The 54,553-nt window shown below is 70.8% G+C and carries 62 protein-coding genes and 1 pseudogene (2 of these 63 only partly in view); 32 read left to right on the top strand and 31 right to left on the bottom strand.

The features are described from left to right. Positions 1-936, top strand: partial view of an amidohydrolase gene (locus ACIA5G_RS37245; protein WP_395931953.1) — the 3' portion only. It extends 366 nt beyond the left edge of the window; only the last 936 of its 1,302 coding nucleotides appear in the window; the start codon falls outside the window, past its left edge; its stop codon occupies positions 934-936. Positions 937-1,118: 182 nt separating this feature from the next. Next, positions 1,119-1,952, top strand: a complete 834-nt coding sequence (locus ACIA5G_RS37240; RefSeq protein ID WP_395932286.1) for a DUF559 domain-containing protein — start codon at positions 1,119-1,121, stop codon at positions 1,950-1,952. 42 nt (positions 1,953-1,994) lie between these two features. On the opposite strand, the gene ACIA5G_RS37235 is transcribed toward ACIA5G_RS37240, so the two are convergent. Beyond that, complete coding sequence (locus ACIA5G_RS37235) at positions 1,995-2,447, bottom strand: gamma-glutamylcyclotransferase (protein WP_395931951.1); 453 nt, start codon at positions 2,445-2,447, stop codon at positions 1,995-1,997. Positions 2,448-2,574: 127 nt separating this feature from the next. Here ACIA5G_RS37235 and ACIA5G_RS37230 point away from each other — a divergent pair, with 127 nt between their 5' ends. The 5 genes from ACIA5G_RS37230 to ACIA5G_RS37210 all read left to right on the top strand — a co-directional run bounded on the left by ACIA5G_RS37230 (position 2,575) and on the right by ACIA5G_RS37210 (position 6,599). Continuing rightward, complete coding sequence (locus ACIA5G_RS37230) at positions 2,575-3,978, top strand: NAD(P)H-quinone dehydrogenase (protein ID WP_395931949.1); 1,404 nt, start codon at positions 2,575-2,577, stop codon at positions 3,976-3,978. Between the two features lie 73 nt (positions 3,979-4,051). Further along, entirely contained in the window at positions 4,052-4,510 is a 459-nt protein-coding gene (locus ACIA5G_RS37225) for a hypothetical protein (protein WP_395932284.1), read from the top strand. 177 nt (positions 4,511-4,687) lie between these two features. Further along, entirely contained in the window at positions 4,688-4,924 is a 237-nt protein-coding gene (locus ACIA5G_RS37220) for a hypothetical protein (RefSeq protein ID WP_395931947.1), read from the top strand. 90 nt (positions 4,925-5,014) lie between these two features. Continuing rightward, on the top strand, positions 5,015-5,662 hold the full coding sequence (locus ACIA5G_RS37215) for a class F sortase (protein WP_395931945.1): 648 nt from the start codon (positions 5,015-5,017) through the stop codon (positions 5,660-5,662). A gap of 133 nt (positions 5,663-5,795) precedes the next feature. Further along, positions 5,796-6,599 carry a VOC family protein gene (locus ACIA5G_RS37210; RefSeq protein WP_395931943.1) on the top strand — a complete coding sequence of 268 codons (804 nt, stop codon included), beginning with the start codon at positions 5,796-5,798 and terminating at the stop codon, positions 6,597-6,599. A 51-nt stretch (positions 6,600-6,650) separates the two neighbouring features. On the opposite strand, the gene glpK is transcribed toward ACIA5G_RS37210, so the two are convergent. Then, positions 6,651-8,165 carry a glycerol kinase GlpK gene (glpK, locus tag ACIA5G_RS37205; protein ID WP_395931941.1) on the bottom strand — a complete coding sequence of 505 codons (1,515 nt, stop codon included), beginning with the start codon at positions 8,163-8,165 and terminating at the stop codon, positions 6,651-6,653. A 31-nt stretch (positions 8,166-8,196) separates the two neighbouring features. Continuing rightward, complete coding sequence (locus tag ACIA5G_RS37200; protein ID WP_395931939.1) at positions 8,197-8,946, bottom strand: MIP/aquaporin family protein; 750 nt, start codon at positions 8,944-8,946, stop codon at positions 8,197-8,199. 235 nt (positions 8,947-9,181) lie between these two features. Between ACIA5G_RS37200 and ACIA5G_RS37195 the strand changes: the two genes are divergently transcribed. Next, a complete protein-coding gene (locus tag ACIA5G_RS37195; protein ID WP_395931937.1) occupies positions 9,182-10,921 on the top strand; it encodes a glycerol-3-phosphate dehydrogenase/oxidase in 1,740 nt (579 codons plus the stop codon). Positions 10,922-11,062: 141 nt separating this feature from the next. On the opposite strand, the gene ACIA5G_RS37190 is transcribed toward ACIA5G_RS37195, so the two are convergent. From ACIA5G_RS37190 to ACIA5G_RS37160, 7 genes are all read right to left on the bottom strand, one after another. Then, positions 11,063-11,593 (bottom strand): GNAT family N-acetyltransferase, encoded by a 531-nt coding sequence (locus ACIA5G_RS37190; RefSeq protein WP_395931935.1) that lies wholly within the window; start codon positions 11,591-11,593, stop codon positions 11,063-11,065. 62 nt (positions 11,594-11,655) lie between these two features. After that, a complete protein-coding gene (locus ACIA5G_RS37185; RefSeq protein ID WP_395931933.1) occupies positions 11,656-12,687 on the bottom strand; it encodes a hypothetical protein in 1,032 nt (343 codons plus the stop codon). 77 nt (positions 12,688-12,764) lie between these two features. Then, on the bottom strand, positions 12,765-13,928 hold the full coding sequence (locus ACIA5G_RS37180; protein ID WP_395932282.1) for a sensor histidine kinase: 1,164 nt from the start codon (positions 13,926-13,928) through the stop codon (positions 12,765-12,767). A 21-nt stretch (positions 13,929-13,949) separates the two neighbouring features. Beyond that, positions 13,950-14,339, bottom strand: a complete 390-nt coding sequence (locus tag ACIA5G_RS37175; protein WP_395931931.1) for a DUF1707 domain-containing protein — start codon at positions 14,337-14,339, stop codon at positions 13,950-13,952. Positions 14,340-14,346: 7 nt separating this feature from the next. Next, positions 14,347-14,886, bottom strand: a complete 540-nt coding sequence (locus tag ACIA5G_RS37170) for a DUF1707 domain-containing protein (protein WP_395931929.1) — start codon at positions 14,884-14,886, stop codon at positions 14,347-14,349. Positions 14,887-14,944: 58 nt separating this feature from the next. After that, entirely contained in the window at positions 14,945-16,738 is a 1,794-nt protein-coding gene (locus tag ACIA5G_RS37165; RefSeq protein ID WP_395931927.1) for an acetyl/propionyl/methylcrotonyl-CoA carboxylase subunit alpha, read from the bottom strand. A 106-nt stretch (positions 16,739-16,844) separates the two neighbouring features. Beyond that, a complete protein-coding gene (locus ACIA5G_RS37160; RefSeq protein ID WP_395931925.1) occupies positions 16,845-17,129 on the bottom strand; it encodes an SAV_915 family protein in 285 nt (94 codons plus the stop codon). Positions 17,130-17,243: 114 nt separating this feature from the next. On the opposite strand from ACIA5G_RS37160, the gene ACIA5G_RS37155 reads away from it, so the two are divergent. Continuing rightward, positions 17,244-17,963, top strand: coding sequence for a hypothetical protein (locus tag ACIA5G_RS37155; protein ID WP_395931923.1), 720 nt, complete (start codon positions 17,244-17,246; stop codon positions 17,961-17,963). A gap of 63 nt (positions 17,964-18,026) precedes the next feature. On the opposite strand, the gene ACIA5G_RS37150 is transcribed toward ACIA5G_RS37155, so the two are convergent. Then, complete coding sequence (locus ACIA5G_RS37150) at positions 18,027-19,379, bottom strand: dicarboxylate/amino acid:cation symporter (RefSeq protein WP_395931921.1); 1,353 nt, start codon at positions 19,377-19,379, stop codon at positions 18,027-18,029. A gap of 99 nt (positions 19,380-19,478) precedes the next feature. Then, complete coding sequence (locus ACIA5G_RS37145) at positions 19,479-20,108, bottom strand: Maf family protein (RefSeq protein WP_395931919.1); 630 nt, start codon at positions 20,106-20,108, stop codon at positions 19,479-19,481. Positions 20,109-20,227: 119 nt separating this feature from the next. Here ACIA5G_RS37145 and ACIA5G_RS37140 point away from each other — a divergent pair, with 119 nt between their 5' ends. Beyond that, positions 20,228-22,084: a glycoside hydrolase family 3 protein gene (locus tag ACIA5G_RS37140; RefSeq protein ID WP_395931917.1), complete on the top strand. Its 1,857-nt coding sequence runs from the start codon at positions 20,228-20,230 to the stop codon at positions 22,082-22,084. Positions 22,085-22,160: 76 nt separating this feature from the next. Here ACIA5G_RS37140 and ACIA5G_RS37135 read toward each other — a convergent pair whose 3' ends face one another. Then, on the bottom strand, positions 22,161-23,777 hold the full coding sequence (locus ACIA5G_RS37135; RefSeq protein ID WP_395931915.1) for a DHA2 family efflux MFS transporter permease subunit: 1,617 nt from the start codon (positions 23,775-23,777) through the stop codon (positions 22,161-22,163). Next, on the bottom strand, positions 23,758-24,387 hold the full coding sequence (locus ACIA5G_RS37130) for a PadR family transcriptional regulator (RefSeq protein WP_395931913.1): 630 nt from the start codon (positions 24,385-24,387) through the stop codon (positions 23,758-23,760). The genes ACIA5G_RS37135 and ACIA5G_RS37130 overlap by 20 nt, the downstream gene beginning before the upstream one ends. A 325-nt stretch (positions 24,388-24,712) precedes the next feature. On the opposite strand from ACIA5G_RS37130, the gene ACIA5G_RS37125 reads away from it, so the two are divergent. From ACIA5G_RS37125 to ACIA5G_RS37110, 4 genes are all read left to right on the top strand, one after another. Beyond that, complete coding sequence (locus ACIA5G_RS37125; protein WP_395931911.1) at positions 24,713-25,306, top strand: nucleotidyltransferase domain-containing protein; 594 nt, start codon at positions 24,713-24,715, stop codon at positions 25,304-25,306. 10 nt (positions 25,307-25,316) lie between these two features. Further along, positions 25,317-25,679, top strand: a complete 363-nt coding sequence (locus ACIA5G_RS37120) for a hypothetical protein (RefSeq protein ID WP_395931909.1) — start codon at positions 25,317-25,319, stop codon at positions 25,677-25,679. Between the two features lie 123 nt (positions 25,680-25,802). Continuing rightward, positions 25,803-26,696: an LLM class flavin-dependent oxidoreductase gene (locus ACIA5G_RS37115; protein ID WP_395931907.1), complete on the top strand. Its 894-nt coding sequence runs from the start codon at positions 25,803-25,805 to the stop codon at positions 26,694-26,696. 9 nt (positions 26,697-26,705) lie between these two features. Further along, positions 26,706-27,164 (top strand): MarR family winged helix-turn-helix transcriptional regulator, encoded by a 459-nt coding sequence (locus tag ACIA5G_RS37110; protein ID WP_395931905.1) that lies wholly within the window; start codon positions 26,706-26,708, stop codon positions 27,162-27,164. A gap of 4 nt (positions 27,165-27,168) precedes the next feature. Here ACIA5G_RS37110 and ACIA5G_RS37105 read toward each other — a convergent pair whose 3' ends face one another. Next, positions 27,169-27,390, bottom strand: a complete 222-nt coding sequence (locus ACIA5G_RS37105; RefSeq protein WP_395931903.1) for an acyl-CoA carboxylase subunit epsilon — start codon at positions 27,388-27,390, stop codon at positions 27,169-27,171. Further along, on the bottom strand, positions 27,387-29,024 hold the full coding sequence (locus ACIA5G_RS37100) for an acyl-CoA carboxylase subunit beta (protein ID WP_395931901.1): 1,638 nt from the start codon (positions 29,022-29,024) through the stop codon (positions 27,387-27,389). The genes ACIA5G_RS37105 and ACIA5G_RS37100 overlap by 4 nt, the downstream gene beginning before the upstream one ends. Before the next feature lie 55 nt (positions 29,025-29,079). Here ACIA5G_RS37100 and ACIA5G_RS37095 point away from each other — a divergent pair, with 55 nt between their 5' ends. Next, a complete protein-coding gene (locus ACIA5G_RS37095) occupies positions 29,080-29,547 on the top strand; it encodes a hypothetical protein (protein ID WP_395931899.1) in 468 nt (155 codons plus the stop codon). Position 29,548: 1 nt separating this feature from the next. Here the strand turns inward: ACIA5G_RS37095 and ACIA5G_RS37090 are convergent, their stop codons facing one another. Genes ACIA5G_RS37090 through ACIA5G_RS37070 form a run of 5 tightly spaced genes read right to left on the bottom strand, consistent with a single transcriptional unit; the run spans position 29,549 to position 33,843 of the window. Further along, positions 29,549-30,757 (bottom strand): FAD-dependent monooxygenase, encoded by a 1,209-nt coding sequence (locus tag ACIA5G_RS37090; protein ID WP_395931897.1) that lies wholly within the window; start codon positions 30,755-30,757, stop codon positions 29,549-29,551. A gap of 38 nt (positions 30,758-30,795) precedes the next feature. Then, positions 30,796-31,437, bottom strand: a complete 642-nt coding sequence (locus tag ACIA5G_RS37085) for a response regulator (protein ID WP_395931895.1) — start codon at positions 31,435-31,437, stop codon at positions 30,796-30,798. After that, on the bottom strand, positions 31,434-32,537 hold the full coding sequence (locus ACIA5G_RS37080) for a sensor histidine kinase (RefSeq protein WP_395931893.1): 1,104 nt from the start codon (positions 32,535-32,537) through the stop codon (positions 31,434-31,436). The genes ACIA5G_RS37085 and ACIA5G_RS37080 overlap by 4 nt, the downstream gene beginning before the upstream one ends. 35 nt (positions 32,538-32,572) lie before the next feature. Continuing rightward, positions 32,573-33,370 carry an SRPBCC family protein gene (locus ACIA5G_RS37075; RefSeq protein WP_395931891.1) on the bottom strand — a complete coding sequence of 266 codons (798 nt, stop codon included), beginning with the start codon at positions 33,368-33,370 and terminating at the stop codon, positions 32,573-32,575. A 56-nt stretch (positions 33,371-33,426) separates the two neighbouring features. Continuing rightward, entirely contained in the window at positions 33,427-33,843 is a 417-nt protein-coding gene (locus ACIA5G_RS37070) for a MarR family winged helix-turn-helix transcriptional regulator (protein ID WP_395931889.1), read from the bottom strand. Positions 33,844-33,922: 79 nt separating this feature from the next. On the opposite strand from ACIA5G_RS37070, the gene ACIA5G_RS37065 reads away from it, so the two are divergent. Then, the gene (locus tag ACIA5G_RS37065; protein ID WP_395931887.1) at positions 33,923-34,483 is read left to right on the top strand and encodes a flavodoxin family protein; all 561 of its coding nucleotides are present in this window, start codon (positions 33,923-33,925) and stop codon (positions 34,481-34,483) included. Here ACIA5G_RS37065 and ACIA5G_RS37060 read toward each other — a convergent pair. Continuing rightward, positions 34,480-35,052 (bottom strand): TetR/AcrR family transcriptional regulator, encoded by a 573-nt coding sequence (locus ACIA5G_RS37060; protein WP_395931885.1) that lies wholly within the window; start codon positions 35,050-35,052, stop codon positions 34,480-34,482. The genes ACIA5G_RS37065 and ACIA5G_RS37060 overlap by 4 nt on opposite strands. 73 nt (positions 35,053-35,125) lie before the next feature. Between ACIA5G_RS37060 and ACIA5G_RS37055 the strand changes: the two genes are divergently transcribed. Next, positions 35,126-36,325: an FAD-dependent monooxygenase gene (locus ACIA5G_RS37055; protein ID WP_395931883.1), complete on the top strand. Its 1,200-nt coding sequence runs from the start codon at positions 35,126-35,128 to the stop codon at positions 36,323-36,325. On the opposite strand, the gene ACIA5G_RS37050 is transcribed toward ACIA5G_RS37055, so the two are convergent. Next, positions 36,297-36,656 (bottom strand): winged helix-turn-helix transcriptional regulator, encoded by a 360-nt coding sequence (locus tag ACIA5G_RS37050; protein ID WP_395931881.1) that lies wholly within the window; start codon positions 36,654-36,656, stop codon positions 36,297-36,299. The genes ACIA5G_RS37055 and ACIA5G_RS37050 overlap by 29 nt on opposite strands. Positions 36,657-36,738: 82 nt before the next feature. Between ACIA5G_RS37050 and ACIA5G_RS37045 the strand changes: the two genes are divergently transcribed. After that, complete coding sequence (locus ACIA5G_RS37045; RefSeq protein WP_395931879.1) at positions 36,739-37,596, top strand: NAD(P)-dependent oxidoreductase; 858 nt, start codon at positions 36,739-36,741, stop codon at positions 37,594-37,596. After that, a complete protein-coding gene (locus ACIA5G_RS37040) occupies positions 37,593-38,342 on the top strand; it encodes an SDR family oxidoreductase (protein ID WP_395931877.1) in 750 nt (249 codons plus the stop codon). Before ACIA5G_RS37045 ends, ACIA5G_RS37040 begins: the two co-directional genes overlap by 4 nt. Here ACIA5G_RS37040 and ACIA5G_RS37035 read toward each other — a convergent pair. Then, positions 38,326-39,102: an NAD(P)H-dependent oxidoreductase gene (locus ACIA5G_RS37035; protein WP_395931875.1), complete on the bottom strand. Its 777-nt coding sequence runs from the start codon at positions 39,100-39,102 to the stop codon at positions 38,326-38,328. The two genes, ACIA5G_RS37040 and ACIA5G_RS37035, sit on opposite strands and share 17 nt — an antisense overlap. A 71-nt stretch (positions 39,103-39,173) precedes the next feature. Between ACIA5G_RS37035 and ACIA5G_RS37030 the strand changes: the two genes are divergently transcribed. After that, positions 39,174-40,172, top strand: a complete 999-nt coding sequence (locus ACIA5G_RS37030; RefSeq protein WP_395931873.1) for a GlxA family transcriptional regulator — start codon at positions 39,174-39,176, stop codon at positions 40,170-40,172. Between the two features lie 21 nt (positions 40,173-40,193). Further along, positions 40,194-41,060, top strand: coding sequence for a transglutaminase-like domain-containing protein (locus ACIA5G_RS37025; RefSeq protein WP_395931871.1), 867 nt, complete (start codon positions 40,194-40,196; stop codon positions 41,058-41,060). Here the strand turns inward: ACIA5G_RS37025 and ACIA5G_RS37020 are convergent. Next, on the bottom strand, positions 41,017-41,919 hold the full coding sequence (locus ACIA5G_RS37020) for a LysR family transcriptional regulator (protein WP_395931869.1): 903 nt from the start codon (positions 41,917-41,919) through the stop codon (positions 41,017-41,019). The two genes, ACIA5G_RS37025 and ACIA5G_RS37020, sit on opposite strands and share 44 nt — an antisense overlap. A gap of 96 nt (positions 41,920-42,015) precedes the next feature. Between ACIA5G_RS37020 and ACIA5G_RS37015 the strand changes: the two genes are divergently transcribed. Continuing rightward, entirely contained in the window at positions 42,016-42,396 is a 381-nt protein-coding gene (locus tag ACIA5G_RS37015; protein WP_395931867.1) for a nuclear transport factor 2 family protein, read from the top strand. On the opposite strand, the gene ACIA5G_RS37010 is transcribed toward ACIA5G_RS37015, so the two are convergent. Then, complete coding sequence (locus ACIA5G_RS37010; RefSeq protein ID WP_395931865.1) at positions 42,393-43,004, bottom strand: TetR/AcrR family transcriptional regulator; 612 nt, start codon at positions 43,002-43,004, stop codon at positions 42,393-42,395. The two genes, ACIA5G_RS37015 and ACIA5G_RS37010, sit on opposite strands and share 4 nt — an antisense overlap. Before the next feature lie 10 nt (positions 43,005-43,014). Next, positions 43,015-43,833 carry a class I SAM-dependent methyltransferase gene (locus ACIA5G_RS37005; RefSeq protein WP_395931863.1) on the bottom strand — a complete coding sequence of 273 codons (819 nt, stop codon included), beginning with the start codon at positions 43,831-43,833 and terminating at the stop codon, positions 43,015-43,017. A gap of 192 nt (positions 43,834-44,025) precedes the next feature. On the opposite strand from ACIA5G_RS37005, the gene ACIA5G_RS37000 reads away from it, so the two are divergent. Then, the gene (locus ACIA5G_RS37000; protein WP_395931861.1) at positions 44,026-44,613 is read left to right on the top strand and encodes a dihydrofolate reductase family protein; all 588 of its coding nucleotides are present in this window, start codon (positions 44,026-44,028) and stop codon (positions 44,611-44,613) included. Next, positions 44,610-46,142, top strand: a complete 1,533-nt coding sequence (locus ACIA5G_RS36995) for a carboxylesterase/lipase family protein (RefSeq protein WP_395931859.1) — start codon at positions 44,610-44,612, stop codon at positions 46,140-46,142. Before ACIA5G_RS37000 ends, ACIA5G_RS36995 begins: the two co-directional genes overlap by 4 nt. Here ACIA5G_RS36995 and ACIA5G_RS36990 read toward each other — a convergent pair. Next, positions 46,129-46,977: a sigma-70 family RNA polymerase sigma factor gene (locus ACIA5G_RS36990; RefSeq protein ID WP_395931857.1), complete on the bottom strand. Its 849-nt coding sequence runs from the start codon at positions 46,975-46,977 to the stop codon at positions 46,129-46,131. The genes ACIA5G_RS36995 and ACIA5G_RS36990 overlap by 14 nt on opposite strands. 65 nt (positions 46,978-47,042) lie before the next feature. Between ACIA5G_RS36990 and ACIA5G_RS36985 the strand changes: the two genes are divergently transcribed. Beyond that, entirely contained in the window at positions 47,043-47,174 is a 132-nt protein-coding gene (locus ACIA5G_RS36985; RefSeq protein ID WP_395931855.1) for a hypothetical protein, read from the top strand. A 107-nt stretch (positions 47,175-47,281) separates the two neighbouring features. On the opposite strand, the gene ACIA5G_RS36980 is transcribed toward ACIA5G_RS36985, so the two are convergent. After that, a complete protein-coding gene (locus ACIA5G_RS36980) occupies positions 47,282-47,617 on the bottom strand; it encodes a VOC family protein (protein ID WP_395931853.1) in 336 nt (111 codons plus the stop codon). Positions 47,618-47,722: 105 nt separating this feature from the next. On the opposite strand from ACIA5G_RS36980, the gene ACIA5G_RS36975 reads away from it, so the two are divergent. Both ACIA5G_RS36975 and ACIA5G_RS36970 read left to right on the top strand, forming a co-directional pair. Next, on the top strand, positions 47,723-48,148 hold the full coding sequence (locus ACIA5G_RS36975) for a hypothetical protein (RefSeq protein WP_395931851.1): 426 nt from the start codon (positions 47,723-47,725) through the stop codon (positions 48,146-48,148). A gap of 30 nt (positions 48,149-48,178) precedes the next feature. Beyond that, positions 48,179-48,832, top strand: a complete 654-nt coding sequence (locus ACIA5G_RS36970; RefSeq protein WP_395931849.1) for a hypothetical protein — start codon at positions 48,179-48,181, stop codon at positions 48,830-48,832. On the opposite strand, the gene ACIA5G_RS36965 is transcribed toward ACIA5G_RS36970, so the two are convergent. After that, positions 48,805-49,845, bottom strand: coding sequence for a C40 family peptidase (locus tag ACIA5G_RS36965; RefSeq protein ID WP_395931847.1), 1,041 nt, complete (start codon positions 49,843-49,845; stop codon positions 48,805-48,807). The genes ACIA5G_RS36970 and ACIA5G_RS36965 overlap by 28 nt on opposite strands. 81 nt (positions 49,846-49,926) lie before the next feature. Here ACIA5G_RS36965 and ACIA5G_RS36960 point away from each other — a divergent pair, with 81 nt between their 5' ends. From ACIA5G_RS36960 to ACIA5G_RS36940, 5 genes are all read left to right on the top strand, one after another. Beyond that, the gene (locus ACIA5G_RS36960) at positions 49,927-50,724 is read left to right on the top strand and encodes a biotin--[acetyl-CoA-carboxylase] ligase (protein ID WP_395931844.1); all 798 of its coding nucleotides are present in this window, start codon (positions 49,927-49,929) and stop codon (positions 50,722-50,724) included. 85 nt (positions 50,725-50,809) lie between these two features. After that, entirely contained in the window at positions 50,810-51,403 is a 594-nt protein-coding gene (locus ACIA5G_RS36955; RefSeq protein WP_395931842.1) for a PH domain-containing protein, read from the top strand. Then, positions 51,403-52,332, top strand: a complete 930-nt coding sequence (locus ACIA5G_RS36950; protein WP_395931840.1) for a hydroxymethylglutaryl-CoA lyase — start codon at positions 51,403-51,405, stop codon at positions 52,330-52,332. The genes ACIA5G_RS36955 and ACIA5G_RS36950 overlap by 1 nt, the downstream gene beginning before the upstream one ends. Positions 52,333-52,439: 107 nt before the next feature. Then, positions 52,440-53,405: a TNT domain-containing protein gene (locus ACIA5G_RS36945; protein WP_395931838.1), complete on the top strand. Its 966-nt coding sequence runs from the start codon at positions 52,440-52,442 to the stop codon at positions 53,403-53,405. Beyond that, a complete protein-coding gene (locus ACIA5G_RS36940) occupies positions 53,405-53,665 on the top strand; it encodes a hypothetical protein (RefSeq protein WP_003105220.1) in 261 nt (86 codons plus the stop codon). Before ACIA5G_RS36945 ends, ACIA5G_RS36940 begins: the two co-directional genes overlap by 1 nt. 24 nt (positions 53,666-53,689) lie before the next feature. Here ACIA5G_RS36940 and ACIA5G_RS36935 read toward each other — a convergent pair. After that, positions 53,690-54,553: pseudogene (locus tag ACIA5G_RS36935) on the bottom strand (GH92 family glycosyl hydrolase); it runs 2,378 nt beyond the window's last position.

The raw sequence follows: 54,553 nt of genomic DNA, 5'->3' as shown, positions 1-54,553 counted from the left end.
ATGGACGCGCTGCCGCTCACCGAGGACACCGGGCTGCCCTACTCCTCGACCGTCGAGGGCGCGGCGCACATGTGCGGCCACGACGCCCACACGGCGATCCTGCTCGGCGCGGCCCGCGCCCTGGCCGGCGCGCCCGAGCTGCCCGGCCGCGTCCGGCTGATCTTCCAGGCCGCCGAGGAGGTCATGCCCGGCGGCGCGCTGGACATGATCGCGGCGGGCGCGCTCGACGGCGTCGAACGGATCTACGGCCTGCACGTGGACCCGCGCCTCGAGGTCGGCAAGCTGGGCATGCGCGTCGGCGCCCTGACGTCGGCCGCGGACCTGATCGAGCTGCGCCTCACCTCGCCCGGCGGCCACACGTCCCGCCCGCACCTGACGGCGGACCTGGTCCACGCGCTGGGCACGGTCATCACGTCCCTGCCCGCGGTGCTCTCCCGCCGCGTCGACCCGCGCTCCGGCACGGTCCTGGTGTGGGGCGCGGTCCACGCGGGCCAGGCGGCCAACGCCGTCCCGCAGGACGGCGTCCTGCGCGGCACCCTGCGCACGGCGGACCACGAGGTCTGGACGGCGCTGGAGCCGCTGGTGGCGTCCTCGGTGGAGTCCCTGCTGGCCCCCACGGGCGTCGGCTTCTCACTGGACTACCGTCGCGGCGTCCCGCCGGTCGTCTCCGACGCGGAGTCGACGGCCCTGATGCGCGCGGGCGCCGAAGCCGCCCTGGGCGAGGGCGCCCTGGCCGGCACGGAACAGTCGTCCGGCGGCGAAGACTTCGGCTGGTACCTGGAGCACGTCCAGGGAGCATTCGCCCGCCTCGGAGTCTGGCCCGGCGCGCCCACCCCCCAGTCCGACATTCACCGCCCCACGTTCATCCTCGACGAACGCGCGTTGCTGTGCGGAGTCCGAACCCTGGTCCACACCGCCCTAACCACCCTCGCCTAACCGACCCTCTGGGTACGCGAGCCGACCCTCTGGGTACACAAGTTGTCCACAGGGTGAGTCAAGTTGTCCACAGGTCGTGAGTGAGGCTCTTCCGTTAGCGTCGGAAGGGCCTCATTCTCGATCTTGTGATCAATTGGGGAGGACGACACGGCGCAGCCTTGCGTAGCGAGGCCGTCGAGGTGCTGGGACAGCGAGCAGTCCGCGAGGCGTTGAGCAGCGGGCTGTTGGCCCAGCCTTGGCGAGGAGTGGTGGTGCCCGCCGCCGACTCGCTCAAATTACCGACCCGGGCCGAGGCGGCGTTGCTTCTGGCCGGTCAACCGGCTGCGCTCTCAGGTGCTACTTCCCTTGTGTTACATGGGGTTTCGGTCGCCGAGTGTGCTGACATCCACCTCACCGTGCCCTACGAACGGCGGGTCAGATCGAAGCCCGGTCTGGTCGTCCACCAGGCCGACTACCAGCCGCACGATGTGCTCGAACTCGACGGTCTGCCGGTCTTCAGCTTGGATCTCGCACTGGCCGACTTTCTGTGCCGAGGGGATAAGCGAACAGCCTTCGCGGCCGCCGAAGAGGCCATGCGGGGGTTACCTCCGGACCACCTGCAGAGGCTCCGAGACAACGTGCGAGACCGCATCGTCGACCGTGCGAGCCGCAAAGGTATCCACAGGGCCCTGTCGATGCTCGCCCTCGCCGATGGACGGGCGGAATCGCCGCCCGAGAGCATGCTGAAGCTGGTCGTTGTCGAGGCCGGACTGCCCCTCCCGGACGTGCAGTATCCGATCTACGACATCGACGGCAGACTGCTCTACGTGCTCGACATGGCTTGGCCTGCTCGCCGCGTCGCACTCGAATACGACGGGTTCGCCGCGCACGAGGATCGCCAGGCTGCCGATGCGGAGCGGGATCGGCGGATGCTGGGGCGAGGCTGGATCACGGTCCGTGCCGCCGCGGCCGATCTCCGGGATCCGGGTCGCGTCCTCCGAGAACTGCGCGACGCCTTTCGGGTGCGTTCCGTGTAGTTCGCGTACCTGGAGGGTCGGCTCGCGTACCTGGAGGGTCGGTTAGCCGGTGATGCCGGAGCAGGGGCGGGTTCGGAGGTCTTCGACGTAGTCGGCCGGAGCCCCGGCGGCTTCGGCCGCATCGGCCAGGACGCCTAGGTAACGCGCAGACGGGAGGCCGCCTTCGTACGCGTCCAGGACGTACAGCCAGGCCAGCACCGAGCCGTCCATGGTCTGGACGCGCAGCCGGATCTTCGAATGGATCCCCAGCTCGCCGCCTTCCCAGCGGTCCAGCCCGGTCTCGTCCAGCGACGTCACGTCGTAGAGAACGACGAAGACCCGGGATCCCGGGTCCTCGACGATCGTGGCCAGGGCACCTTCCCAGCCGAGGTCCTCGCCGCCGAAGGTCAGGCGCCACCCCTCCAGCCAGCCGCTGCCGGCCATCGGAGAGTGCGGCGCGCGCTCCAGCATCTGGGCGGGCTCCATGTTCGATCCGTACGCGGCATACAACGGCACGCCGACAGCCTAGCGACCCCTCGCTCACCCGAGTGGACGCACTCGCCGTGTTCGCCCACTTCAGTGTCCGGTCACCTTCGCCGCGTACGGTGAGACCACCGCACGCACGCACTCGAGGAGGACCCAGGTGACCAGGATCGTGATCATGGGCGGGGGCCCGGCCGGCTACGAAGCCGCGCTGGTCGCAGCCCAGCACGGGGCCGACGTCACGATCGTCGAGCGCGACGGACTGGGTGGCGCCTGCGTCCTCTACGACTGCGTTCCCTCGAAGACGTTCATCGCGAGCTCGGGCGCGCTGGCGAAGATGCACGACCTCGGCGAGCTCGGCATCAACACCGACATGGCCGACACGAGCATCGACCTCCCGACCGTCCACGGCCGGGTCAAGGGCCTCGCGCTCGCCCAGTCCGCCGACATCCGCGCCCGCGTCCAGCGCGAAGGTGTCCGCGTCGTCATCGGCCAGGCGCGCTTCTGCGACGAAGAGCCCGGCCTCGCGACGCACAAGGTCGCCGTCACCACGCCGGACGGCGCCACCGAGAAGTTCCCGGCCGACGTCGTCCTGATCGCCACCGGTGCCACCCCGCGTGTCCTGCCCGGCGCGGTGCCGGACGGTGAGCGCATCCTCGACTGGCGCCAGCTCTACGAGCTCCAGGAGCTGCCCGAGCACCTCGCCGTGATCGGCTCGGGGGTCACCGGCGCCGAGTTCGCGTCCGCCTACACCGAGATGGGCGTCAAGGTCACCGTCGTCTCCAGCCGCGACCGCGTCCTCCCGCACGAGGACGCCGACGCCGCCGCGGTGCTCGAGGAGGTCTTCTCGCAGCGCGGCACGACCGTCGCGAAGCAGGCGCGCGCCGACCGCGTCGAGCGCACCGAGAAGGGCGTCGAGATCTTCCTCGCCGACGGCCGCGTGATCGAAGCCAGCCACGCGCTGATGACCGTCGGATCGGTCCCGAACACCGCCGACATCGGCCTCGACAAGGTCGGCATCTCGCCCGGCCCCGGCGGGTTCATCACCGTCGACCGCGTTTCGCGCACCTCCGTTCCCGGGATCTACGCCGCCGGCGACTGCACCGGCGTGCTCATGCTGGCCTCGGTGGCGAGCATGCAGGGCCGCATCGCGATGTGGCACGCGCTGGGCGAAGGCGTCGCGCCGATCAAGCTCAAGACCGTCGCCGCCAACGTCTTCACCCACCCGGAGATCGCGACCGTCGGCATCAGCCAGCACGCGATCGACTCCGGCGAGGTGCCCGCGCGCACCATCATGCTGCCCCTGGCCACCAACGCGCGCGCGAAGATGGAGGGCCTCCGCCGAGGCTTCGTCAAGCTGTTCTGCCGCCCCGCCACCGGCGTGGTCGTCGGTGGAGTGGTCGTGGCGCCGCAGGCGAGCGAGCTCATCCTTCCCATCGCGCTCGCCGTCCAGAACCAGCTCACAGTGGACCACCTGGCACTGACATTTTCGGTGTACCCGTCGCTGTCGGGCTCGATCACCGAGGCCGGTCGCCAGCTCATGCGCCACGACGATCTCGACTGACGAAGCACGCAACCCCGTCGTATCCCGTCGCGTCTTGTCGGTTGTACGGCTGAAGGACGCGAAGGGTGCGAAGGTGCGCAAGACGGTGGTTTTTGTTGTGGCAGCGGTGATCGGGGCGACGGCGCTGGCAGCGCCCGCGACAGCGCAGCAAAGCACCAGCCCGACGCCGAGCGCCGCTCCGGCGAAGGGCAGCGTCCAGCTCAACGTCAACACCGCGATCAACCAGACGCTCGTGGACAAGTACGTCCGCGATGCGCCGAATGTCGCGCTCGCGAAGTGTGAAGGCGCTTCGCCGACGTTCTCCTCGCCGGTGCTGACCTTCGCCAACTACTTCCCGGGCCCGTTCATGGGCACCGACGCGAACATCAGCGCCGACGCCACGCTCAAGCCCGGCACCGCGTCCGGGACGTACCCGCTGACCGTGACCTGCGGTGCCGGCACCTACAGCACGCAGTTCTCGGTGCCCGCGGCCCAGGTCGCGAAGGTGCCGGCCGGCGCGGCGAAAGCGGGCGACGGCAGCATGGCGGGCTGATTCCCGAAATCGGAAACAACCACCTCGGAGCCACGCTCCGGGGTGGTTTTTTCATGGGTTTCGGTGAGCTGTGCGCGCAACCGATCGCAGGTGGAGACGTCTTTGGGTGCAGCAAGGGGAACTGCGAGCAGCATCCGTTTCGCCTCATTCCGGGCGTGATCCACAGGGGAGAAAAGAATGAAGAACGCTGTTGTCGTCGCGGGGGTTGCGGCGGCTTTCCTGGTTCTCGCGCCGGGCGCCGCGCTCGCGGCCGCGCCGTCGCCGGCCACCTCGGCGGCGCCGGCCGAGCCCGCCACCGCCGAGCCGCAGCACCCGGACGGTTCCGGCGGTCCCCTCGCGGCCGCGGCCGCCATGGGTGTGCTCGCGGTCGGCGGCAGCGGCCTCGTGCTGGCCCGGCGGGCGTGGCGCCGCTGATCCTCGCCGGGACCGCGAAGGTACCGTCGGGACCCAACCGAACGATCCACCCGGACGTGTGAACTGCAGGCGCCAGTCACGGGGGAGAACATGACCACGAGGATCACGAACAGACGGGGCTACCTGATCGCGCTCGTCGTCGCGCTGCTGGCCGCGTTGGCGGTGCTGGCGCTGACGCTGGGCGGCGGGCCCGAGCCGTCCACCGCGCAGCCGCCGCCGGCCCAGCCGGTCGCGGTGAACCCGGAACCGCAGGCCGCGGGCCAGGACGCCGTCGCCGGCCTGCCGAAGTCGGAGCCGGTTTCGATCGACATCCCGAAGATCGGCGCGCACTCGTCGCTGGTCCCGCTCGGGCTGAACGCGGACAACACCATCCAGGTGCCGCCGGTGACCACGCCGCTGCAGGCGGGCTGGTACACCTACGCGCCGACGCCGGGCGAGGTCGGCCCGGCCGTCGTCCTCGGGCACGTCGACGGCAACCACCAGAAGGGCATCTTCTTCCGGCTCAAGGAACTGGCGCCCGGCGACCGGGTTTCGGTCGCCCGCAAGGACGGCACCACGGCGTCGTTCGAGGTGACGAAGGTGCACCAAGTGCCCAAGCAGGACTTCGAGGGCGAAGGCGTTTACGACGACACGGCCGGCCCGGAGCTGCGGCTGATCACCTGCGGCGGCGTCTTCGACCGGAGCGCGCACAACTACGTCGACAACATCGTCGTCTACGCGCGGCTCGTGCGGGCCTGACGCGGTTCACCGACCGTTCCCGGCCGGACCGGTTCCGTGGTGGGGAGTCCTTCGGCCCTGTTTTTGTCGGTGCCCGGTGCCAGACTGTGTCGGCCGTCACCCGAGGCGGCGCGAACGAGGGTTGGGAGTCGACATGAAGTTCCGGGACGAGCGGTGGCCCGACGGCACACCCAGCTGGGTGGACCTGATGGTGCCCGACCAGGCGAAAGCGGTGGCCTTCTACGGCGGCCTGTTCGGCTGGGACGTGCAGAAGGGCGGCGAAGAGACCGGCTTCTACGGCATGGCCGAGCTGCAGGGGCGCCCGGTCGCCGGGATCGGGCAGACACCGCCGGGCCAGGAGCTGCCCGCGGTGTGGACGACGTACCTGGCCGTGTCCGATGTGGACCGGACGGCCGCGGCGATCACCGAGGCCGGCGGGCAGATCCTCATGCCGGTGATGGAAGTGATGAAGGAAGGCCGGATGGCGGTCGCGGCCGACCCGGCGGGCGCGGTCTTCGGCCTCTGGGAACCCGGCAACCACATCGGCACGCAGGTCACCGCGGCGCCGGGCACCCTGGCGTGGAACGAGTGCATGAGCCGTGACTTCCCGGCGGCGAAGGCGTTCTACGAGCAGGTCTTCGGTTACGGCTTCCAGGACCTGTCCAACGACGACTTCACCTACGCGGTGCTGCTGCTCGACGGCCGCCCGGTCGGCGGGCTCGGCGCGCTGCCGGCGTCGGCGCCGGCGGAGGTGCCGTCGAACTGGTCGGCGTACTTCTCGGTCGCGGACGCCGACGCGAGCGCGGCGAAGGTGGTCGAACTCGGCGGCCAGGCGCTGGACCGGCCGTTCGACTCGCCGTACGGCCGGCAGGTGCGGGTCGTGGACGACCAGGGCGTGCCGTTCCTGGTCATCGCGCCCAACGAACAGTCCGGCAAGCCGGAAGGCTGGGACGACTGACCCGGGCGGGCGGGCCGGGAGCGCCTTGGTCACGCCCCCGGCCCTCGCCGGTCAGTCCTCTTCGGAGACCCAGTCGAAGGTCTTGGTGACGGCCTTCTTCCAGTTGCGGTACTCGGATTCGCGGCGGGAGTCGTCCATCGACGGGTCCCACTGCTTGTCCTGAGCCCAGTTGGTGCGGATGTCGTCTTCGGACTTCCAGAACCCGACGGCCAGGCCGGCGGCGTACGCGGCACCCAGCGCGGTGGTCTCGTTGACCACCGGGCGGATCACCGGCACGCCGAGGATGTCGGCCTGGAACTGCATGAGCAGCTCGTTGACGACCATGCCGCCGTCCACCTTGAGCGACTTCAGCGGGACACCGGAGTCGGCGTTCATCGCGTCGATCACCTCGCGCGACTGGAAGGCGGTCGCCTCCAGCACCGCGCGGGCGAGGTGGCCCTTGTTGACGAACCGGGTGAGCCCGACGATCGCGCCGCGAGCGTCGGATCGCCAGTAAGGAGCGAACAGACCCGAGAACGCCGGGACGAAGTACGCGCCGCCGTTGTCCTCGACGCTGCGCGCGTGCTCCTCGATCTCGGCCGCGGTCCCGATCATGCCGAGGTTGTCGCGCAGCCACTGCACGAGCGAACCGGTCACCGCGATGGAGCCTTCCAGAGCGTAGATCGTGTCGTTGGAGCCGATCTTGTAACAGACCGTGGTGAGCAGCCCGTTCTGCGACATCACCTTTTCGGTGCCGGTGTTGAGCAGCATGAAGTTGCCGGTGCCGTAGGTGTTCTTGGCTTCGCCGGGCGAAAGGCACGCCTGGCCGAACGTCGCGGCCTGCTGGTCACCCAGGATGCCCGCGATCGGCACGCCGGCCAGCGCGCCCTTCTCGCGGACCTTGCCGTACTCCTCGGAGGAGGAGCGGATTTCCGGCAGCATCGAAAGGGGGATGCCCATCTCACCGGCGATCTCGGCGTCCCACTGCAGGGTGTCGAGGTCCATCAGCATGGTGCGGGAGGCGTTGGTCGGGTCGGTGACGTGCACACCGCCGTCGGCGCCGCCGGTCATGTTCCACAGCACCCAGGTGTCCATGTTGCCGAAGATCAGGTCACCGGCTTCGGCCTTCTCGCGCGCGCCTTCGACGTTGTCGAGGATCCACTTGATCTTCGGGCCGGAGAAGTACGTCGCGAGCGGGAGGCCGACCTTGTCGCGGTAGCGCTCCTGGCCGCCGCCGAGGTTGCCGAGCTCGGTGACGATCTTGTCGGTGCGGGTGTCCTGCCAGACGATCGCGTTGTAGACCGGCTTGCCGGTCGTCTTGTCCCAGACCAGCGCGGTTTCACGCTGGTTGGTGATGCCGACCGCGACGATGTCCTTCGCGGTCAGGTCGGCCTTGGCCAGCGCGCCCGCGGCGACCCGGCGCGTGTTCTCCCAGATCTCTTCGGCGTTGTGCTCGACCCAGCCGGCGCGGGGGAAGATCTGCTCGTGCTCGCGCTGGTCGGCGGCGACCACGCGGCCTTCGTGGTTGAAGATCATGCACCGGGTCGACGTCGTGCCCTGGTCGATCGCGGCTACGTACGAAGTCATGTGTGCTCCAGGAATCCGGTCGAGGGGGCGATCAGGTGAGGTTGTGGACGGCGAGGTAGACGAGCGCGGCGAGGGCGCCACCGACGAGCGGGCCGACGACCGGGATCCACGAGTAGCCCCAGTTGGCGTTGGCCTTGTTCTTGATCGGCATCAGGAACGCGTACGCGATCCGGGGGCCGAGGTCACGCGCCGGGTTGATGGCGTACCCCGTCGGGCCACCGAGCGAGGTGCCGATCACGAGCACGACGAACGAGACACCCGCGTAGCCCAGTGCGGAGTTGCCGAAGTTCGGGGTGCCGGTGTCGCCGGCCGCGAAGGTCGGGCTGAGCAGGATCCAGACGACGAGCACGAACGTGCCGATGACCTCGGTGACGAGGTTCCACGCGGTGTTCGGGATCTGCGGCGCGGTGGAGAAGATGCCGAGCGTGTTCTCGGGCTCGGGGTGGTCGTCGAACTGGAGCTTGTAGGTCGCCCAGCACAGCATGGCGCCGATGATCGCGCCGGCCATCTGCCCGATGAAGTAGAAGGGGACGTCGGCCCACGGGGTCTTGTCGGCGATGGCGAGCCCGAGGGTCACCGCCGGGTTGAGGTGCGCGCCGCTGGGCGCGGCGATGCTGGCGCCGGTGAAGACGGCGAACGCCCAGCCGAAGTTGATGAAGAGGATGCCGCCGTTGTTCCCGTTGGTCTTGCGGAGCACGTGGTTCGCGACCACACCGTTGCCGAGCAGGATCAGCGCGGCCGTTCCCAGTAGTTCCCAGACGATTATTGCCCCAGCACTCACCGCTGCACCTCCACACTGGACACTCTGCGCAGGGTCGATCACGGCGTGCCACGGCACCGTTGCCGACCCACGTCCGGGCGACGTTACCGGGGCGTATAAGCGGATACCAAGCACCGGGTAGCCGAATCTTTTCAAGATCGCGGAGGGTTACGCCACAAGTGTCATCCGGGGACGGGCGGAGGATCACCAGGTCGTGCGATGCTGGAACCCTCGCCAGCCCGAGGAGGAGTGTCACGTGGCCAGTGCGCAGCACGCAGCGGAGACCAACCCGGCTCGACTGGGTCCGGCCAAGCGAGAACAGACCTGGCAGCGGCTGGGCAACGAGACGTTCGACGTCGTCATCATCGGCGGCGGCGTGGTCGGCGCGGGCACGGCGCTGGACGCCGCGACGCGCGGGCTGCGGGTCGCGCTCGTCGAAGCCCGCGACCTCGCTTCGGGGACGTCGAGCCGGTCGAGCAAGCTCTTCCACGGCGGCCTGCGGTACCTGGAGCAGCTCGAGTTCGGCCTGGTCCGGGAAGCGCTTCGCGAGCGTGAGCTGATGCTGACGACGATCGCACCCCATCTGGTGAAACCGGTCAGCTTTCTCTACCCGCTGACGCACCGCGTGTGGGAGCGGCCGTACACCGCGGCGGGCCTGCTGATGTACGACACGATGGGCGGCGCCCGCAGCGTCCCCGGCCAGAAGCACCTGACTCGCGCGGGCGCGCTCCGGATGGTGCCGGCGCTCAAGCGGTCGGCGCTGATCGGCGGGATCCGCTACTACGACGCGCAGTCCGACGACGCCCGCCACACGATGACGGTGGCGCGGACGGCCGCGCACTACGGCGCGGTCGTGCGGACGTCGACCCAGGTCGTCGGGTTCCTGCGCGAGGCGGACCGGGTCTCGGGTGTACGTGTGCGCGACGTCGAGGACGGGCGCGAAACGGAGATCTCGGCGGCCGCGGTGATCAACTGCACCGGCGTCTGGACCGACGAGCTGCAACGGCTGTCCGGCGGGCGCGGGCGGTTCCGCGTGCGGGCGAGCAAGGGTGTGCACATCGTCGTGCCGCGCGACCGGATCGTCTCGGAGTCGGGGATGATCCTGCGCACCGAGAAGTCGGTGCTGTTCGTGATCCCGTGGCGCAACCACTGGATCGTGGGGACGACGGACACCGACTGGGAGCTGGACCTGGCGCACCCGGCGGCGACGAAGCACGACATCGACTACATCCTCGAGCACGTCAACAGCGTCCTCGCGACACCGCTGACCCACGACGACATCGAAGGTGTGTACGCAGGCCTTCGCCCGTTGCTGGCGGGGGAGAGCGAAGAGACTTCGAAGCTTTCGCGCGAGCACGCGGTGGCGCGGGTGGCCCCGGGCCTGGTCGCGATCGCCGGCGGCAAGTACACGACGTACCGGGTGATGGCGGCGGACGCCGTCGACGCGGCGGCGGTCGACCTGCCCGGCAGGTCCCAGCCGTCGATCACGGACAAGGTCCCCCTGATCGGCGCGGACGGCTACCACGCACTGGTCAACCAGGCCGACCACCTGGCCGCCGAGCACGGCTTGCACCCCTATCGGGTGAGGCACCTGCTCGACCGCTACGGCTCCGTGGTCCACGAGGTCCTGGCCTCGGCCGACGGCCGCCCGGAGCTGCTGAAGCCGATCGAGCACGCACCGGATTACCTGGGCGTCGAGGTGGTGTACGCGGCTTCGCACGAAGGGGCCCTGCACCTGGAGGACGTCCTGGCCCGCCGGACGCGCATCTCGATCGAGTACGCCCACCGCGGCGTGGACTGCGCCGAGCAGGTGGCGGCGCTGGTCGGCGAGGTCCTCGGCTGGTCACCCGAAACGGTGAAGCGGGAGATCGAGGTCTACCGCGCCCGCGTCGAGTCGGAGCGAGAGTCCCAGTCCCAGCCGAGCGACGAAGCGGCGGACGCCCTGAGGTCGGCGGCGCCGGAGGCCCGCGCGGGGCTGGTGGAGCCGGTGAGCTGAGGGGTCGACCTGCGCCGGGTTGTCCACAGTCTCGTCGAGTTGTGGGCAACTAGGCGCGAAAGGTGCCTTCGGAGCGGGTTTCGTCCGGGGGCGCCGATAGACTGGCCTCGGGGCCGCCCCTGGGAGAGGCGGGGGATGTCTTCAGGAAGTCCGGTGCCAGCGGATCAGGCGCTCACCCGTCGGCGCCCGCTCCGCCTCCGGGCCGACCAGCGTGAACCCACACCGCTCCGCCACGATCGCCGACGCCGCGTTGCTCTCCTCGTACCGGTAACTCACCTCCGTGAGCCCCAGGCCGCCGAAGCCGAAACGCAGGGCCGCGCTCAGCGCCGTTGTTGCGATTCCCTTGCCTCGCTCGGCCGGGTGGACCCAGATCGTCGCCTCCGCGTACGCCGCGTCCAGGTTCAGCTCGCGCAAGCCCACTTCGCCCAGCAAACGACCTGATGTCGGCTCCGTTATCGCCCACGAGCAGCGCTCGTCGCCCGCCCACTGGGCTGCTCGGAGCGTCACGTACTCCGTTGCCTCGTCGAGCGTGCGCAGGCGGTAGTTCAGCACGTACTTGCGGTGCGTCGGGTCGGCGAACGCCTCCATCAGCAGCAGGCGGTCGTCGATGTGCCGGTCGGCGCGCAGCTGGCGCAGGTAGTAGGTGCCCGCGTTGATCTCCACCGGTTCCACTCCGCCCAGCCTAGCCAGGCCGGGAGCACGCCGCCCCCGGCCTGGCTTTCACGGCCTCGGCCTCACGGGGCCAGGCGCCAGATCACCGGCACGCCGCCCTCGTCGAGCGGGCCGTTCGACGCGGACCCCACGAACGTCCCGTCGTCGCTGACATGGAACGGCTGGTACGCCGCGTAGGTGCCCGGCTGCTTCAGCTCGCCGCCCGGGGAAGTGCTCCGCCACACGATCGGCTTGCCGCGGAACGAACCCGCGGCCGGCGGGGTCAGCCCGGCCGTCAGGCCGCCCACGTTCAGGTCGATGGCGTAGTCGCCGCCGGAGAGCGCCGTGGCCTTCTCCGGGGTTGACCACCGCACCGCCTGCGACGCATTGCCGTTCGACGCGAACCCCACGACGACGCCGTTGCGGATCGCCGAGCCGTGCGGGTTCGAGAAGCCGGGCAGGTCGGCCAGCGGCCGGCTCACGCCGTTCTTCCAGACGATGTCGCGCTCGAACCCGTTGAACAGGATCGCGCCGTCGTCGTCGATGTCGGTCACGCCGTCGGCGCCGGCCGGCAGCGGCACGAGGGTCGGCGCCGCGGCACCGGCGGGCCAGACCGCCACCGCGTTGTCCGCCGGATCGTCGGTGAAGACGCTGCCGACCGCGTCACCGCGCCGGTTGACCGCCTGCACCTGGAACTCCCGGTAGCCGGCCGGGTTGTCCCGGAGGTGGAAGCCGGTGGCGTCGAGCACGAACGACCGGTTGCTGCTGGTGTCGTAGTCGATCGAGTTGCCGTACACCCGCCCGGCACTGTCCTCCCCCTGGACCATCGCCCACTCGTAGCCCTCCGGCACGCCGCGGAGCACCGGCTTGCCGCCGCGCCAGCTCACCACCTGGAGCTTGTTGTCGACGATGAACGAGCCGGTGTACTCCCCGTGGCCGTCCGACGCGGTCAGAAAGCCGTGCCCGAGCGGGCTCGCTCCCGCCGGCAGCGGCAGCAGCGTCGGCTGCCAGGACAGCCGCACCCCCTGGGCCTGCGCCGCCGGAACCCCCAGCGCGGTGACGGCGATCGCCACCGTGGCGAGCACCCCCGCCCGCTTCAACACGTTGCTTCTCATCGTTTCTCCCTTTCCCCCGACCTGCATCGATCACCACGCCCGAAGGGGGTGGCCGGTTGCCCGGCAAAGGGAGCAATTCACGCGGCCTGGATCGCCGGCACCTGGACGCTGACCGCCGTGCCGTCGCCCGGGGTGCTCTCGATCGACAGCGTCCCCGCCACCCGCCGGACGCGCTGGCGCATCGCGTCGAGGCCGAACCCGGTGCCGTCACCGCGGTCGCCGGGGCGGAAGCCGATCCCGTCGTCGACGACGTCGAGCAGCACCAGTTCGTCCGAATAGGACAGGGTCACCACGATCCGCGAAGCGCGCGCGTGCTTCTCCGCGTTGGCGAGGGCCTCCTGGGCGACGCGGTAGAGCGTCACCTCCAGTTCCGGCAACAGGGGCCGGGCGTCGCCGGTCGTCTCCACGCTGACCGTGATCCCGGACGTCCCGGTGACCCGGCGCGCCAGTTCGGAAAGCGCTTCCGGCAGCTGGGCCGCGGTCAGCGGCTCCGGCCGCAGCGCCTGCACCGCGCGGCGGGCCTCGCCGAGGCTGTCGCGGGCCAGGGTGCGCACCTGCTCGAGCCGCCGGTCGCGGTCCGGGCCGTCCGCGGCTTCCAGCTGCGTGACGATCCCGGTCAGGCCCTGGGCCAGTGTGTCGTGGATTTCGCGCGCCATCCGCTGCCGCTCGTCGAGCACACCCGCTTCCCGCGCCTTGGCCACCAGCCGCGTGTGCAGGCCGGCGTTCTCCTCGAGCGCGGCTTCCAGCCGGACGTTCGCCTTGCGCCGCTTCTCGCTCTCCGCGCCGACGAACCACGCGGCGTACAGCAGCGGCCCGGCCACCGACACGACCAGCACCCACGTCGGGGTTTGCGAGTCCGAGCCGGAGGCCAGCATGGGCAGCACCGCGGTCGCGGTCACCGCGAAGAAGCCCCACCGCGCCGGGAACAGCACGAACGCCAGCGGGTAGCCGAACGACGCGAAGCCGGTGAACGTGTCGTCGCGCGCCACCAGCACGATCGCGGCCGCGAGGAAACCCGCGTAGTAACCGGCGGCCAGCCACGGGTGGGCCGCCCGGCGCGGGAACAGCGGGATCAGCAGTGGCAGCCACACCGCGGTGACCACGACGACGGCCAGGGTGGCGCCCCGGGGACCCGGCGCGAAGATCGTGCACGCGGCGAGCCCGGCCAGGCCGACGCCGGTGAAGATCGGCCCGGCCAGCCGTTCGCCTCGGGCGTCCAGCGCGCCCGGAACCACGCCCATCACGGGGTGATTCTCGCAGGCTCAGCGCCGACGGCGGGCCCCCGCGATCATCGCGACCACCAGGGGCAGCGCGACGGAGATGATCAGCAGCCGGCCGCGGGACAGGATGAGCACCACCACCGCGAGGACGATCGCGATCGGCACCGCGCTCGCGGTGAGCCAGCGCGACAGGGTGTTCTCGCCGGACATCACCGGCACCTGGGGCGCGGCGGCCCCGTTGAGCAGGGCGCTCGGCCGGGGCGAGGGCAGGTCTTCGAAGAGCGGGACGAGCTCGCTGACCCGCTTGGCCGCGGTCACCTTCGCGGTGCGCGACCCGTACTCGTCGATGTCGAGCCGCCCGGTGCGGACGTGCTCCTCGAGCACGTCCAGCGCGTCCTGGCGTTCGGCGTCGCTCAGCAGCATGTCGCCCACGGGAGGATCAGCGGCCCATCTCGCGGCGGTAGGAGTCGCGCAGCGCGCGCCGGCGCTCCCGGTCGCGCAGGTGCCGCTCGTGCCGGTCGTGGTGGTGCTGGTCGTGGTTCCAGCCGTGGCCCCACATCGCCTTGCCGAAGAACGCGAGCCCGATCGGGACGAAGATGATCCCCCAGCCCACGACGCCGGTGACGATCAACGCGATCGCGGCGATGACGGTCAACGGCATGAAAGCGGCGATGAACCGCTGGGGCGGCGACCAGTTTTCGGGTGACCCTGAGCGCCGCGGCACCGGCTCGGCCTGCCGGTCGGGCTCGGGAGCCGTGACGGCCTGCGGGAAGTCGTCGTACCGGGGGTGGGGCGCCGGCAGGTCCGCGAAGATCTCGCCGAGCTCACCACGTGTCTTCGCCGCGGTGATCCGGGCCGAGCGCTCGCCGTACTCGTCGATGTCGATCCGCCCCGCGCTCATGTGCTCACCGAGCGCGGTCAGTGCGGACTCGCGGTTCTGGTCGCTGATCCGCAGCTGCGGAGACGGGACTTCGGTCACGTAGTCGATGGTAGGCCGCCTCGGGGGCGGCCCACCACGACATCTGTAACGAACTGTCCTACTTGATCTCGAGAAGCTGCGTGCCCTGCGTCACGGCGGCGCCCACCTCGACCGAAAGGCCGGTCACGGTGCCCGCCTTGTGCGCGGTGACCGGGTTCTCCATCTTCATCGCTTCGAGGACGACGATCAGCTCACCCGCCTCGACCGACTGGCCCTCTTCGACGGCCACCTTCACGATGGTGCCCTGCATCGGCGCGGTGACGGCGTCCCCGCTCACCGCGGCCTTGCCACCACCGGCGCGCTTGCGCGGCTTCGCCTTGACGGCGGTGCCGCCGCCCCCGCCGCCTTCGAGCGCGAACCCGCCGGGCAGCGACACCTCGAGGCGGCGCCCGCCGACCTCGACGACGACGTTGTGGCGCGGCTCCTCTTCGGCAGCCTCGACGTCCGGCGCGACGAACGGCTCGATCTGGTTGTCGAACTCCGTCTCGATCCAGCGCGTGTGCACGCTGAAGCCGTTCTCGTCGCCGATGAACGCGGGGTCGTCGACGATCACGCGGTCGAACGGCAGCACCGTCGCCATGCCCTCGACGACCATCTCGGCCAGCGCGCGGCGGCTGCGCTCCAGGGCGTTGTTCCGGTCCGAACCGGTGACGATCAGCTTCGCCAGCATCGAGTCGAACTGGCCGCCGATGACGCTGCCGGACTCGACACCGGAGTCGACGCGGACACCCGGCCCGCTCGGCGCGACGAACTTCGTCACCGTGCCCGGCGCGGGCAGGAAGCCGCGGCCGGCGTCCTCACCGTTGATGCGGAACTCGATCGAGTGGCCGCGCGGCTCGGGGTCCTCGGTGATCCGCAGCTTCTCGCCGCGCGCGATGCGGAACATCTCGCGGACGAGGTCGAGGCCGGTGGTCTCCTCCGAGACCGGGTGCTCGACCTGCAGGCGCGTGTTGACCTCGAGGAACGAGATCGTGCCGTCGGTGGCGACGAGGTACTCGACCGTGCCGGCGCCGTAGTAGCCGGCTTCCTTGCAGATCGCCTTCGCCGACTCGTGGATGCGCTTGCGCTGCTCGTCGGACAGGAACGGCGCAGGCGCCTCCTCGACGAGCTTCTGGTGGCGGCGCTGCAGCGAGCAGTCGCGGGTGCCGACGACGATCGCGGTGCCGTGCTGGTCGGCCAGCACCTGCGCCTCGACGTGCCGCGGCTTGTCCAGGTAGCGCTCGACGAAGCACTCGCCGCGGCCGAACGCCGCGACGGCCTCGCGTGTGGCCGACTCGAACAGCTCCGGGATCTCTTCGCGGGTGCGCGCGACCTTGAGGCCACGGCCACCGCCGCCGAACGCGGCCTTGATGGCCACCGGCAGGCCGTGCTCGTCGGCGAACGCGACGATCTCGCTCGCGTCCTTGACCGGCTCCTTGGTGCCCGGCACCAGCGGTGCGCCCGCGCGCATCGCGATGTGGCGGGCGGTGACCTTGTCCCCGAGGTCGCGGATGGCCTGCGGGCTCGGCCCGATCCAGGTCAGCCCGGCGTCGATGACGGCCTGGGCGAACTCCGCGTTCTCGGAGAGGAAGCCGTAACCCGGGTGCACCGAGTCGGCGCCCGAGTGCTTGGCGGCGTCGAGGAGCTTGTCGACGTTCAGATAGCTCTCGGCGGCCGTGGTGCCGCCGAGGGCGAAGGCTTCGTCGGCCAGGCGCACGTGTGGTGCGTCGCGGTCCGGGTCGGCGTACACCGCGACGCTGCTCAACCCCGCGTCTTTGGCGGCTCTGATCACGCGCACCGCGATCTCGCCCCGGTTGGCGACCAGGATCTTCGTCACCGGGCCACCCGTGGATTCGCCGACCTGCTCGGCCACCCCGCACCTCCTGCGTCCGACAGCTGCATTGCTGACCGCCCACGCGGCATTGCAGAAGTCTACGGATAGGACGTCGCGCGTCTCTGGAGTGAGAGGTGAACCACGCTCAGACGAGCGTCGAACCGTGCCGCAGCTCGGCCGGCAGCGGCGAGTCGAGCACGATCACGTCGTACGGGTTCGCGGCGTGGACCTTCGGCAGGTGCTCGGTGTTGACCAGGACCCACGGCTGGTGCTCACCGCAGCAGTCGATCAGCCGGTCGAGCGCGGTGAACGCGACCAGCGCGGTGCGGCCGTCCGGGGTGCGGCGCAGCTCGATCGACGCGCCCTCGGTCTCGGCGCTGGCCGGGCCGGTCGGCAGGTACAGGGCGGGGGGAAGGTTCGGGTTCGTCACCCGGACAACATAGACGGACACTCTCCGCTAGATGTGACCCCGTCGGGTTGAACCGGCCACACGCTGACGGGGCGCTGCCCACACACGGTCGCGAAGCGGCTTACGCTCTGTCTTATGCGGACTTCGGCAGCGCGGACGCCCCGGTCGGCGCTGCTCACCGCGGTGCTGGCGGTGGTGGTGACCGTCGGCGCGATCGGCGCGGTGTTCGTGCTGCGGCCGCGGCCGGTGGCGCCCTCCGGCGCGGCGGAGCCCGCGGCCGGGCCGGTGGCACCCGCCGTGACCTGCGGTGGCGGGCCGTGCCGCGAACTCGCGGCGATGACGGTCGGCGGAACGCCGGTTGTGTTGCTGACCGACGCGGCGGGCGGCGCGGCACGGCTGCGGGTCGGGCCGGAGCCGGGCACCGAGTTCGAGCTGGCGATCGCGCAGCTGGGCGTGCGGCTGGACCAGAACTCGCTGCGCTGCATCGACGGCGCCGCGCCGACGTGCCTGGTCCGCGGCGACGTCGGCGACGAAGGCTCGGCGGCGTACGGCGAGCTGCTGGTCGCCGGCGGGGGAGTGTGGCGTGACTCGGGCAAGCCGTACTACGCGGACGCGGGGACGCTGTCGCTCTACGACGTCACGGCCGACGGCCGCCCGGACGTGATCGTGGTCCGCCACGACTGCGCGGACGCGGCGTCAGGTACCCCGAAGTGCGAGGCGGCGCCGGTGCTGGGCGAGGTCTACGACCTGACGGGCAAGTCGGTCGGCTGCACCCGCCGAGTGACGTCGCCCTCGGACCTGCGCGGCTGGCCGGACATCCGGCTGACCCGCGCCGACCTCCGCGCCTGCCCCTGACCAGCCGTGGATGTCACATTGAGGGACTCAGAGTCCCTCAATGTGACATTCACGGACTTGCGGTCAGGCGGGGGCGGGCTCGGTGTGGCGGGCCGCCGCGCCGTCGTCGCTGTGTTCCGGGTTGTCGGTCGGCGCGTTGAGGACCTCGTCGTCGAGGAGGCCTTCGGCGCGGGCCACGATCACCGGCACGGCGATCTGGCCGGCCACGTTCGTCGCCGTGCGCATCATGTCCATGATCGGGTTGACCGAGTAGATCAGCGCCAGGCCGAGTGCGACCTGCTTGGCGTCGAGGCCGATGAACGACGTCGTCAGCGTGAAGGCCGTCAGCCAGCCGGTGGTGCCGGCCGTCGCCAGCGCGCCGACCACCGCGACCACGACGATGCCGACGTACTGCCAGAAGTTCAGCGAGACCCCGGCCAGGTTGGCGACGAAGATCGCCGCGATCGCCGGGAACACCGCCGCGCAGCCGTCCATCTTCGTCGCGCTGCCGAGCGGGGTCGCGAAGGCCGCGTACGCCGGCTGGACGCCGAGGTTGACCGCGGACTGGCGGGTCAGCGGCAGCGTCGCGGCCGAGGACTGCGAAGCGAACGCGAACTGGATCGCCGTGCCGGCCTTCGCGAAGAACTTCAGCGGGCTGACCTTCGCCACGAACTGCAGCAGGATCGGGTAGACGACGAACAGCACGAGCAGGCAGCCGACGTACACCGCGAGCGTGGTGGAGAACAGCGGCCGGAACAGCGCGTCGCCGTAGTTGGCGACCGCCGCGCCGATCAGGCCGATGATGCCGATCGGGGCCAGCCGGACGATCCAGCCGAGGTAGCGCTGGATGATCTCGAACACGCTCGTCGTGAAGTCCACGAACGGCTTGGCCTTGTCACCGAGGCTGTACGCCGCCGCGCCGATCACGAGGGCGAGGAAGAGCACCTGCAGCGTCTCGCCGTCGGCGAACGCCTTGACGAAGTTCTCCGGGAGCAACCCCTGCACGAAGGCGCTCCACGAGCCCCAGCTGTCGACGCTCTTCGCGGCCTTGTCGGCGTTCTTCGCGGTGGCCTCGACGCCGGCGAGGCCGCCGGTGCCGGGGTTGAAGATCCGGCCGACCGCGATGCCGATCAGCGACGCGATGAACGACGTGATCGCGAACCACAGCACCGTCTTGCCGCCCAGGCGCGCGGCCGTCCGGCCGCCGCCGAGCTTCCGCAGGCTGTTGATGCCGACCACGATCGCCGTGAAGACCAGCGGGATCACCGCGATCTGCAGCAGCGTGGTGAAGATGGTGCCGATCTGGTCGAGGAGATCGGTCAGCCAGCCGGTCCCGGTCTGCCGCGCGACGATGCCCAGCAGGGCGCCGACGACGAGAGAGCCGAGAACCGCGGCCGCGAACACCCGCGGCTTGGTGTATGTCCGTACAAAAGACACGGGGCGACTCCGGTGCTCGAAATTTTCCTGTATTGCCTCGTCAAAGAACGTTAGGCAAGCGAGGACTCTTCCGGATCACCCGTTCGTGTGGCGCCTTTCTCAGGATGCGGGAGGCCGCCAGAGATCCACGACACTCACGCCGACCTCGGCCAGCAGCCGGCGCGTCAGCGGGAGGCTGAGGCCGATGACACTGGTGTGGTCGCCGTTGAGGCCTTCGACGAACCAGCCGCCCAAGCCGTCGATCGTGAACCCGCCGGCGACGTGCAGCGGCTCGCCGCTGGCGACGTAGGCGTCGACCTCCGCGGCGCTCGGCGTGCCGAACCGGACGGCCGTCGACATCGAGCCGGACGCCTCCTTGGCCCGCGTCCCGCCGTCGAGCCGGACGACCGTGTGGCCGGTGAAGAGTTCACCGGATGACCCCGCCATCGCGGCCCAGCGCTGCCGGGCGGTGTCCGGATCGGCCGGTTTGCCGACCATCGTGCCGCCGATGTTCAGCATCGAGTCGCAGGCGACGACGACGGCGTCCGGGTGCGCGGCGGCGACCTGGTCGAGGACCGCTTCGGCCTTGGCCGCGGCGAGCGCCATGACCAGTTCGGCCGGGGCCGGGTCGGTCAGCGAATCGGCGACGGCGTCTTCGTCGACGCCGGAGACGAACACGGCCGGATCGAGGCCCGCCGAACGCAGGAGGGCGAGCCGGGCGGGGGACTGGGAGGCGAGGACGAACTGCACACCGGGAAGGTACCCGGACGCTCGTCGTGACCGAATTGTGACCGGCGTCACTCGACAGGAGAGCTATTTTGTTGTGGCTCGCAACATATGGATCGATTGATCGTTTTCGGGGAGAACCGATGCTGCTCCTCCGCACGAACAGATCACTGCGCGCGACCCCTGCCCTGCTCGCCGGCTTGTTGCTGGCGGGCACCGCCCTCGTCCCCGCGGCGTCCGCTTCGGCGCTCCCGCTGTACAAGAATCCCCGCGCACCGGTGTCCTCGCGCGTTCAGGACCTGATGGCGCGGATGACCCTCGACGACAAGATCGGGCAGATGACCGAGGCCGAGCGCCAGGCCGCGACGCCCGCGCAGGCCGCGTCCGCCCGGCTGGGCTCCATCCTCTCCGGCGGCGGCTCCACGCCGACGCCGAACACCCCGGCCGGGTGGGCGGACATGGTCGACGCCTACCAGCGGGCCGCGACGTCGACCGGGCTCGGCATCCCGATCGTCTACGGCGCCGACACCGTGCACGGCCACAACAACGTCTACGGCGCGACGGTCTTCCCGCACAACATCGGCCTGGGCGCGGCGAACGACCCGCGGCTGGTCGAGAAGATCGGCGCGGTGACCGCTTCCGAAGCGGCCGCCACCGGCGTCAAGTGGGGCTTCGCGCCGTGCCTGTGCGTCGCCCGCGACGACCGCTGGGGCCGCACCTACGAGTCCTTCGGCGAGGTCCCCCGCAACGCCGTCGCGAACTCCGTGGTCATCGAAGGAATGCAGGGCCGCTCGCTCGACGACCGGACGTCGATCATGGCCACGGCCAAGCACTACATCGGCGACGGCGGCACCACCGGCGGGGTCGACCAGGGCAACACCCAGATCAGCCTGGACGAGCTGCGCCGCGTGCACCTGCCGCCGTTCCGCGCCGCGGTCGACGAGGGTGTCGGCTCGGTGATGATCAGCTTCAACAGCTGGAACGGCGTCAAGGACCACGGGAACAAGTTCCTGATCACCGACCTGCTGAAGGGCGAGCTGCACTTCTCCGGTTACGTCATCTCGGACTGGGACGGCATCAACCAGATCGACGGCCAGCCGGGGTTCACCGCGGCCGAGGTCAGCCAGGCCGTCAACGCCGGGATCGACATGGTCATGGTCCCCTACGACTACCAGCAGTTCATCACCACGCTGCGCGCGGAAGTCCAAAATGGACACGTGCCGATGTCGCGCATCAACGACGCCAACCGCCGGATCCTGACCAAGAAGTTCCAGCTGGGCCTGTTCGAGCACCCGTACACCGACCGCTCGCTCCAGCGGGACTTCGGCAGCGCGGCGCACCGGGCGGTGGCGCGGCAGGCGGTGCGCGAGTCGCAGGTGCTGCTGAAGAACGCCCACGGCGTGCTGCCGCTCGCGAAGCGGGACAACAAGATCTTCGTCGCCGGCAAGAACGCCGACGACATGGGCAACCAGGCGGGTGGCTGGACGCTGACCTGGCAGGGCCAGAGCGGCGCGCGGGTCATCCCCGGCTCGACGATCCTCGACGGCATCAAGGCTGGTGCCGGGAAGGGCACGGAGGTGACCTATGACCGTACGGGTGACGGAATCGACTCCAGCTTCGAGGTCGCAGTCGCCGTGGTGGGCGAAACGCCGTACGCCGAAGGGCAGGGAGACCGGCCGAACGGACTCGGCCTCGACGCCGAAGACCTCGCCCTCCTCGGCAAGCTGAAGGCTTCGGGCGTGCCGACGGTCGTGGTGACGGTCTCCGGCCGGCCGCTCGACATCACCGGGCTGCTGCCGTCGATCGACGGCCTGGTGGCGGCTTGGCTGCCGGGTTCGGAGGGCGCCGGCGTCGCGGACGTGCTGTACGGCGACTACAACCCGACCGGCCGGTTGAGCTTCACCTGGCCCCGGAGCTCTTCGCAGGAGCCGATCAACGTGGGTGACGGGAAGCAGGGGCTGTTCCCGTACGGGTACGGCCTGTCCTACCGGCGGCACTAGACCACCGCTCCCGCGGTCCGTGCGGGCCTCCGCTCCGGTACCCGACACCCGGAGTGGCGGCCCGCACGGTTTGGCGTCAGGCCTTGGCGGCTTCGGGCTCGGCCGGCGCCGGAGTGGCCCAGCGCGGCTTGACCTGCCGCAGCATGGCCGCCGAAAGCAGGCCCAGCAACAGCACCACCATCGGCAGCAGCATCGTCACGCGGGCCGCGTCCGTGAGTCCACTGTGGACCGCGTCGGAGGCCAGCTTCCCGGCCTGGGCCGCGATCTCGGCCGGCAGGCCCGGCATCGGCGACGGGCCGCCCGCCGACCCGAACTCGCCCGTGCTCGCCGCCGCCTGGGCGATGCCCTCGGTGAACGGCGCCCGGTACTGCTCCGGCAGCTGCGAAGCCGCCTTCGCCGCTTCGTCGGCAATCGAGGAACTCACCTGCGCCTGCAGCAGCACGCCGATCGCGGCGCTGCCGAGCACACCGCCGACCTGGCGCGAAGTGTTGAAGATGCCCGACGCCGTCCCGGCCAGCCGCGGCTCGACCGAGCCCATCGTCATGTTGCTCATCGGCGAGAAGATGCAGCCGATGCCGAGCCCGCACATCAGCAGCGCCGGGATGAAGCTCCACGGGCTGCTCGTCGGCGACGCCTGCAGCGCGATCACCCCGAGCCCGGCCGCGAGCGCGGCGAGGCCGAACATCACCAGGTACTTGCCGTTCACCTTGTCCGACGCGCGCCCGACGAACGGCGCCACGATCCCGGACAGCAGCGACATCGGCGCGGTCAGCAGGCCGGCCATGGTCGGGGTCAGCCCGAGCACCGACTGGATGTAGATCACCAGCGGCAGGAACATGCCGGTCATCGCGAAGCCGACCGTGGTCGCGGTGAGCGTCCCCGCGGAGAAGTTCCGGTTCGAGAACACCTGCAGCGGCAGCAGCGGCTCACGCTTGTTGAACCGTTGCCACACCAGGAAAGCTGCCAGCAGCACCACGCCGGCGCCGATGATCTCGAACACGGTGATCCCGCCCCAGACCGTGCCCCAGTCGTACTGCTGGCCGTTCTGGACGCCGAACACGATGCAGAGCAGCGCCAGGCTCGAGAGCAGGATGCCCAGCAGGTCGAACGAGTGCGAGTGCTTCGGCTGCCAGTCCGGCACGAGCATCAGCGTCGCCACGATGGCGATCACGCCGATCGGCACGTTGACGTAGAAGATCCACTCCCAGCCGAGGTGGTCCACCAGCACCCCGCCGAGCAGCGGGCCGGCGATCGTCGCCAGCCCGGCGACACCGCCCCACATGCCCATCGCCGGGCCGCGCTTGGCCGGCGGGAAGAGGTGCGTGATGAACGCCAGCGTCTGCGGTGTCATCAGCGCGGCGCCGAGCCCCTGCACGGCCCGCGCGGCGATCAGCATCTCGACGTTGCCGGACAGGCCGCACCACAGCGACGCGCCGGTGAACACGACCAGCCCGGCGAGGAACACCCGCTTGGGGCCGAAGCGGTCCCCAAGGCGACTGGTGAACAGCATCGGCACGGCGTAGGTCAGCAGGTAGACGCTGATCACCCAGACGACCGAGTTCAGTCCGGCGTTCAGCTCGCGGAGCATGGTGGGGATCGCGATCGACACGATGGTCGTGTCGAGCAGGATCATGAAGAAGCCGAGGCACAGCGCGCCCAGCGCGGCCCACGGGTTAGCTTGTCTTGCGTTCATCGTCGTCTTCCCTGGTGATGAGGCTCAGGTAGCGTTGGTGGTGGTGGTCCTGGAATGGGATCCGCCCGGAGCGCAGGTCGTCGAGGAGCCGTTCGGTCCACTCGAGCTCGAACTTCCGGTGGTCGCACTGGTAGCGCCAGTCGAGCCAGTAGATCTCCGGCGTCCGGTCCCCGGTGAGGTGGTCGAGGACGGCCTGGTCGGCGGCCACGCCGGCGCGCAGCCGCGTGACGCGGTGCTCGAGCTCGAGCAGTGACGCCTCCTTGCCCAGCTCGTCGATGACGGCGAGTCCGGACAGGAACGCGGGGAACTCCTTGACGAGGTCGCCCAGCAGTTCGCGGCCGCGCTGGCTGAACTCGTCCAGCCCGGCCTGGGTCATGCCGTAGACGGTCCGCTCGGGCCGCCTGCCGTCGCGCTGCGTGTCGACCACCTCGATCAAACCGTTGCGCTGCAGGCGTTCCACGGTGTGGTAGAGCGATCCCGCCTTCACGTTGACCCGGGTGTCGACGTACCGCTCACGCATGAGCTGGGCCATCTCGTACGGGTGCATGGGTTTCTCGTGGAGCAGCTCCAGCACGGCGATGCCGAGCGGGGTGAGCTTGGCCGAGGCCATGGTCGTTGGTCCCTCCGGATGACTCCAGGTCGTTTATTCCACGTGGACTATACGGCGCTGACTATGCGGCCGTCCATGTCTGGTTCTGTGACCGTGCGTACACGGCGCGCAGGCTTCCATGATCCGTCCGGCGGGGACTCTGTGGCTTCTCTCGGAAGGGCGAAGTCGTGGCGGTGACACGGGAGAGGGAGCGTGAAACTGATTTCTTCTCCCTTGATGATCCCGTACTATAGTACGGGTACCAGTACTATAGTGCGGGATTGAGAGGTGTGTGATGGAGCTGAGCCGGCCGCTGGCCACGGTTACCCCGACTCTGGACGGCGACGTGCTCGCCGCCCTGGCCGGCTACGAGAGCGCGTTCACGACCGGTCAGCTGCACCGGGTGCTGGACCGGCATTCGGAAGAGGGGATCAGGAAGGTTCTGCGGCGGCTGGCCGGGCAGGGCATCGTGCACGCGGAACGGGTCGGTAATGCGTTCGCCTATCGGCTCAACCGTGACCACCTCGCCGCGGAGCACGTCATCGGACTGGCGGGCTTGCGCGGGAAGCTGGTTCAGCGGATCGAGTCCGCGCTCGAGTCCTGGAAACCCCGGCCGAAGTACGGCGCGGTGTTCGGTTCTGCCGCTCGGGGCTCCATGACCGCCGGGAGTGACATCGACCTGCTTCTGGTCCGGCCCGACGACGCCGATGAAGATCGCTGGGGTCTTCAGGTCGACGCTTTGGCTGCCGATGTTTCCCGGTGGACCGGCAATGACGCCCGGATCCTCGAGTTCACCGTGACTGAAGTCTTGACCCGTGGCCGGGACGAGCCGGTGCTGAGCGACGTCCTGCGCGACGGGCTCACCGTGGCGGGTCGTCATTCCTGGCTGGGCGGGCAGATCCGGAAGAGGAAGAGCCGAAGTGCGGACGAAGAGTTGTAGCCCCGAGGTCATGCGGGGGCGCCTGGCGAAGGCGGAGCAGTTCTGGGAAGTTGCCCGGGATCTGCTTTTCGATCGAGAGCTCGGTAAGCATGCTGACGCGTACGTGACGCTTTGTGTGCACGCCGGTATCGCGGCGGCCGATGCTCTTTGCTGCGCCGGGCTCGGCGAGCATGCGCAGGGCGAGAGTCACAACGACGCCGTCGAACTCCTGGCGAAGGTTGACAAGGATGCGGGTCGTGCGCTGAGTGCCCTCCTCAAGATGAAGACGAAAGCTGGTTACACGCACACCTCTCCCACCGTGGAGGAAGCCAAACGAGCCGGTCGGAGCGCCGAAACGTTGGTGCTGCGTGCTCGGCAGCGGGTTCCGGGCTAGCTCGGTACTCCGCGAACGGTGCGGAAACCCTGCCGGCGGCGGCGGGCATGCCAACCCAGATCAGTTCGTGTCAAGAACTATGTATAGTCAGTTCGTAGAGCGAACTAAAAACTGGGAGGAATCATGGTGCACTTCGGGATCGGGGTGTCGACCGCCGTCGCGGCGACCGAAGAGACCCTGCGGCTCGCCGTCCAGGTCGACCGGGCGGGGCTGGACCTCGTCACGGTCTCCGACCACCCGTACTACGCCGATCGGCTCGACGCGTACGCCGAGATCGGCGTCTTGCTCGGGCGTACCGAACGCGTGTCCGGCCTGGTCAGCGTGACCAACCTGCCCACACGGCACGCGCCGATGCTCGCGCGCACCGTCACGTCGCTGTCCGCGCTGACCGGCGGGCGGATCGTGCTCGGCATGGGGGTCGGCGGGCTCTGGGACGACATCGCGCGGCTCGGCGTCACCAAGCTCACGCCGGGTCAAGCCGTCCGCGCCTTCGAGGAAGGCATCCGGCTGGTGAAGCTGCTCGGCGGTGGTGGTGAGCCGGTGACTTTTGACGGCGAGTTCTACCAGGTCACGGATTTGACGCCGGCAACGGAAAAGACGCCGCCGGTGTGGACCGGCTCGGTCGGGCCGAAGTCGCTCGCCGTCACCGGGCGGGTGGCCGACGGGTGGATGCCCGGGCACGCCGCCGACTGGCTCAGCGAGCGCTACCGCACGTCCCGGCCGGTGATCGACGAAGCCGCGGCCGGCGCCGGACGGGATCCCGGTGAGATCGCGACCGTGTACAACTTCCCCGGGCGGATCACCGCCGAGCCGCTGAAGAAGACCCGCGCCGACGACGGACGCTGGATCGGCGGCTCGCCGGACCAGTGGATCGAGGAGCTGACCGGCGCGGTGCTCGACCACGGCGCCGCCGGGTTTGTGCTCTTCGGGCCCGGCGGCAGCACGCCCGACGAGGTCGCCGCCGCGCGGTGGGCCGAGGAGATCGCGCCCGCCGTGCGGAAAGCCGTGGCGAAGTAGGCTGGTGCGATGGGGAAACGCGGGGAGGACCTCGGTGTGGTGGCCGGGCTGGTGCGGGCGTCGTTCCTGGTGAACGCCGTCTACGCCGAGTCGGCTCGCGAATACGGGCTCACCGTGCAGCAGGGCCAGCTGCTGTGCGTGCTGATGGCCCAGCCGTACGGCATGGGCGAGCTCGGCGCGACGCTCGGCCTGGAGAAGTCCAGCCTCACCGGGCTCGTCGACCGCGCCGTCCGGCGTGCGCTCGTGCGCCGCGAACCCGACCCGGACGACCGCCGCGCGGTGCACGTCGTGTTGACGACCGAAGGCCGCGAACTGGCCGAAGACTTCTACGCGGCGACGTGCCGCCGTGTCGACCAACTGGCGGACGGCCTGGCCGGCCCCGACCGGGACCGGCTGGCCGCGCTGCTGGGCCGGGTCGTCCGCGAGAACGAGGTCCCGACCGTGTTCCTCGACGCCTTGCCGCGCTGAGCGGTCAGATGCCGGGGAGACCCGAAGCGCGCCAAGCGCCGTCGCCGTGGTGAAGCGGCTTACGCAGCGAAGCAGCGTGATCGCCCCACCACGACGTACGCGGCTTCGGCTTCTGTGCGGGCGAAGCGGCCGACGCTGCGGCGACAACCGCCGTCAGCGCCGCCAGTTCGGCGTCGCTCGGGTTTCCGCGGACCACCCTCAGCAGGGGCCGGCTCTCCTCGCTCACAGCGGGATGTTCCCGTGCTTCTTGGGCGGCAGCGACTCACGCTTGTTGCGCAGCAGCGACAGCGCCCGCGCGACGTGCCCGCGGGTGTGCGCCGGCACGATCACCGAGTCGACATATCCCCGCTCGGCCGCCGCGTACGGGTTGAGCAGCGTGTCTTCGTACTCCTGGATCAGCTCGGCGCGCAGCTGATCGACATCGCGACCCTCGTTGGCCGCGTTCGCCAGCGTCTTGCGGTGGACGATGTTCGCCGCGCCCTGGGCGCCCATCACCGCGACCTGCGCGGTCGGCCAGGCGAGGTTGATGTCGGCGCCGAGGTGCTTCGACCCCATGACGTCGTACGCGCCGCCGTAGGCCTTGCGCGTGATGATCGTGACCAGCGGGACCGTCGCCTCCGCGTAGGCGTAGATCAGCTTCGCGCCGCGGCGGATGATGCCGTTCCACTCCTGCTCGGTGCCCGGGAGGAAACCCGGGACGTCGACGAAGGTCAGCACCGGGATGTTGAACGCGTCGCAGGTGCGCACGAACCGCGCGGCCTTCTCGGACGCGTCGATGTCGAGGCAGCCGGCGAACTGCGTCGGCTGGTTGGCGACGACGCCGACGCTCTGGCCGTCGACGCGGCCGAAGCCGACGATGATGTTCGGCGCGAACAGCTCGTGGACCTCGAGGAAGTCACCGTCGTCGACCACGCGGTTGATGACCTCGTGCATGTCGTACGGGGTGTTCGGCGAGTCCGGGATGATCGTGTCGAGCTCGCGGTCGGCGTCGGTGACGTTGTCGAAGAACCCGGGTGCGTCGTCCGGCGGTTCGAAGACCGGCGCGTCCGACAGGTTGTTCTGCGGCAGGTAGGAGAGGAGTTCCTTGACGTAGGCGATCGCGTCTTCGTCGTCGGAGCCGAGGTAGTGCGCGACGCCGGACTTCGTGTTGTGGGTGCGGCCGCCGCCGAGCTCCTCGAAGGTGACGTCCTCGCCGGTGACCGTCTTGACGACGTCCGGGCCGGTGATGAACATCTGCGACGTCTCGTCGACCATCACCACGAAGTCGGTCAGCGCGGGGGAGTAGACGTGCCCGCCCGCGTTCGCGCCCATGATCAGCGAGATCTGCGGGATCACGCCGGACGCCTTGACGTTGCGGTTGAAGATCTCGCCGTACAGGCCGAGCGAGACGACACCCTCCTGGATGCGCGCGCCGCCGCCTTCGTTGATGCCGATGATCGGCCGGCCGGTCTTGATCGCCAGGTCCATCACCTTGACGATCTTCTCGCCGTACACCTCGCCGAGCGCGCCGCCGAACACCGTCACGTCCTGGCTGAACACGCACACCGGGCGGCCGTCGATGCTGCCGTAACCGGTGACGACGCCGTCGCCGTAGGGGCGGTTCTTCTCGAGCCCGAAGTTGGTCGAGCGGTGCCGGGCCAGCTCGTCGAGCTCGACGAACGAGTTCTCGTCCAGCAGCAGCTCGATCCGCTCACGCGCGGTCTTCTTGCCCTTGGCGTGCTGCTTCTCCACCGCACGGGCCGAGCCCGCGTGCACCGCCTCGTCGTACCGGCGATACAGGTCGGCCAGCTTGCCGGCCGTGGTGTGGATGTCCGGTTCATCCTCGGGCGGCGTCCCGAGCGGCTCCGTCGCACTGCTCATGCCACGGGAGCTTAGCTACTTGCCGGTCACTTCGCGTGTGGCGTAGGCAACGTCCATGGAGATCCGGACGCTGAGCGCTGCCGACCTGCCCGCCTGCTCCGAACTGGCCGCGACCGCCGTCCTGGTGTCCTTCGGATCGGTGTCGTCGATCTCGATGGTGCTGGTGGAGAGCCGGTTCGAGCGGCACGGCGTGGACCGGCGCCCGCTGCTGGAACGGCTGGGGACGGCCTACGCCGTCGACGGTGGTTTCGCGTTCGGGACCGACATCGGGCACGTGACGGTGCTCGGCCCGGTCGTCGCCGACACGGAAGCGCAGGCGCGGGCTCTGATCCGCGGGGCGGCGCGGTCGGCGTCCGGCGAAGTGCGGGTGGATCCGGACTTCCGCTTCCCGGAGCTGACGGCGTGGGTGCGGGAACGCGGCCTGGTCCCGACGGCCCCGGCGCCGCGGCTGGTCCTGGCCGGCCGGCCACTGCCCGGGGATCCGGCGAAGCGGTTCGCCCCGTTCACCCGGGCGGTGGGCTGAGTCACCCGGCGGCGGCCGGGATCGGGTACTCCGGCAGCGTGATCGCTTCGGCCGGCGGGGTCATGAACTTGCCCGCCAGGCCCGAGACCCCGCCGAGCAGCGGCGACGCGGCCACGCGCACCGCCGTCCGGAACGCGGCGAGCTGCAGGCGGCTGCGAGGGTGGGCGATCTGGGGAGCCCCTGGCGGGAGCTGCTGCGCCTTCGTGACCAGGGGACGCAGCACCTGCTCGTACCGGGCGAAGGCGTCGCGCGGGTCGTCGTGGCCGGCGAGTTCTCCCGCCAGGACGTAGGCGCCGGCCAGCGCCAAGGTGGTGCCCATGCCGCTGACCGGGGACGCGCAGTGGGCGGCGTCACCGAGCAGCGCGACCCGGCCGCGGCTCCACGTGCCGAGCTTCGCCTGCCCGATGTCCTCGAAGTACAGGGAGCCGTTGGCCAGCTCGCCGAGCACCCGCGGGGCCGCCCAGCCGACGTCGGCGAAGGTCGCCCGAAGGATCGCCACGACGTCGTCGTGGCCGAGCCGGTCCAGGCCGCGCACGTCGGAGATGAAGCTCAACGACGCCTGGGTGGTGCCGAGGTTGTCCGGGCGCAGGGAGAGCGTCCGCCCCCGGCCGCAGGCCAGCACGCGCCAGCGGTCGGTGTCGTCGTCGCTGCGCGGGATCGCGAGGAAAGCGTTGTAGAGGCCCAGTTCGTGGATGTGCGCGTCGGGCATGATCAGGGCACGGGTACGTGAGCGGAGGCCTTCGGCGATGACCACCGCGTCGAAGCGGCGACGGGCCCCGCGCCGGAACTCGACGTCGACGCCGGAGCCGTTGTCGTCCAGGGCGGTGATCTGGTCGCCGAAGACGTACTCGGCGTCGGTCGCGGAGTGCTCGTACAGGATCTTGGCGAACTGACCGCGCAGGATCTCCAGTTCGGCGGTGCCGCCGGAGGTGTCGTCGGTCCCGCCCGCGAAGCCGGCGATCGTGCGGCCGTGCTCGTCGACGAACTCCGTGCCGGTCTCCCCGGTGTGGGCGGCGCGGACGGCGTCCTCCAGGCCCATCCGGCGGATCACCTGGCGCCCGACCCCGCGGACGTCGATGTTCTGGCCCTGCTCGCGCACGTGGTCGAACCGCTCGACCACGGTCACGTCCCAGCCCGCTTTCGCGAGCCACGAAGCCAAGGTCGGACCGGCGATACTGGCACCGGAGATCAGGATGCTGCGACGACTCAAGGTATGCCTCCTTGAACCCACCGTAGCCGTCCGGAGCCTCAGCCGGGCCGGACCAGCCCCGACTCGTACGCGGCGATCACCAGCTGCGCCCGGTCGCGCGCCGCGAGCTTGTGCAGCAGCCGGCCGATGTGCGTCTTCACCGTCGCGATGCCCAGGTGCAGGCGCGCCGCGATCTCGTCGTTCGAGAGCCCGCGTGCGATCAGCGCCAGCACCTCCTGCTCGCGCGCCGTCACCGCGTCCAACCGGGTCACCGGGCCGGTCGGGAGGCGCGCGAACTCCGCCACCAGCCGTCGTGTCACCGAGGGCGCCAGCAGCGCGTCGCCGCTCGCGATGACCTCGATCGCGGCCAGCAGGTCCGCCGGGCGGGTGTCCTTCAGCAGGAAGCCGCTCGCGCCGGCGCGCAGGGCCGCGTAGACGTACTCGTCGAGGTCGAACGTGGTGAGCATCAGCACGCGGACGTCGGTCTCGGCGCAGATCCGCCGGGTCGCCTCGATGCCGTCCATTTCCGGCATCCGGACGTCCATGAGCACGACGTCCGGCTGCTCGCGCCGGGTCAGCGCGACCGCTTCGACACCGTCGGACGCTTCGCCGACCACGGTCAGCCCGGGCGCGCTGTCCACCAGCACGCGGAAACTGCCGCGCAGCAACGCCTGGTCGTCGGCGATCAGGACGCGGGTCATCGGACCACCGCCGTTTCGTAGGGGAGACGCGCGAAGACGCGGAAGCCGCTTTCGGCGGGAGCCGCGCTGAACTCGCCGTCGTAGACCGCGACCCGTTCGCGCATCCCGATCAGGCCGTGTCCGGGCACGGCTTCGCCGCCGCGGCCGTCGTCGAGCACTTCGATGCGCACCTCGCCTTCGGCGCCGGTGACGTGGATCCGGCACGTGTTCGCGCCCGCATGTTTGACCACATTGGTCAGTGCCTCCTGCACGATCCGGTACACGGACTGGCCAACCCCGCTCGGCAGCTCGTCGAGGCCGTCGACAACGAGGTCGACGGCCGGGCCCGCCAGTTGCGCACGTTCGGCGAGCGTGCGCAGGTCGTCGAGTGTCGGGGCGGGCGCCAGGGCCGGGACGCCGGTGCCGTCGCGCAGCACACCCAGCATCCGCCGCAGCTCGGCGAGGGTCTCGCGGCTGGTGTCTTCGATGACACGCAGCGCTTCCCGTGCTTCCGCCGGCTGCTCGAGGGCGACGTGGTTGCCGACCGCCGCCTTGACCGCGATCAGGCTCATGCTGTGCGCGACGACATCGTGCATCTCGCGGGCGATGCGCAGCCGTTCGGCCGAAACCGCTTGGCGGGCATGGTTTTCCCGCTCGATCACGGCGTACTCGCGGCGGGTGCGGACGGTGATGCCGAGCACGAACCCGACCACCAGCGCGGACACGCTGAAGTTCACCGTCATCGACGCGCTCGGGTTCGCCACCGAGAAGGCCAGCGCACCCAGCTCGGCCATGCCCGCCGCGAGACCGATCTGGCCGACCCGGGGCTTGCGCCGGACGACGACGAGGTAGAGCGCGCATCCCGCACCGACCACGGCGACCCCGAAGACCGGCCCGCCGATCGGGACGGCGGCCGCGGCCAGCACCAGGCTGAGCACGTAGGAGCCCAGCGGCCACCACCGCCGGAGCACGATCGGGACGACGCTCGTCAGCAGGATCGTCCAGCCGAGCCAGGCGGGCAGCCACGGCGGCAGTGTCCACGCGCCCGCGGCGAGGTTGCCGCCCGCACCGATCCCCAGCACGAGGGCGGCCAGCACGTCCAGCGCCACGCGAATTCGCATGCGCCGAACGTAATGCGAACTTCCGCGCCCGCGCGTCAACCCTGGGTCGGACGCTCCGCGTAGTGCTTCTTCACGGCCTCGACGCGGTCGGGTGTCCAGTCCGGCAGGTCGACGCCGTGGGTTGCCGCGAACAGCTTGTCGAGCTGCTCGTGCCGCCGGGCGAGCTGGGCGGGGACGTCGGCTTCGGGCGGCTCGGTGAACTCGACGCGGGTGCCGTCGAGCGGATCCTGCAGCACGTGCCAGCCGGGTCCGCCGGGCAGGAGCGCCTCGACCTCGTCGACGGGCTTCCAGACCAGGTCCCGGCGGAAGCGGATCGTGCCGTCCGCGAGGACTTCGCCGTCGTCGAGGCCGAATTCCTCCACATAGGACGCCATCGCGTCGTGCCACTGCGCCGGCTGCTGGAAGTCCTGCCCGCCCAGGCAGGCGCCGAGGGCGTCGAGGCAGACGTCCCAGCCGGTGGCGTTGCGGCCCGCCGCGAGCTTCGCGATCGCCGGGTCGCCGCGGCCGAAGGTGTGCGTGAACTCCAGGAGGCAACCGTCGCCGTCCGGGGAAATGAGCCAGCGCAGGGTGTCGTCGTTCCAGACGAAGGTGAACTCGCGCGGCGGGTCGACGGTGACGACCCGCCCGGTCGTCGTGGTGTCCTCGCCGGGGAAGGTGAACCGGATGGCGCCGCCGGCGCGCAGGTCGGCGTCCACCCGCGCGGGGAACCAGTGCGCGAGCTCGGCCGGGTCGGTGATGGCGTGCCAGACCTTTTCGGGCGCGTGCTTCAGGCGGCGTTCCAGCCTGAGCACGGGGCGTTCGTCGACGGTCTGCAGCTTCGCGCGTCCGGACACGGCGTCCTCCCGTTAGGTTGCCTGTGCCCGTATATAACCACCGTGGAATATTCGGGTCAAGCGCCGCGGACGGCGGCGACCGCTGCGGTCAGCTCGGGATCCCCCGCGGCCTTGTCGAGCGCGGTCCGCAGCACCGAGCAGTACGTCGGCTCGGTCTCGGCGTAGCGCTTGCGGCCGGCGTCGGTGATCACCGAGTAGACGCCGCGGCGGTCGTCTTCGCACAGGTCGCGGATGGTCAGGCCGGCGTCTTCGAGGCGGGCGCACATCCGGCTGACCGAGCTCTGGTTGAGCCCGATCGCCTCGGCGAGCTCCTGCATCCGCAGGCCACCGCGCGGGCCCGCGACCAGCTTGCCGAGCGCGCGGTACTCGGACAGGCCCAATCCGTGGCGGCGGTGCAGCGCCTTGCCGAGCTCCTGCTCGATGCGGGCGTGCAGGACGAGAACGCGTCCCCACGCCTGTTCGTCGACGGTCATCTCCGACCTCCTCTTGACATCAGGATAGCTGCAGGGACACTCTTTATATGTACATGCAAGTAACTGAGGGGACTCTCGGATGACACGCAACTTCCTCTTCCTGGTCGGCGCGGCGCGGGCCGGCGGGAACACGGAGATGCTGGCCCGGCGGGCGGCGAAGGAGCTGCCGAAGGACGCGGAACAGCGGTGGCTCCGGCTGCCCGAGCTGCCGCTCCCGCCGTTCGAAGACCGCCGCCACGGCGCCGGTTCGCACCCGGCGCCGGGGGAGAACGAACAGCTGCTGATGGACGCGACGTTCGCCGCGACGGACATCGTGATCGTGTCGCCGGTGTACTGGTACTCGGTCTCGGCGAGCGTGAAGCTGTACCTGGACTACTGGTCCGGCTGGATGCGCCTGCCGGTCGAGTTCAAGCCGAAGATGCGCGGCAAGACGCTGTGGGGCGTGAGTGTCCTGAGTGAGACGGCGCGCGAGGCCCAGCCACTGATCGGCACCTTGGAGCTGTGCGCGGAGTATCTGGGTATGAATTGGGGCGGCGTGCTCCTGGGCAACGGCAGCCGCCCCGGCGACGTGCTGCTGGACGACAACGCGATGTCGGCGGCGCAGACGTTCTTCACCGGCGCCGACCTGGTCACCGCCTAGGTCAGGACGTCCGTCGCGATCAGGCGCAGGCCGCGGACCAGGTCGGCGCCCGACGGCGCGTGGTCCGGGTCGACGAGCCACTGGAGCATCACGCCCGAAAGCAGGGCCTGGTGCACGGTGCCGGCGGCCCGGGCCTCGGCGCTGCCGTCGTCGAGGCTCTGGAAGAGGTTCGCCAGCCCGAAGCGGGCCAGCTCGAGGGCGTTCGCCAGCTGGGCGCGGACCTTCTCGTCGAGATCCGGCTGCGAGTAAGCCTCGAAAGTCATCGCCCACATTCGCCGGTGCCGGCCGAACGACTCGATCACGCGTTGCCAGATCAGCTCGAAGCGCTCGGCCGGCGACGCGTCCGCGGGTGTCTCGACCTGCAGGACCTCGGCGAGCGTTTCGCCCCATTCCTCGTTCGCCTCGATCAGTGCGGCGTTGAGCAGCGCCTCCCGCGAGCCGAAGTGGTAGCCGATCGCCGCCATGCTGACGTCCGCCGCCGAGGCCAGGTCCCGCACCGTCGTGCGGGCGTAGCCCTTCTCGTTCAAACAGCGCTTCGCGCCCGCCAGCAGTGCTTCCTTGTTGCCCATGTCGGAAGCCTAGCACGATCGTCTTAGGCGAACGCCTTGCGCAATCGCCCAAATCGCGGTTATGGTTTCCGGCATGCAGAACAGACGAGTCCTCATCTCCGGCGCCAGTGTCGCCGGCCCCGCCCTGGCCTTCTGGCTCCGCCGATACGGCTTCACGCCGACCGTCGTCGAACGCGCGCCCCGGCTGCGTGACGGCGGCTACGCGGTCGACTTCCGCGGAGCGTCCCTGGACGTCCTCGACCGGATGGGCCTGCTCGGCGAGGTGCGGGCGGCCGCGACCGGCATGGGCGAGGTGACCTATGTGGACAGTGACGACCGTCCTCTGGTGGTCACACCGCCGACGTTCCAGAGCGGTGAGCTGGAGATCCTGCGTGGCGACCTCTCACGCATCCTCTACAACGCCACCGAGGACGGCGTCGAGTACGTCTTCGGTGACTCGATCACCGGCATTACCGAGCACGGCGACGGTGTCACAGTCACCTTCGAGCACGGCGAGCCGCGCGAGTTCGACCTGGTTGTCGGTGCCGACGGGCTGCACTCGAACGTCCGCTCACTCGTCTTCGGTGACGAGTCCTGGTACCGCCGCGACCTCGGTTACCACGTCTCGATCTTCACCGTGCCGAACCACCTCGGCCTCGACCACGCCGGCCGGTTCTACAACGAGCCGAACCGCACGGTCGGCGTCTACAGCGCGCGCGACAACACCGAGGCCAAGGCGTTGTTCTGGTTCGGTTCGGACTCGCTCGACTACGACCACCGCGATGTCGAGCACCAGCGGCGGATCGTCGAGGAGCGGTTCTCCGGCGTCGGCTGGGAGACGTCGACGCTGCTCAAAGCGATGCGCGAGGCGCCGGACTTCTACTTCGACTCGGCCAGCCAGATCAAGCTCGACGCGTATTCGAGCGGCCGTGTTGTGCTGGTCGGCGACGCCGCGTACTGCGCCGCACCGCTTTCGGGCATGGGGACGAGCCTCGCGATCGTCGGCGCGTACGTGCTGGCGGGTGAGCTCGCGGCCGCCGGCGGTGACCACCGGGCGGCGTTCGGCGCCTACCAGGACGAGATGCGCGGCTTTGTCGGCGCCTGCCAGAAACTGGCCGAGGGCAACGGGAAGTGGTTCGTCCCGCCGACACGCGCGTGGATCCGGCTGCGCAACCTCAACTACAAACTGCTGCCGTACCTGCCGTACCTGCCGTGGCGCAAGATGATCGAAGAGCTGCCGCTGAAGGCGGGCAACACGATCACCCTCAAGCAGTATGGGATGGCGCCGGCGTGACGCCCCGGCGTTCCGCGATGCCCGCCATGTTCTCCTCACCCCAGTCGCCCAGCGGCAGCAACGCGGTGTTCAGCCGCTGACCCAGCTCGGTCAGCGAGTACTCGACCTTCGGCGGGATCTCGTGGAACACCTCGCGGTGCACGATCTGGTCAGCCTCCAATTCCCGCAGCGCCTGGATCAGCATCTTCTCGCTGATCCCGGACACCTTCCGCTTCAGCTCGCCGAACCGCAGCGGCTCGGCGTGCAGCGCCCACAGGATCAGGGCCTTCCACCGGCCGCCGATCACGTCGATGGCCGCGTCCAGTCCGCAGCGGTACGTCCGAGGCTGCATGCAGGATCCTTACGTTTTGGTGGGTACCTGACTTATTAGTCGGTACTTGTCCAGTGTAAAGCGTGTCAGCAGCATGGAACCCATGGGAGAAAGCGCAAAACAGGTGGGTGTGCTCGGCCTGGGGCGGATGGGCGCCGCGCTCGCCGGGGCACTGCTGGGGGCGGGCCACGACGTGGTGGTGTGGAACCGGTCGCCGGTCAAGGCGGGCCCGCTGCTCGACCGGGGCGCGCGGCTCGCGGCCACGCCGGCGGAAGCGGCCTCGGCGGACGTCGTCCTCAGCTGTCTGTCCACATACGACACTCAGCGGCCGGTGCTCGAGGCGGCCGCGCTCGCCGGCCGGACGCTGGTCAACCTCACCTCCGGGACGCCGGAGCAAGCCCGTGACGTGGCGAAGTGGGCGTCCTCGCAGGGCATCAACTACGTGGACGGCGTGATCATGGCCGTGCCGCAGGGCATCGGGACGCCGAGCGCGCGGATCCTCTACGGCGGTTCCGAAACGACGTTCGCGGCGCAGCGCGACGTGCTGGAAGTGCTGGGGGAGCCGGTGTTCCTCGGTGCGGACGCCGGGCTGGCGGCGCTGTACGACCTGGCGCTGCTCGGCATCATGTGGTCGACGATGGGCGGTTTCCTGCACGCGCTCGCCCTGGTCGGGACCGAGGGTGTCACGCCGGAGAAGTTCACGCCGATGGCGCTGTCGTGGCTTTCGGCCGTCGGCGGTTTCCTGCCCGGCATCGGCACGCAGGTGGCCAGTGGCGCGTACGAGACCGACGTGTCCGCGCTGGACATCAACGCGGCCGGGCTCGGGCTGCTGGTGGAGACGAGCCGCGCGCAGGGGATCGGCACGACGGTGCCCGCCGCGCTGCAGGAGTTGTTCGACCGCGCGGTGGCAGCGGGCCACGGCGCGCACGCGATCGCGAGTGTCATCGAGGAGATCCGGTGAAGTACCTGGGGAAGAAAGCCGTGGTCACCGGCGGCACGCACGGCATGGGACTCGCGGTGGTGCAGGCCCTGCTCGACGGCGGCGCGGAGGTGCTGCTGACCGGCCGGGACGTTTCCCCGTTGCGCGGGAAGCTGCCGGGGAAGGCGCACCTGCTGTCGTCGGACGCGGCCTCGTTGGCCGACATCAACGAGCTGGGCGCGGCGGCCGCGGACACCCTCGGCGAGCTGGACCTGGTGTTCGTCAACGTCGGGTTCGCGACGCTGACGCCGTACGAAGCGGCCACGCCCGAGGTTTACGACCGCACCTTCGACGTCAACACCAAGGGTGCGTACTTCACGGCCCAGCGGCTCGCCGGGCTGGTGCGGCCCGGAGGTTCGTTCGTGTTCACGACGTCGGTGGCGGCCGGGGCCGGGATCGCCGGGATGGGGCCGTATTCCGCGGCGAAGGCGGCGGTCCGGTCGTTCGCCCGGACGTACGCGGCCGAGCTGGCGCCACGCGGGATCCGGGTCAACGTCGTCAGCCCCGGTTACACGGACACACCGACGATGGGCGTCACCGGCGTCCCCGCCGAAGTCCTGGCGTCCTTCAAGGAAACCGGCGACGAGATCACGCCGCTGAAGCGCCACGCCACCCCGGAAGAGGTGGCGGCGGCGGTGCTGTTCCTGGCCTTCGACGCGACGTTCACCACCGGCGCCGACCTCCCCGTGGACGGCGGTCTCGGGCAGCGCCTCACCCTGCCCGCGTGAGGTGGACGGCCAGTCCCGTGCCGCCGGGCGCGCGGTCCGGCAGCAGGACGAGGTCTTCGTCGTAGTCACCGCCGTTCTGGGTCCGGAACGGGATGGGCTCCTCGGTTTCGAGCGTGCTGAGCCGGGTTTGCAGTAGCTCTCGAGCCTCGGCGAAGTGCTCGTCGGACACCCGGTCGGCGCCGTGGACCGCGACCGGCGCCAGCACCGACATCCCGGCGTAGAACAGCGTCCCGTGCTGCAGGGAGAACAAGATGTCGTTCAGTTCGCCGTTCACCCCACGCGGCCCCATGGCCGGTTCGCGGGCGCCCGCGGTGAGCACCACCATCGCGCGCTTGCCCGCGAGCCGGCCCTCGCCGTAACGCAGGGTCCGGCCGTCTTCGGCACGGACGCCGTAACCGAAGCCCTTCACAAAAACGCGGTCGAACCAGCCCTTGAGGATCGCCGGCAAGCCGTACCACCACAACGGAAACTGCACGACGACGGCGTCCGCCCAGTCGAGCTTTTCCTGCTCGGCCACGATGTCCGGGCTCAGCTCACCCCGGGCGTGCGCCCGGGCCGACGTCGCCCCGACGACCAGGCGCTCGTCCCCGGCCTCGGCGCCGAAGTCGGCGGCGTCGACCACCGGGTTCCACTTCATCGCGTACAGGTCGGACTCCCGGACATCGTGCCCGAGCTCGCGGAGCGTCCGGAGCCCGTCGTCACGGAGGGCCCCGCTCAGCGAGCGGGGCTCGGGATGCGCGAATACCCACAAAACGTTCATGACCTCGATGGTCACCCGGTTCCGGAGGCTGATCGAGTGGCCTGATAGCCAACCTGTGCAAGAATCGAGCCATGGCCGAATTTGTGCACCCTTCGCGTCACCACGTGGCCGTGCTGGTCAGGCACGGGTTGCTCGTGATGGAGCTCGGCATCGTCCACCGCCTGTTCGGACAGGCGCGGTCGGCGTCGGGCGAGCCGCTGTACGAGGTCGTGACCTGCACCCTCGAACCGGGACCGGTGCGCACCGACGCCGACTTCACCATCCCGATCGACCGCGGCCCCGAAGTGCTGGCCGAGGCCGACACGGTGATCGTTCCGGCGTCCCGCGCCGAGTACGAGCCGACGGCCCATGTGCTCACACCGCCGCTGGCCGCGGCCCTGCAGCGGATCCCGGCGGACGCCCGGATCGCGTCGATCTGCACCGGCGCGTTTGTGCTCGCCGCGGCCGGCCTGCTCGACGGCCGCCGCGCGACCACCCACTGGCGCTCCGCCGACGAGCTCCAGGAGCGGTTCCCCGAGGTCGAGGTCGACCCGTGTGTCCTCTACACCGACGAGGACAACGTGCTCACCTCCGCGGGGGTCGCCTCGGGGATCGACCTGGTGCTGCACATGATCCGCCACGACCACGGTGTGGCCGTCGCCAACGAGGTCGCCCGCGGCACGGTGGTGTCCCCGCACCGCGAAGGCGGCCAGGCCCAGTTCGTCCGCCGGCCGGTGCCCGAGCCCCGCACGTCGTCCACCAAGGCGGCACGCGCCTGGGCGCTCGAGAACCTGCACCGGCCGCTCACGCTGCGCGAGCTCGCCGCCCGCGAGGCGATGAGCACCCGCACCTTCACCCGCCGCTTCCGCGAAGAAGTCGGCATCTCGGCGCTGCAATGGCTGACGCAGCAACGGGTCGAGCGCGCCCGCCAGCTCCTCGAGGAGTCGGACCTGCCGGTCGACCGCGTCGCCACCGAAGCCGGGTTCGGCACGGCGGCGTCGCTGCGCCAGCACTTCCAGGCGGCGCTCGCGGTGTCGCCGAGCGCGTACCGCTCGACGTTCCGCGGCGAACTGGCAACGCAGGCCGGCTGAATCCCGCTAGCGTGGACGGCCATGGACGACTTCTACGTCAGCCACAGCCGCTTCACCGACCCGGGCGCGCTGTCGTCGTGGCTCGACACCACCCCGCGCGACGTCGCGGCCCTGCGGCTCGCGGCGTCCGGCCTGGTGTTCCACTACTGGGCCCAGGGGGACATCACCGAGCACGGCTTCCCGGCCGCACGCCGCGAAGAGATCAACCTGCGCTACGCCTCGGACATGTTCGCGCGCTTGCGTGAACTCGACCCTGCGCCGCCCGGCGGGCCACGTCCGAAGGTGCAGCGGATCGTCGGCTGCTGCCGCGACTTCACCCTCCTCTTCGTGTCGATGGCGCGTCACCACGGTTTCCCGGCCCGCGCCCGTGTCGGGTTTGCGAACTACCTGGTGCCGGGCTGGTACCTCGACCACGTGGTCGCCGAGGTCCACAACGGTGTGGAGTGGCACCTGGTCGAACCCCAGTTCCCGGTCGGCTTCGGCGAATTCGACCTCCTCGACGTGCCTCGTGATCGGTTCCTGGTCGGCGCCGACGCGTGGACGGCCGCCCGTTCCGGCGACGTCGACCCGGCCCGGCTGGTCGTCTCCCCGGACCTGGACGTGCCTTTCCTGCGTGGCCTCCCGTACGCGTGGCACAACCTCGTGCTCGACCTCGCCGCGCTGAACAAGCACGAGATGATCCAGTGGGACCTCTGGGGCGCGCTCACCGACGACGCCTCACTCACCCCGGCCACCCTCGCCCGCGCCGACGAGCTGGCCGAGCTGATGGCCGACGCCGACGTCGAGCAGTTGCGAGTGGCCTTCGAGGCCGACGACGTCCGTGTGCCGCCGGTGATCCGCTCGGTCACCCCGCCGGAACAGCTCCCCGTCGAGGTAGTGCTTCGCTGACCTCGACGGCGGTCCGCACGAACCGCGCGATCCGCAGATCCTGCGCCCCGGCCACCCAGGCGAGGGCGACCGAGTACGGCGTCGCGTCCACCACCGGCCGGTAGACGACGTCGTCGCGCGAACGCCATTCGGCGATCGACGCCGGCAGCAACGCGATCGCCTGCCCGAGAGCCACCGTCTCCAGCAGCTGCGCGCTGTCGCGCACCTCCGGACCCGGCGTGACCGCGCCGCCGGTCACGTCCTGCCCCGACCAGTACGCCCGGTCCGCGGCGGACGAGTCCGGCCAGAACGGTGTCGCCCGCCCGGCGAAGTCCGCGCAGGCCAGCGCGGCCCGCCTGGCCAGCTCGTGGCCCGCCGGGAGTGCGGCGACCCGCCGCTCGGTGAAGAGCACTTCGACGTCCAGGCCGTCGTTGTTGCCCGGGCAGCCGAGCAACGCCACGTCGGCCCGCCCGTCGCGCAGCATCTCCGCCTGCTCGCCGAACCCGCTGATCCGGATCTCGACCGGGTCCGGGTGCCGATCGGCGATCCGCCGCAACAGGTCGGTGGCCACCCCGCCGGGCTTCGCGGTGACCACGAGCGGTGGCACCTCCTGCCCCGCCCGGCGAGTGCGCCGGACCGCCGCGGTGACGGCGTCGAGTGCCTTCCCCGACTCCGCGAACAGGACGTTCCCGGCCGGCGTCAGGGAGACGTGCCGGCTGGTGCGTTCGAAGAGCTGGACGCCGAGCCGCCGCTCCAGCACCCGGATCGCGCGGGACAGCGGTGGCTGCGCCATCCCGAGCCGCACGGCGGCGCGGGAGAAGTTCAGCTCTTCGGCAACCGCGCGGAAGTACCGCAGTTCACGGACCTCGACATCGTCCATACCGCCACAGTATCGCGGCAGAGTCCATCGGTCTTTCCCTTTCTGTGTCGCGAATGGTGGGCTTGGTGTCGAGAACTCCACAAAGGATGGACAGTGATGACGGAACAGCAGAACAAGGAAGTCGTCCTCGGCTTCCTCCGCCGGGCTTTCGGCGAGAAGCGCCCGGCCGACGCCTTCGCCGAGTACGTCGGCGAAGACTACGTCCAGCACAACCCCCACGCCCCGGCTCGCGCCGGCGCCTCGGCGGAGTACCTGGCAGGGTTCGTGGCCCGGTTCCCGGAGCTCAGCCTGGACGTGCGCCGGGTTGTCGCCGAAGGCGATCTCGTGTGCACGCACAGCCTGATGCGCCTGACGCCCGGCTCACGGGGGAGTGCGATCGCGGACGTGATGCGCGTGCGGGACGGGCGGATCGTCGAGCACTGGGACGTGGTCCAGGAGATCCCGGAGGCCACGGCCAGCGGCAACCCGATGGTCTAGGGCGCGATCCCGTGGAGCACGGCCTCGACGACCGATTCCGGTGTCGGCGGGTCGAGTGGTGCGGTGTGCGGGAAGACCGCCGTCATCACCGAGGCGTGGCAGAAGCCGACCAGCAGGGCTGCCGCAGCGTCCACTTCGGACTCCGGACGCAGCCGGCCGAGTGTGCGCTCCTGCTCGAGGTAGGCCACCAGCCGATCACGCCAGTAGCCGGACCGCTCGCTGATCTCGGCGAACCGCTCCAGCACCCTCGGCTGGCCGACCAGGCCGCTGAACGCCGGCACGATCACCTTGTGCAGGGCGAGGCCGAATTCCAGGTGGCGGCGGAGGTTGCCGGCCAAGGTGCCTTCGCCCGCCACCGGCAGCTCGCCCAGCTCCGCCTCCGTCGCGCGCACGTGCTCCAGCAAGGCCCGGGCCACCAGCTCCTCCTTGTCGGAGAAGTGGTTGTAGAGCACGCCGTCGGCGACGCCCGCCAGGCGCGCGATCTCCCGCACGGTCATGCCGGTCGTGCCGTGCGTGGCGATCATCTTCTGGGCGGTCTCGACCAGCAGGTCGTGCAGGGACTGCCCGTCCCGCTGGGCCGCGGCTTTCCTCGGTGACATCACCGCCATCGTAGGCCCGCTAAGACCTCCTTCCCGTGACCAGCCACGCCGCGCCGCGCAGCCGGACCGCGTCCGGGCCCGCGAACGGCTCCAGCGCCCCTGCGAGCGCTTCGGTCGCCTGGGCCGCCGTAGCGCCGTCGACCAGACCCAGGTGGTGGCGGACCGGGCCCCAGCCGGCGATGAACCGGGTCGCGTCGGGGACGTCGCGACCCCAGACTTGGTCGGCCTCGACGTGGGTGCACACGACGTCCTCGAAGCCGGCTTCGGTCAGCACCGCCGTCGTCCGGTCCGGATCCGCGAACGACGTCGGGCCGCTGCCGTCCGGGCCCGTCGGCTGCGGCAGGTACGCCGCCATCGCCCCGAACAGCCGGCCGAGGTCCGTGCCCGCCAGCGCGGTCAGGCACAGGAACGCGAGCCGCCCGCCGGGGCTCAGCGCCCGCCGGACGTTGGTGAACGCGGCCACCGGGTCGGCGAAGAACATCACCCCGAACCGGCTGACCGCCAGGTCGAACCCGCCTTCGTCAAACGGGTGGACCTGGACGTCACCCTGCTCGAACGTCACGTTCGGCACCTCCGCCGCCCGCTCTCGCGCGGTCGTGAGCATCGGCCCGGAAAGGTCGACGCCGGTCGCGGACCGCGCCCGCGCGGCGGCCAGCCGGGTCAGCTGACCGTTGCCGCAGCCGATGTCGAGCACCCGATCCTGCGCGTCCACTCGGTCGAGCAGGTAACCGTTGAAGCCGCTGTTCACCGCGTCATAGCGATCGGCGTGTGTCGCCCAGTGCTCGCCTTCATAGCCGGTCCACGCCTCCGCCTGTGCGGTGTTGACGATCCCGGTCATCCCCATCTCCTCCGTTATGAACACTCGTTCATGAACATGTGTTCATCGTCCCGGCGGCGAGACGGGCTGTCAAGGCATCGGCCACCCCGTCACCGGATGTCGGCCAGGTGGCAGATCTTCCGGGAACGCCGTCGCGGAAGACTTCTCATCAGCGAGGCAAACCGCCTCCGACCAGCACAAAGGAGCAGCACAATGGCCGACGTCATCGCCAACATGTCCATGTCCCTCGACGGCTTCGTCGCCGACCCGGAAGACCGCATCGATCACCTGTTCGAGTGGTTCGGCAACGGTGACGTCGAGACCCCGACCGCCGTCGAGTGGGCCACCTTCAAGACCTCCGAAGCCAGCGCGAAGATGCTTCGGACCGCTCTCGAGAACGTCGGCGCGCTGATCACCGGGCGCCGTCTCTTCAACCTCACCCAGGGCTGGGGTGGCACGCACCCGATGGGTGTGCCGGTCGTCGTTGTCACCCACGAGGCGCCCGCGGACTGGCCGCACCCGGACGCGCCGTTCACCTTCGTCACCGACGGCCTCGAAAACGCCGTGGAGCAGGCCAAGAAGCTCGCCGGGGACAAGATCGTCGCGGTCGCCAGCACCACGATCGCCCAGCAGTGCCTGAACCTAGGCCTGCTCGACGGCGTCCAGGTCGACCTCGTCCCGGTGCTGCTCGGCTCCGGCGTCCGGTTCTTCGATCACCTCGACACGACGACGAAGCTGACCGGCCCGGAGGTCGTCGAGGGTGACGGCGTGACGCACCTGTCCTACCGGATCAAGCGGTGAAGGCCGGGCTGCTCACCTTGCTCGTCGCCGCCGGGCTGCTGGGGGCGCCGGCCACCGCGTCGGCCGCGGGGCCGGTCGTGCGGACCGACGCGGGGCCGGTCCGGGGGACGGCGGAAGCGGGTTACCGGACCTTCCAGGGTGTCCCGTTCGCGGCGCCGCCGGTCGGCCCGCGGCGGTGGCGGCCGCCGGCCGCGGTGCAGCCGTGGACGGCACCACGAGACGCGACGAAGCCGGGCATCCGATGTGCGCAGACCGCCGGCGCCGGAAAGCCGAGCGAGCTGGAGGACTGTCTCTACCTCACCGTCACCGCGCCGGACGCGCCGTCGCGGCGGCCGCGGCCCGTGCTGGTCTGGCTGCACGGCGGCGGCAACACCTACGGCACCGCGAGCGACTTCGACACCCACCGGCTCGCCGTCGGCGGCGATGTTGTGGTCGTCTCCCCGAACTACCGGCTCTCGCTCTTCAGCAACTTCGGGCACCCGGCACTCGCCGGGGCCGGCGACTTCGGCCTGCTCGACCAGCAGGCCGCGCTTCGCTGGGTCAAGCGCAACGCAGCCGCGTTCGGCGGCGACCCGGGCAACGTCACGCTGATCGGCGAGTCCGGCGGCGCCTTCGACGTCTGCGGTCAGCTGACCTCGCCGTCGGCGCAAGGGCTGTTCCAGCGGGCGATCCTGCACAGCGGCTCGTGCTCGACGTCGTGGCCGGCGAACGGCATGACCGACACCCTGGCCGCGCCGCTCGCGCCGTGGCGTTCGAAGGCGGAAGCCGACACGAGCGGGGTGGCGCTGGCGGCCGCGCACGGCTGCACCGACCCCGCGACCGCCGTGGACTGCCTGCGCCGGGTCCCGGCCGCGGACCTGCTCGCCGGCGTCCCGGTCAACGTCCCGATCACGCCGCTTGCGTACGGCACGCCGACGTTGCCCCAGCGTCCGGACCGCGCACTGGCCGACGGGAACTTCCACCGCGTGCCGGTGCTCACCGGCACCACGCACGACGAAGCGCGGCTGACCACCGGGTTCATCGGACGTGCGTTCGGCCCGGCGGAGTACCACGAACAGCTCGTCACCAGCTACGGCACACGAGCTGCCGCCATCGAAGCCCGCTATCCGGTTTCTGCTTACCCGTCGGCAAAACTGGCGTGGTCCGCGGTGCTGACCGACAGCTCCTGGACGTGCCCGCAGCTCGCCGACGCCGCCTCGATGGCGCGGCGGACGCCGGTGCACGCCTTCGAGTTCGCCGACCCGCAGGCCCCGCCGGGGTACTTCCCGTTCCCGGCCGACTTCCCGCCCGGCGCGTTCCACTCCTCCGACATGGCCTACCTCTTCGACGTGGCGGACTTCCCGGTGTCGTTCACCCCGGCGCAGCAACGCTTGGCGGACACGATGATCCGCTCGTGGGCGGCGTTCGCCCGCAGCGGGCAGGCGGCCTGGCCGCGGGTGCCCGCCGCGATGGTGGTGAAGCCGGACGCGTCCGAAGTGGCCGAGCCGGCCCGCGAACACCAGTGCGGGTTCTGGCTCAGAGGAGCGTGATCCGCAGGGCGGCGAGGCGGGCGGGGTCGGCGATCACGTCGTAGGCGGCGACCCGCTCGCCGTCGACCGTCACCGCGAGGGCCAGCAGCAGCCGGCCGCGCGGGGCCACGACCACACCGACCGCGCCGTCCACCAACGCCGGTTCGGCGAACTGGGCCCGCTTCCCGAACACCTGCGTCTCCTCCGCCACGGCCCGGGCGCCGCGCGCTTCGAGGGCCGCGCCCACCGGGAGCGCCGCCGGGTCGGCGCGGCGCACGACGTCCGGGGCGAGGACGTCGAGCAGCTCGCCGAGGTCGCCACCGCGGGCCGCGGCCAGGAAGGCGTCCACCACCCGGCGGTGCCGCGCCAGGTCGGCCGGGGGCAGCGGGGACGTGCCCCGCACCCGCTGCCGGGCGCGGCTCGCGAGCTTCTTCGCCGCCACCGGGGTCCGGTCCAGCACCGGGGCGATCCGGTCGAACGGCACCGCGAACAGGTCGTGCAGCACAAACGCGACCCGCTCGGCCGGGCCCAGCGCGGCCAGCACAACGAGCAGCGCGCGGCCGACCGAGTCCGCCAGCTCGACCTCGCCGGCCGGATCGGCGTCGGCCACCGGCTCCGGCAGGACCTCGAACGGATCTTCGCGGCGCGCCTTCCGCGAGCGCAGCACGTCGAGGCAGACGCGGGAGACGACCGTGGTCAGCCACGCCGCCAGGTTGCCGACGGAGTCCACCCGGTTCAGCCGCAGCCAAGCCTCCTGGACGGCGTCGTCCGCCTCGGCCGCCGAGCCGAGCATCCGGTAGGCCAGCCCTCGCAACCGGCCGCGTTCGGCTTCGAACTCCGCCGCCAGGTTGTCCATCGGTCACCTTTCGCTCGCCACCACCGTCGCCCTCATGACGAATCCCCGCGACCGGAGGTGACCGGATGAGCTTGCTGACCCCTGCCGACCTGGGTGGCTGGCGCCTGCCCAACCGCCTGGTGGTGGCGCCGGTCCTGACTCCGGGCCGGACTTCGCCGCTTTCGCGCGCTACCGGCGGTTGTTCGACGGGCCGCTGATCGTCAACAACGGCTTCGGCCGCGACTCGGGCAACGCCGGGATCGCCGACGCTGTTTCGTATGCCCGGCACTTCATCGCGAACCCGGACGTCGAGCAGGCGTCTTGGTCACTCCGGGCACCACACCGCCAGTTCGCTCCCACCGGGTTCGCGGAAGTGGAAGCGCCGCCCGCCGGGGAAGGCGAACGGTTCGGTCGTCACCACGCCGCCGGCCGCCTCGACCGCGGTGCGGGCTTCGGCCAGGTCGTCCGTGCGGATGGTGACGAGGGGCGCGCGGGTCTGCTGGGCCTGGTCCGCCTGGAACCCGAAGGTGGGTCCCGTGGCGCGGACGTCGGTGTAGTCCGGGCCGTAGGGCGTCACCGCCCAGCCGAACGCGCGCTCGAAGAACTCGCCGGACGCTGCCGCCGACGTAGAGGGGAACTCGACGAAGTCCACTTCGTACATGCCGCCGACGCTAGCGGCGACCACCGACAAAATCGGCCGGATGGCCATTCGTCCGCGGCCGGACGACCGATGTGGGGGACGACTCCGGCCGCTTGACTCGGCTCCATGAACACAAAGGTGATCGGAGTGGTCGCGCTCGCGCTGACGCTGTCGGGGTGCGGGCTCAAGGACGGCATCGAGGAGAACGGGAACGGGCACGTCAAGAACGCCGCGTTCACGACCGGCGCGGAAGGCAAGAAGGACGCCGACACGCGGCTTCCGAGCTGGGTGCCGGACGAGGCGAAGTCGGTCACCGAAGCCATCCGGACCACCGGCTCGGAGCGGATCCTGCGGTTCACGACCGCCGACGTGCCGGCCACGTGCACCCCGGCCGCGGCGGCGAAGACGGCGGCGACGCTGACCGCGAGCTGGTGGCCGGGTGGCACCGAAGGCCGGACCGATCGTGTCTGCGGTGACGGCTGGCACGTCCTCAAGGCGAGCGACGCGGTGTACGCCTTCAAACCCGAGACGCTCGACCAGACCCGCGCGTAGTTACCCTGGGCGCCTTCCGAAGGAGGACCCATGGATCTCGACGACCCGGTCGTGCGGCTCTGCGCCGAGGGCATGCAGGCCGAAGCCGCGGGCCGGAGCGACGAGGCGCACGCCCTGTTCCGGCAGGCGTGGGACGCGGCGACCGACGACTACGGCGCCTGCGTCGCGGCGCACTACCTCGCCCGGCACCAGAAGACTCCCGAGGACGTGCTGCGCTGGAACCAGGAGTGCCTGGAGCGGGCGGACCGCGTCGGCGACGAGCGGGTCCGCGGCTTCTACCCCTCGCTGCACCTGAACCTGGCCCGCGCCCACGACGAGCTCGGTGACGGCACGCGCGCCCGCGAGCACTACCGGCACGCGGCCGACCGGCTCGAGGATGCGCCGGCCGGGCCGTACCGGGACGGGATGCGGTTCACCGTCGCCGCCGCGCTGGGCACCGGCGGCTCCGGGAGTGACGCGCTGGCGGAACTCTTGGGCAAGCTGTGCGAGCGCAAGGACTTCCGTGCGCTCGGCCTGCTCTTGCCGCCTTACCTCGGCGACCTGGGCACTGCCGAGGACCGGACAGCGCTGCTGACCGCCGTGCAGATGGTGCGCCTGAGCGCGTCACTGCCCGAGGACGAAGCCGCGCTGCTGGACCGCGCGATGGGGGAGCCGGCTCAGGCGGGGCGGCCCGCACCGGCGTAGTCGTCGCCCTTGGAGTGGTACGTGTGGATCTGGATCGCCTGGCCCTCGGTCGGCGCGTTGATCATCAGCCCGTTGCCGAGGTACAGGCCGACGTGGTGGATGCGCGTCGACGGGCTGCCGTAGAACACCAGGTCGCCCAGGCGCGGCTCCTGCGAAGCCGGCACCGGGGGGAGCGCGCGGAACTGGCTGTCGGCCGTCCGCGGCAGGGCGACGCCCGCGCTGTCGTACGACGCCTTCGTCAGGCCGGAGCAGTCGAAACCGGCCGCGCCCGCGTCGGGGCCGTTGCCGCCCCAGACGTACGGGAGGCCGAGCTGGCCGAGCGCGAAGCGGGTCGCGCGGACCCGCGGTGAGCCGGCCGACGCCGGGTCCAGCGAGAGCGTTGCGTAGAGCTGAGCCGTGCCGAGCACCCGCTGGCGGAACAACTCCGTCTCGCCGCCCGGGTGGTACGCCGCGATCGCCTTCCACCAGCCGGGGCCGGCGCCGAGGTCGGTGCCGCCCGCGCAGAGCGCCCGGCCGGCCGCGACCGGCGCGTCGGCGCCGTACTTCTTGGTCTGCGCCGCCGTCAGCCCAAGTAGGTTCTCGCCGCCGCGGCCGTGGTCGGACGCCGCCGAGCCGACGCCGGCGAGCGTGACCCACGAGAGGTGGCACGACGGCTGTTCGCTGCGCAGCGCCAGCTCGCCGTTCGCGTAGCCGACCAGCGCGTCCGACGGGATGTCCAGGGGCCCGGAAAGCTGGTCCGCCCACTGCTGCAGCGGGCTCTTGCCGCCCGCGCCGGACGCGCCCTGGCCCGGCTCCTGCGCCTTCACCGGTGCGCTGACCTCGAGGACCGACGGGCCCGAAGCCGCGCCGTCGGCCACCGGCAGCGGGACCGGCGCGGGCGCGGGTTCCGGCGACCGGTCGGCCAGCAGCCAGCCCGCGGTCACGAGACCCGCGACGAGCGGCAGCGCGACGAGGCCGCGCAGGGCCGCCCCACGGGCCCAGGAGGACGGCTTGGGCGCAGGCTCGGTCGTCACGGTGTCCAATTTAGAAGAGCGCACCTGTATGTGAACGAGTGAACGCCTTGCACGTTAGGGGGACTCCCATATGGTGGGCACATGCCTGAGATCGACGCCGCCCGGCTGACCGCGGCGCTCCAAGATCGGTACGCACGGGTCGACGTCGTCGAGCGCACCGGGTCCACCAACGCTGACCTGCGAAAAGCCGTCGAAGACGGGGCTGCGGACCGGACCGTGCTGCTGGCCGAGGAGCAGACCGCGGGGGTCGGCCGGCGCGCGAGGCCGTGGAGCTCGCCGAAGGGCGCCGGGCTGTACCTCAGTGTGGCGCTCCGGCCGGGTGTCCCGTTCTCGGCGCTCGGCTCGCTGTCCGTCGTCGCCGGGCTCGCCGTCCGCGCGGCGGCCGCCGGCGTCGGGGTCGAAGCCTCGCTGAAGTGGCCCAACGACGTCCTCGTCGACGGCGCCAAGTGCGCCGGGATCCTCGCCGAAGCCGTCGCGGGGGCCGAGCCGTCGATCGTGCTCGGCATCGGGCTCAACGTCCTGCCGCTCGGCGACGTCACGCCCGGGCCGGGTGGGCTGCCCGCGACGTCGCTGGCCGAGCAGGGCGCCACCACCACCGACCGCACCGACGTCGCCGTCGCGCTGCTCACCGAGTTCGACGAGCTGGAGCGCCGCTGGCGCCTGGCGGGCGGCGACCTCACCGAAGCCGGCCTGCTCGGCGACTACCGCGCCCACTGCGCGACCCTCGGCCAGGACGTCGAGGTGCAGCTGCCGGACGGCACGTCGCTCATCGGCCGCGCGGCCGACATCGACCCCGCCGGGCAGCTGCAGGTCGACATGGCGGGCGGCCAGCGGCACACCGTCTTCGCGGGTGACGTGGTGCACGTGCGCCCGGCCTGATTGTTTGGGGCGTTGCACGCACCGGCCGAGCGTCTCGCCGGTACGGTGAAGCGACACCGCCGCACCGACCTTGGGAGCGTCCGCCGTGGCTTATCCGGACGAGTTGCTCAGCGAGCAAGAGCACGTCGTGGTGCACAGTCACCCGCACTTCAAGATCTTGATCTTGCCGACGCTCGCGTTGCTGGTCACCCTGGGTGCGGGCACCTGGCTCGCGATCCTCGCGAAGGACGCCGGTTCGCCGTGGGACTCGGTCGGGCTGATCGCGATCGGCGTGGTGGCGCTGGTGCTCGTCGTGTGGCTGTTCCTGGCGCCGTTCGTGCGCTGGCGGACCACCCACTTCATCGTGACCACCGACCGCCTCATCGTCCGCGAGGGTGTGCTGAAGCGCACCGGCATCGACATCCCGATGGGCCGGATCAACAGCGTCCAGTTCGAGCACGGCCTGCTCGACCGGGTCTTCGGCTGCGGCTCGCTGATCATCGAGTCGGCGTCGGACGAGCCGCTGCGGTTCGAGGACATCCCGCACGTCGAAAAGGTCCACACGGTGATCTACCGCGAGGTCAACGACAACCCGTACGACGACTACCGGCCGGGCGCCCCGCAGGCGCAGCAGCCCCAGCGGACCGAGCCGCTGCCGCCCCAGAGCGGGCACCCGCCACGCGGCGATCGACGGCGCTGATGGGCACGCGCGAACTCGGCCTGCCGGAGCGGGTCCCCTCGGCGGGTGAGCTGCCGGAGCGGGTGACGATCTGGGAGGTCGGCCCGCGGGACGGGCTGCAGAACGAAAAGACGATCGTCCCGGTCGAGGTCAAGCTCGAGTTCCTCGACCGGCTCGCGGGCGCCGGGCTGACCACGCTGGAGGCGACCAGTTTTGTGCACCCCAGGTGGGTGCCGCAGCTGGCCGACGCCGAGCAGCTGCTGGCGCGGCTCGACCGCCGCGACGGTGTCCGGTACCCGGTGCTGGTGCCGAACGAGAAGGGCCTGAACCGCGCCCTCGACGCGGGTGTCGAGCACATCGCGATCTTCGCCAGCGCGACGGAGACGTTCGCGCAGAAGAACCTCAACTCCTCGCTGGACGACCAGTTCGCGATGTTCGAGCCGGTCGTCACGCGGGCCCGGGAAGCCGGCCTGGACGTGCGCGGGTACCTCTCGATGTGCTTCGGCGACCCGTGGGAAGGCGTGGTGCCGGCGAAGCAGGTCGCCGACGCCGGCCGCCGGCTGCTGGACATGGGGTGCTCGCAGCTTTCGCTGGGCGACACCATCGGCGTCGCGACCGCCGGGCAGGTCGAAGCGCTGATCGGGCTGTTCGGCGATGTCGGTACTTTGGCCGTGCACTTCCACGACACCTACGGTCAGGCTCTCGCCAACACGCTGGCGGCGCTCCGATGTGGAGTGTCGACTGTGGACTCTTCGGCGGGCGGGCTGGGCGGCTGCCCGTACGCCGAGTCGGCGACGGGGAACCTGGCCACCGAAGACCTGGTGTGGATGCTGGACGGGCTCGGCGTTGCCCACGGCGCCGACCTGGACGCGCTGGTGGCGGCCAGCGCGTGGATGGCGGGACAGCTCGGCCGCCCGAGCCCGTCCCGCGTGGTCGCCGCGTTGAGCTGACCTCGATGCGCCCGCACGTGCCGGGTGCGGTATCAAGGGGGACCGGCAGCGCCGCGGCCGCGTCGTACTGGTGTGCCCGCGGGCACCGACCGAGCCGGAGGATGGGTGTGACCGAGCCTTCCGAGGCGGGCTCCGAACCGGTCGAGGCCGACCTCGACACCGGGCCGATCCAGCTGCCCGGCTACGGCTTGACGGACTCCGGCGCGTTCGAAGAGGCGCCGACCCCGCCCTCGGGCAACCCCGCGGCCTGGCCGCACGCGGTGTCGCCGCTGCTGCCGCCGTTCCCGCTGCCCCCGGCCCCGCCGGCGCCCGCCGCGCCGCCACCGCCGGTCGCCGGCCCACCGCCGGTGGCCGGTCCGCCGCCGAACCCGGGCTCGCCCGCGCCGTTGCCGCCGCTCGGTTCACCGCGCACGGAACGGGGCAGCGTCGTCGCGCTGTTCCTGGTGCACATGTTCCCGATCGGGCACCTGCCGGTCGCCATGGACAAGCCGGCGCTGCAGCTGCCGCTGCCCTACGACCCGTCCGGCTTCCCGCCGAACGACCACCCGGATGCCCGGCTGATCTTCGACGACCAGTCGCTGACCAACGTCACCGCGGGTTTCCGCCGGTCGCCGACCGCACCGCCGCGGCCGGTGCCGGCGCACCTGACCGCCGGATACGTCCCGTATGCCCGGGCGACGCAGGCGGTGTGGATCCGCCGGTTCGTCGTCGGGCAGAGCCCGCTCGGGCCCGAGTACGCGTGGCCGCCGGGGGAGCAGTTCCCCGAGTGCGGCTTCGACCCGGCCGAGCCGGTGATGGTGCCGGCCGACACCGTGCTCGACCGCTTCGGCCCGGCGTACGGGCGGGTCTTCTTCGCCGACGGCACGCCGTTCACGGAACGCTCGCTGCCGCCCGGGATGCTGGACGCCGAGTACCGCCGGTACGTCGTGGTGCGCGCGGTGCCGATGTGGCGGTCGGAGGCCGCGAACTGGTTCGGCCAGGTCGGCGGCGGCACCCGGTACCGTGCGCTGCTGGGGGCGGACGAGCTCGTCACCCTCGGCTACCTCGCCGAGGCCAAGGGGGAAGAGGACTGATGAACACCCAGTCGATCCAGCGCTGGCTCGGCGTGCTGGGCGTGCCGCCGGAGGTCGTCTCGCTCGGCGCCGAAGTCGACAACGCCTGGTGCCTGATGCAGGGCGAGGACGAGGCGTGGGAGGTGTTCTGGCGGGAGCAGGGCAACCGCTACGACTGGGCGCGGTTCACCAGCGAACAGGTGGCGTGCCACTACCTCTTCGGCCGGCTGGCCTGGGCGCAGGTCGCCCGCGGCGCCGTCGGCCTGCTGCCCGGGTCGTGACACCGCACGACCCGGGCAGGCCGGTCAGCTCACCGCGTAGGTGAACACGTGCGCCGCGCCGGCTCCGGTCGACGTCGGCAGGGTGATGCTGCGAACCCGCTTCGCCGGATCCAGGGCGATCGGGGCCGTCGCGAACAGGTACGACGTGTACGGCCGCTGCAGCCGGAACATGTACCTCGGGAACGCCGAGTTCACGTATGGCACCTGCGCGACGACGGTGTTCCCGAACTGCGGTGTCTCCTCACCGCCCTTGAGCAGCCACTCCGACAGGCCCAGCGAACCCTGCTGGGTCGAGCCGTCGGTGTAGGTGACCGTCACGTCGCCCCGGGCGTCGCCGCCGGTCGCCGAGCCGAGGAACGACAGCTTCGTCGCGCCCGCCGGAGCGTCCACCGCAAACGTTTGCCCCGAGGCGATCACGTTGTCCGGCGAACCCGCCGGGCTCGGCGGCCAAGTGAACTCCCGCACCTTCGCGCCCGGCGTGATGCCGCTTGCCGCGAGCCCCTGGGCGGAGTAGGCGAACTGGCCTGGGTAGAGGTCGGTCTCGCCGAAGTCGCCGTACTGGACGAACCGGTCGTCCGTGACGCCGACGTTCGTGTCCGCCGCGTGCAGCGTCCCCGGCTTCCCGACCGTCACCGGCAGGTATGCGGGCAGCTGCCCGCCGAACTCCACCGGCACGCTCGTGAACGCGTCGGGCGACCCGGCGGCGGCCGTGACGCGAACCTGCTGGGAAGCCGTCCCGTGCGCGCCCACCGTGAGCGTGCCGCTCGACGGCGTCACGATGATCCCGGCCGGCGGCTTCGCGTGCCAGGTCACTTTGCCTTGGCCGGTGATGCCTTCGGCGATGACGGTCGCGGACGTCGAGCCGCCCGGGGCGACGACGACGCGGCC

The organism is Amycolatopsis sp. NPDC051758 (assembly GCF_044453095.1).
Lineage (GTDB): Bacteria > Actinomycetota > Actinomycetes > Mycobacteriales > Pseudonocardiaceae > Amycolatopsis.
This window is presented reverse-complemented; position numbering and strand designations above follow the sequence as displayed.

Coding starts and splice junctions, on each gene's coding strand:
- ACIA5G_RS37220 (WP_395931947.1), top strand. CDS start 4,688: ATGAAGAACGCTGTTGTCGTCGCGGGGGTTGCGGCGGCTTTCCTGGTT.
- ACIA5G_RS37215 (WP_395931945.1), top strand. CDS start 5,015: ATGACCACGAGGATCACGAACAGACGGGGCTACCTGATCGCGCTCGTC.
- ACIA5G_RS37210 (WP_395931943.1), top strand. CDS start 5,796: ATGAAGTTCCGGGACGAGCGGTGGCCCGACGGCACACCCAGCTGGGTG.
- glpK (WP_395931941.1), bottom strand. CDS start 8,165: ATGACTTCGTACGTAGCCGCGATCGACCAGGGCACGACGTCGACCCGG.
- ACIA5G_RS37185 (WP_395931933.1), bottom strand. CDS start 12,687: ATGAGAAGCAACGTGTTGAAGCGGGCGGGGGTGCTCGCCACGGTGGCG.
- ACIA5G_RS37180 (WP_395932282.1), bottom strand. CDS start 13,928: ATGGGCGTGGTTCCGGGCGCGCTGGACGCCCGAGGCGAACGGCTGGCC.
- ACIA5G_RS37155 (WP_395931923.1), top strand. CDS start 17,244: ATGCGGACTTCGGCAGCGCGGACGCCCCGGTCGGCGCTGCTCACCGCG.
- ACIA5G_RS37140 (WP_395931917.1), top strand. CDS start 20,228: ATGCTGCTCCTCCGCACGAACAGATCACTGCGCGCGACCCCTGCCCTG.
- ACIA5G_RS37135 (WP_395931915.1), bottom strand. CDS start 23,777: ATGAACGCAAGACAAGCTAACCCGTGGGCCGCGCTGGGCGCGCTGTGC.
- ACIA5G_RS37130 (WP_395931913.1), bottom strand. CDS start 24,387: ATGGCCTCGGCCAAGCTCACCCCGCTCGGCATCGCCGTGCTGGAGCTG.
- ACIA5G_RS37120 (WP_395931909.1), top strand. CDS start 25,317: ATGCGGGGGCGCCTGGCGAAGGCGGAGCAGTTCTGGGAAGTTGCCCGG.
- ACIA5G_RS37115 (WP_395931907.1), top strand. CDS start 25,803: ATGGTGCACTTCGGGATCGGGGTGTCGACCGCCGTCGCGGCGACCGAA.
- ACIA5G_RS37110 (WP_395931905.1), top strand. CDS start 26,706: ATGGGGAAACGCGGGGAGGACCTCGGTGTGGTGGCCGGGCTGGTGCGG.
- ACIA5G_RS37100 (WP_395931901.1), bottom strand. CDS start 29,024: ATGAGCAGTGCGACGGAGCCGCTCGGGACGCCGCCCGAGGATGAACCG.
- ACIA5G_RS37095 (WP_395931899.1), top strand. CDS start 29,080: ATGGAGATCCGGACGCTGAGCGCTGCCGACCTGCCCGCCTGCTCCGAA.
- ACIA5G_RS37085 (WP_395931895.1), bottom strand. CDS start 31,437: ATGACCCGCGTCCTGATCGCCGACGACCAGGCGTTGCTGCGCGGCAGT.
- ACIA5G_RS37080 (WP_395931893.1), bottom strand. CDS start 32,537: ATGCGAATTCGCGTGGCGCTGGACGTGCTGGCCGCCCTCGTGCTGGGG.
- ACIA5G_RS37070 (WP_395931889.1), bottom strand. CDS start 33,843: ATGACCGTCGACGAACAGGCGTGGGGACGCGTTCTCGTCCTGCACGCC.
- ACIA5G_RS37065 (WP_395931887.1), top strand. CDS start 33,923: ATGACACGCAACTTCCTCTTCCTGGTCGGCGCGGCGCGGGCCGGCGGG.
- ACIA5G_RS37060 (WP_395931885.1), bottom strand. CDS start 35,052: ATGGGCAACAAGGAAGCACTGCTGGCGGGCGCGAAGCGCTGTTTGAAC.
- ACIA5G_RS37055 (WP_395931883.1), top strand. CDS start 35,126: ATGCAGAACAGACGAGTCCTCATCTCCGGCGCCAGTGTCGCCGGCCCC.
- ACIA5G_RS37050 (WP_395931881.1), bottom strand. CDS start 36,656: ATGCAGCCTCGGACGTACCGCTGCGGACTGGACGCGGCCATCGACGTG.
- ACIA5G_RS37045 (WP_395931879.1), top strand. CDS start 36,739: ATGGGAGAAAGCGCAAAACAGGTGGGTGTGCTCGGCCTGGGGCGGATG.
- ACIA5G_RS37035 (WP_395931875.1), bottom strand. CDS start 39,102: ATGAACGTTTTGTGGGTATTCGCGCATCCCGAGCCCCGCTCGCTGAGC.
- ACIA5G_RS37030 (WP_395931873.1), top strand. CDS start 39,174: ATGGCCGAATTTGTGCACCCTTCGCGTCACCACGTGGCCGTGCTGGTC.
- ACIA5G_RS37025 (WP_395931871.1), top strand. CDS start 40,194: ATGGACGACTTCTACGTCAGCCACAGCCGCTTCACCGACCCGGGCGCG.
- ACIA5G_RS37020 (WP_395931869.1), bottom strand. CDS start 41,919: ATGGACGATGTCGAGGTCCGTGAACTGCGGTACTTCCGCGCGGTTGCC.
- ACIA5G_RS37015 (WP_395931867.1), top strand. CDS start 42,016: ATGACGGAACAGCAGAACAAGGAAGTCGTCCTCGGCTTCCTCCGCCGG.
- ACIA5G_RS37010 (WP_395931865.1), bottom strand. CDS start 43,004: ATGGCGGTGATGTCACCGAGGAAAGCCGCGGCCCAGCGGGACGGGCAG.
- ACIA5G_RS37005 (WP_395931863.1), bottom strand. CDS start 43,833: ATGACCGGGATCGTCAACACCGCACAGGCGGAGGCGTGGACCGGCTAT.
- ACIA5G_RS37000 (WP_395931861.1), top strand. CDS start 44,026: ATGGCCGACGTCATCGCCAACATGTCCATGTCCCTCGACGGCTTCGTC.
- ACIA5G_RS36990 (WP_395931857.1), bottom strand. CDS start 46,977: ATGGACAACCTGGCGGCGGAGTTCGAAGCCGAACGCGGCCGGTTGCGA.
- ACIA5G_RS36985 (WP_395931855.1), top strand. CDS start 47,043: ATGAGCTTGCTGACCCCTGCCGACCTGGGTGGCTGGCGCCTGCCCAAC.
- ACIA5G_RS36980 (WP_395931853.1), bottom strand. CDS start 47,617: ATGTACGAAGTGGACTTCGTCGAGTTCCCCTCTACGTCGGCGGCAGCG.
- ACIA5G_RS36975 (WP_395931851.1), top strand. CDS start 47,723: ATGAACACAAAGGTGATCGGAGTGGTCGCGCTCGCGCTGACGCTGTCG.
- ACIA5G_RS36970 (WP_395931849.1), top strand. CDS start 48,179: ATGGATCTCGACGACCCGGTCGTGCGGCTCTGCGCCGAGGGCATGCAG.
- ACIA5G_RS36960 (WP_395931844.1), top strand. CDS start 49,927: ATGCCTGAGATCGACGCCGCCCGGCTGACCGCGGCGCTCCAAGATCGG.
- ACIA5G_RS36950 (WP_395931840.1), top strand. CDS start 51,403: ATGGGCACGCGCGAACTCGGCCTGCCGGAGCGGGTCCCCTCGGCGGGT.
- ACIA5G_RS36940 (WP_003105220.1), top strand. CDS start 53,405: ATGAACACCCAGTCGATCCAGCGCTGGCTCGGCGTGCTGGGCGTGCCG.